At 49.9% G+C, this 57,209-nt stretch carries 58 protein-coding genes and 1 pseudogene; 30 read left to right on the top strand and 29 right to left on the bottom strand.

What is annotated here, in order from left to right; genetic code table 11:
* Positions 1-172 precede the first annotated feature (172 nt).
* Positions 173-934: pseudogene (locus FFM82_RS04065) on the top strand (formate/nitrite transporter family protein).
* Between the two features lie 814 nt (positions 935-1,748).
* Here FFM82_RS04065 and FFM82_RS04060 read toward each other — a convergent pair.
* The 10 genes from FFM82_RS04060 to FFM82_RS04015 all read right to left on the bottom strand — a co-directional run bounded on the left by FFM82_RS04060 (position 1,749) and on the right by FFM82_RS04015 (position 10,817).
* Positions 1,749-2,324: a helix-turn-helix domain-containing protein gene (locus FFM82_RS04060; protein WP_137644595.1), complete on the bottom strand. Its 576-nt coding sequence runs from the start codon at positions 2,322-2,324 to the stop codon at positions 1,749-1,751.
* 174 nt (positions 2,325-2,498) lie between these two features.
* Positions 2,499-3,650: an IMP dehydrogenase gene (gene guaB / locus FFM82_RS04055; RefSeq protein ID WP_137644594.1), complete on the bottom strand. Its 1,152-nt coding sequence runs from the start codon at positions 3,648-3,650 to the stop codon at positions 2,499-2,501.
* 259 nt (positions 3,651-3,909) lie between these two features.
* Positions 3,910-4,635: a DUF1129 domain-containing protein gene (locus FFM82_RS04050; protein ID WP_137644593.1), complete on the bottom strand. Its 726-nt coding sequence runs from the start codon at positions 4,633-4,635 to the stop codon at positions 3,910-3,912.
* Positions 4,636-4,656: 21 nt separating this feature from the next.
* Entirely contained in the window at positions 4,657-5,757 is a 1,101-nt protein-coding gene (ychF, locus tag FFM82_RS04045; protein ID WP_137644592.1) for a redox-regulated ATPase YchF, read from the bottom strand.
* Positions 5,758-5,786: 29 nt separating this feature from the next.
* Positions 5,787-5,978 (bottom strand): DUF951 domain-containing protein, encoded by a 192-nt coding sequence (locus FFM82_RS04040; RefSeq protein WP_125072820.1) that lies wholly within the window; start codon positions 5,976-5,978, stop codon positions 5,787-5,789.
* 24 nt (positions 5,979-6,002) lie between these two features.
* Positions 6,003-6,890, bottom strand: coding sequence for a ParB/RepB/Spo0J family partition protein (locus FFM82_RS04035; protein ID WP_137644591.1), 888 nt, complete (start codon positions 6,888-6,890; stop codon positions 6,003-6,005).
* Entirely contained in the window at positions 6,880-7,647 is a 768-nt protein-coding gene (locus tag FFM82_RS04030) for a ParA family protein (RefSeq protein ID WP_137644590.1), read from the bottom strand. The genes FFM82_RS04035 and FFM82_RS04030 overlap by 11 nt, the downstream gene beginning before the upstream one ends.
* 2 nt (positions 7,648-7,649) lie before the next feature.
* On the bottom strand, positions 7,650-8,498 hold the full coding sequence (noc, locus tag FFM82_RS04025) for a nucleoid occlusion protein (protein WP_137644589.1): 849 nt from the start codon (positions 8,496-8,498) through the stop codon (positions 7,650-7,652).
* Positions 8,499-8,515: 17 nt separating this feature from the next.
* Positions 8,516-9,250: a 16S rRNA (guanine(527)-N(7))-methyltransferase RsmG gene (gene rsmG / locus FFM82_RS04020; RefSeq protein WP_137644588.1), complete on the bottom strand. Its 735-nt coding sequence runs from the start codon at positions 9,248-9,250 to the stop codon at positions 8,516-8,518.
* Positions 9,251-9,536: 286 nt separating this feature from the next.
* Entirely contained in the window at positions 9,537-10,817 is a 1,281-nt protein-coding gene (locus FFM82_RS04015; RefSeq protein ID WP_137644587.1) for a NupC/NupG family nucleoside CNT transporter, read from the bottom strand.
* Positions 10,818-11,460: 643 nt separating this feature from the next.
* On the opposite strand from FFM82_RS04015, the gene FFM82_RS04010 reads away from it, so the two are divergent.
* Positions 11,461-12,309, top strand: a complete 849-nt coding sequence (locus tag FFM82_RS04010; protein ID WP_137644586.1) for an alpha/beta hydrolase — start codon at positions 11,461-11,463, stop codon at positions 12,307-12,309.
* 220 nt (positions 12,310-12,529) lie between these two features.
* Here the strand turns inward: FFM82_RS04010 and FFM82_RS04005 are convergent, their stop codons facing one another.
* Positions 12,530-13,426: a LysR family transcriptional regulator gene (locus FFM82_RS04005; protein ID WP_137644585.1), complete on the bottom strand. Its 897-nt coding sequence runs from the start codon at positions 13,424-13,426 to the stop codon at positions 12,530-12,532.
* 136 nt (positions 13,427-13,562) lie between these two features.
* Here FFM82_RS04005 and FFM82_RS04000 point away from each other — a divergent pair, with 136 nt between their 5' ends.
* From FFM82_RS04000 to FFM82_RS03970, 7 genes are all read left to right on the top strand, one after another.
* Positions 13,563-14,789, top strand: a complete 1,227-nt coding sequence (locus FFM82_RS04000) for an aminotransferase-like domain-containing protein (protein ID WP_137644584.1) — start codon at positions 13,563-13,565, stop codon at positions 14,787-14,789.
* Between the two features lie 263 nt (positions 14,790-15,052).
* On the top strand, positions 15,053-15,856 hold the full coding sequence (locus FFM82_RS03995; RefSeq protein WP_137644583.1) for a transporter substrate-binding domain-containing protein: 804 nt from the start codon (positions 15,053-15,055) through the stop codon (positions 15,854-15,856).
* A 61-nt stretch (positions 15,857-15,917) separates the two neighbouring features.
* Positions 15,918-16,625 carry an amino acid ABC transporter permease gene (locus FFM82_RS03990; RefSeq protein ID WP_137644582.1) on the top strand — a complete coding sequence of 236 codons (708 nt, stop codon included), beginning with the start codon at positions 15,918-15,920 and terminating at the stop codon, positions 16,623-16,625.
* Positions 16,626-16,637: 12 nt separating this feature from the next.
* Positions 16,638-17,396, top strand: coding sequence for an amino acid ABC transporter ATP-binding protein (locus tag FFM82_RS03985; RefSeq protein WP_137644581.1), 759 nt, complete (start codon positions 16,638-16,640; stop codon positions 17,394-17,396).
* A gap of 134 nt (positions 17,397-17,530) precedes the next feature.
* A complete protein-coding gene (locus tag FFM82_RS03980; RefSeq protein ID WP_137644580.1) occupies positions 17,531-17,851 on the top strand; it encodes a PadR family transcriptional regulator in 321 nt (106 codons plus the stop codon).
* On the top strand, positions 17,844-18,482 hold the full coding sequence (locus tag FFM82_RS03975; protein ID WP_137644579.1) for a DUF1700 domain-containing protein: 639 nt from the start codon (positions 17,844-17,846) through the stop codon (positions 18,480-18,482). Before FFM82_RS03980 ends, FFM82_RS03975 begins: the two co-directional genes overlap by 8 nt.
* Complete coding sequence (locus FFM82_RS03970; RefSeq protein WP_137644578.1) at positions 18,466-19,401, top strand: DUF4097 family beta strand repeat-containing protein; 936 nt, start codon at positions 18,466-18,468, stop codon at positions 19,399-19,401. Before FFM82_RS03975 ends, FFM82_RS03970 begins: the two co-directional genes overlap by 17 nt.
* 54 nt (positions 19,402-19,455) lie before the next feature.
* On the opposite strand, the gene FFM82_RS03965 is transcribed toward FFM82_RS03970, so the two are convergent.
* The 3 genes from FFM82_RS03965 to FFM82_RS03955 form a co-directional block, all read right to left on the bottom strand.
* Entirely contained in the window at positions 19,456-20,541 is a 1,086-nt protein-coding gene (locus FFM82_RS03965) for a YdcF family protein (protein ID WP_170178203.1), read from the bottom strand.
* 78 nt (positions 20,542-20,619) lie between these two features.
* Positions 20,620-21,375 carry an ABC transporter permease gene (locus tag FFM82_RS03960; protein ID WP_137644576.1) on the bottom strand — a complete coding sequence of 252 codons (756 nt, stop codon included), beginning with the start codon at positions 21,373-21,375 and terminating at the stop codon, positions 20,620-20,622.
* Complete coding sequence (locus FFM82_RS03955) at positions 21,372-22,022, bottom strand: ABC transporter ATP-binding protein (protein ID WP_137644575.1); 651 nt, start codon at positions 22,020-22,022, stop codon at positions 21,372-21,374. The genes FFM82_RS03960 and FFM82_RS03955 overlap by 4 nt, the downstream gene beginning before the upstream one ends.
* A gap of 168 nt (positions 22,023-22,190) precedes the next feature.
* Between FFM82_RS03955 and rlmD the strand changes: the two genes are divergently transcribed.
* On the top strand, positions 22,191-23,642 hold the full coding sequence (rlmD, locus tag FFM82_RS03950) for a 23S rRNA (uracil(1939)-C(5))-methyltransferase RlmD (protein WP_170178202.1): 1,452 nt from the start codon (positions 22,191-22,193) through the stop codon (positions 23,640-23,642).
* Positions 23,643-23,669: 27 nt separating this feature from the next.
* Complete coding sequence (locus tag FFM82_RS03945; protein WP_137644573.1) at positions 23,670-24,122, top strand: hypothetical protein; 453 nt, start codon at positions 23,670-23,672, stop codon at positions 24,120-24,122.
* A 48-nt stretch (positions 24,123-24,170) separates the two neighbouring features.
* Here FFM82_RS03945 and FFM82_RS03940 read toward each other — a convergent pair whose 3' ends face one another.
* The 3 genes from FFM82_RS03940 to FFM82_RS03930 all read right to left on the bottom strand — a co-directional run bounded on the left by FFM82_RS03940 (position 24,171) and on the right by FFM82_RS03930 (position 26,389).
* Positions 24,171-24,986: a Cof-type HAD-IIB family hydrolase gene (locus FFM82_RS03940; RefSeq protein WP_137644572.1), complete on the bottom strand. Its 816-nt coding sequence runs from the start codon at positions 24,984-24,986 to the stop codon at positions 24,171-24,173.
* A 20-nt stretch (positions 24,987-25,006) separates the two neighbouring features.
* Positions 25,007-25,450: a MerR family transcriptional regulator gene (locus FFM82_RS03935; protein WP_137644571.1), complete on the bottom strand. Its 444-nt coding sequence runs from the start codon at positions 25,448-25,450 to the stop codon at positions 25,007-25,009.
* Between the two features lie 69 nt (positions 25,451-25,519).
* Entirely contained in the window at positions 25,520-26,389 is an 870-nt protein-coding gene (locus tag FFM82_RS03930; protein ID WP_137644570.1) for an SDR family oxidoreductase, read from the bottom strand.
* A gap of 311 nt (positions 26,390-26,700) precedes the next feature.
* Between FFM82_RS03930 and FFM82_RS03925 the strand changes: the two genes are divergently transcribed.
* Positions 26,701-27,240 (top strand): hypothetical protein, encoded by a 540-nt coding sequence (locus FFM82_RS03925; RefSeq protein WP_137644569.1) that lies wholly within the window; start codon positions 26,701-26,703, stop codon positions 27,238-27,240.
* A 198-nt stretch (positions 27,241-27,438) separates the two neighbouring features.
* On the opposite strand, the gene FFM82_RS03920 is transcribed toward FFM82_RS03925, so the two are convergent.
* The 3 genes from FFM82_RS03920 to FFM82_RS03910 all read right to left on the bottom strand — a co-directional run bounded on the left by FFM82_RS03920 (position 27,439) and on the right by FFM82_RS03910 (position 30,605).
* Positions 27,439-29,424: a PTS sugar transporter subunit IIABC gene (locus tag FFM82_RS03920; protein WP_137644568.1), complete on the bottom strand. Its 1,986-nt coding sequence runs from the start codon at positions 29,422-29,424 to the stop codon at positions 27,439-27,441.
* 197 nt (positions 29,425-29,621) lie between these two features.
* Positions 29,622-30,275, bottom strand: a complete 654-nt coding sequence (locus FFM82_RS03915; protein WP_137644567.1) for an endonuclease III domain-containing protein — start codon at positions 30,273-30,275, stop codon at positions 29,622-29,624.
* 72 nt (positions 30,276-30,347) lie between these two features.
* Positions 30,348-30,605, bottom strand: a complete 258-nt coding sequence (locus FFM82_RS03910) for a hypothetical protein (RefSeq protein WP_137644566.1) — start codon at positions 30,603-30,605, stop codon at positions 30,348-30,350.
* A 242-nt stretch (positions 30,606-30,847) separates the two neighbouring features.
* Between FFM82_RS03910 and FFM82_RS03905 the strand changes: the two genes are divergently transcribed.
* From FFM82_RS03905 to FFM82_RS03890, 4 genes are all read left to right on the top strand, one after another.
* A complete protein-coding gene (locus tag FFM82_RS03905; protein ID WP_225425611.1) occupies positions 30,848-32,086 on the top strand; it encodes a WS/DGAT domain-containing protein in 1,239 nt (412 codons plus the stop codon).
* 256 nt (positions 32,087-32,342) lie between these two features.
* Complete coding sequence (locus tag FFM82_RS03900) at positions 32,343-33,344, top strand: S41 family peptidase (protein WP_137644564.1); 1,002 nt, start codon at positions 32,343-32,345, stop codon at positions 33,342-33,344.
* Between the two features lie 248 nt (positions 33,345-33,592).
* Positions 33,593-33,808: a type II toxin-antitoxin system PemI/MazE family antitoxin gene (gene mazE, locus FFM82_RS03895; RefSeq protein ID WP_170178201.1), complete on the top strand. Its 216-nt coding sequence runs from the start codon at positions 33,593-33,595 to the stop codon at positions 33,806-33,808.
* 25 nt (positions 33,809-33,833) lie between these two features.
* Positions 33,834-34,154: a type II toxin-antitoxin system PemK/MazF family toxin gene (locus FFM82_RS03890; RefSeq protein ID WP_137644662.1), complete on the top strand. Its 321-nt coding sequence runs from the start codon at positions 33,834-33,836 to the stop codon at positions 34,152-34,154.
* A gap of 280 nt (positions 34,155-34,434) precedes the next feature.
* On the opposite strand, the gene FFM82_RS03885 is transcribed toward FFM82_RS03890, so the two are convergent.
* Entirely contained in the window at positions 34,435-35,028 is a 594-nt protein-coding gene (locus FFM82_RS03885) for a hypothetical protein (RefSeq protein WP_137644563.1), read from the bottom strand.
* Between the two features lie 197 nt (positions 35,029-35,225).
* On the opposite strand from FFM82_RS03885, the gene FFM82_RS03880 reads away from it, so the two are divergent.
* Complete coding sequence (locus FFM82_RS03880) at positions 35,226-35,711, top strand: Fur family transcriptional regulator (protein ID WP_137644562.1); 486 nt, start codon at positions 35,226-35,228, stop codon at positions 35,709-35,711.
* A 39-nt stretch (positions 35,712-35,750) separates the two neighbouring features.
* Here the strand turns inward: FFM82_RS03880 and FFM82_RS03875 are convergent, their stop codons facing one another.
* Both FFM82_RS03875 and FFM82_RS03870 read right to left on the bottom strand, forming a co-directional pair.
* Positions 35,751-35,975, bottom strand: a complete 225-nt coding sequence (locus tag FFM82_RS03875) for a PLD nuclease N-terminal domain-containing protein (RefSeq protein ID WP_137644561.1) — start codon at positions 35,973-35,975, stop codon at positions 35,751-35,753.
* 57 nt (positions 35,976-36,032) lie between these two features.
* A complete protein-coding gene (locus tag FFM82_RS03870; RefSeq protein WP_137644560.1) occupies positions 36,033-36,878 on the bottom strand; it encodes a metallophosphoesterase family protein in 846 nt (281 codons plus the stop codon).
* 242 nt (positions 36,879-37,120) lie between these two features.
* Here FFM82_RS03870 and FFM82_RS03865 point away from each other — a divergent pair, with 242 nt between their 5' ends.
* A complete protein-coding gene (locus FFM82_RS03865) occupies positions 37,121-37,672 on the top strand; it encodes a GNAT family N-acetyltransferase (protein WP_137644559.1) in 552 nt (183 codons plus the stop codon).
* A gap of 370 nt (positions 37,673-38,042) precedes the next feature.
* Here FFM82_RS03865 and FFM82_RS03860 read toward each other — a convergent pair whose 3' ends face one another.
* The 3 genes from FFM82_RS03860 to FFM82_RS03850 all read right to left on the bottom strand — a co-directional run bounded on the left by FFM82_RS03860 (position 38,043) and on the right by FFM82_RS03850 (position 40,192).
* Positions 38,043-38,438 carry a CidA/LrgA family protein gene (locus FFM82_RS03860; protein WP_137644558.1) on the bottom strand — a complete coding sequence of 132 codons (396 nt, stop codon included), beginning with the start codon at positions 38,436-38,438 and terminating at the stop codon, positions 38,043-38,045.
* 9 nt (positions 38,439-38,447) lie between these two features.
* Positions 38,448-39,176, bottom strand: coding sequence for an LrgB family protein (locus tag FFM82_RS03855; RefSeq protein WP_137644557.1), 729 nt, complete (start codon positions 39,174-39,176; stop codon positions 38,448-38,450).
* 176 nt (positions 39,177-39,352) lie between these two features.
* Positions 39,353-40,192 (bottom strand): DegV family protein, encoded by an 840-nt coding sequence (locus FFM82_RS03850; protein ID WP_137644556.1) that lies wholly within the window; start codon positions 40,190-40,192, stop codon positions 39,353-39,355.
* A 544-nt stretch (positions 40,193-40,736) separates the two neighbouring features.
* Between FFM82_RS03850 and FFM82_RS03845 the strand changes: the two genes are divergently transcribed.
* From FFM82_RS03845 to FFM82_RS03830, 4 genes are all read left to right on the top strand, one after another.
* Positions 40,737-41,597, top strand: coding sequence for an SDR family NAD(P)-dependent oxidoreductase (locus FFM82_RS03845; RefSeq protein WP_137644555.1), 861 nt, complete (start codon positions 40,737-40,739; stop codon positions 41,595-41,597).
* A 30-nt stretch (positions 41,598-41,627) separates the two neighbouring features.
* Positions 41,628-42,473 (top strand): acetoacetate decarboxylase family protein, encoded by an 846-nt coding sequence (locus tag FFM82_RS03840; protein ID WP_137644554.1) that lies wholly within the window; start codon positions 41,628-41,630, stop codon positions 42,471-42,473.
* A 29-nt stretch (positions 42,474-42,502) separates the two neighbouring features.
* Entirely contained in the window at positions 42,503-43,153 is a 651-nt protein-coding gene (locus FFM82_RS03835; protein ID WP_137644553.1) for a nitroreductase family protein, read from the top strand.
* Positions 43,154-43,294: 141 nt separating this feature from the next.
* Positions 43,295-44,860 carry a PucR family transcriptional regulator gene (locus FFM82_RS03830; RefSeq protein ID WP_137644552.1) on the top strand — a complete coding sequence of 522 codons (1,566 nt, stop codon included), beginning with the start codon at positions 43,295-43,297 and terminating at the stop codon, positions 44,858-44,860.
* A gap of 99 nt (positions 44,861-44,959) precedes the next feature.
* On the opposite strand, the gene FFM82_RS13510 is transcribed toward FFM82_RS03830, so the two are convergent.
* Positions 44,960-45,127 (bottom strand): hypothetical protein, encoded by a 168-nt coding sequence (locus tag FFM82_RS13510; protein ID WP_170178200.1) that lies wholly within the window; start codon positions 45,125-45,127, stop codon positions 44,960-44,962.
* A 171-nt stretch (positions 45,128-45,298) separates the two neighbouring features.
* On the opposite strand from FFM82_RS13510, the gene FFM82_RS03825 reads away from it, so the two are divergent.
* From FFM82_RS03825 to FFM82_RS03815, 3 genes are all read left to right on the top strand, one after another.
* On the top strand, positions 45,299-45,997 hold the full coding sequence (locus FFM82_RS03825) for a zinc metallopeptidase (RefSeq protein ID WP_137644551.1): 699 nt from the start codon (positions 45,299-45,301) through the stop codon (positions 45,995-45,997).
* A 444-nt stretch (positions 45,998-46,441) separates the two neighbouring features.
* Positions 46,442-47,068, top strand: coding sequence for a DUF3862 domain-containing protein (locus tag FFM82_RS03820; RefSeq protein ID WP_170178199.1), 627 nt, complete (start codon positions 46,442-46,444; stop codon positions 47,066-47,068).
* Positions 47,069-47,378: 310 nt separating this feature from the next.
* A complete protein-coding gene (locus FFM82_RS03815) occupies positions 47,379-48,317 on the top strand; it encodes an alpha/beta hydrolase (RefSeq protein WP_137644549.1) in 939 nt (312 codons plus the stop codon).
* A 50-nt stretch (positions 48,318-48,367) separates the two neighbouring features.
* Here FFM82_RS03815 and FFM82_RS03810 read toward each other — a convergent pair whose 3' ends face one another.
* Entirely contained in the window at positions 48,368-49,486 is a 1,119-nt protein-coding gene (locus tag FFM82_RS03810; RefSeq protein WP_137644548.1) for a glycerate kinase family protein, read from the bottom strand.
* Between the two features lie 145 nt (positions 49,487-49,631).
* Here FFM82_RS03810 and FFM82_RS03805 point away from each other — a divergent pair, with 145 nt between their 5' ends.
* The 3 genes from FFM82_RS03805 to FFM82_RS03795 all read left to right on the top strand — a co-directional run bounded on the left by FFM82_RS03805 (position 49,632) and on the right by FFM82_RS03795 (position 53,107).
* Positions 49,632-50,090, top strand: a complete 459-nt coding sequence (locus tag FFM82_RS03805) for a nitroreductase family protein (protein ID WP_137644547.1) — start codon at positions 49,632-49,634, stop codon at positions 50,088-50,090.
* Positions 50,091-50,564: 474 nt separating this feature from the next.
* Positions 50,565-50,897, top strand: a complete 333-nt coding sequence (locus tag FFM82_RS03800) for a hypothetical protein (RefSeq protein WP_137644546.1) — start codon at positions 50,565-50,567, stop codon at positions 50,895-50,897.
* Between the two features lie 875 nt (positions 50,898-51,772).
* The gene (locus FFM82_RS03795) at positions 51,773-53,107 is read left to right on the top strand and encodes a dihydrolipoyl dehydrogenase family protein (protein WP_137644545.1); all 1,335 of its coding nucleotides are present in this window, start codon (positions 51,773-51,775) and stop codon (positions 53,105-53,107) included.
* A 67-nt stretch (positions 53,108-53,174) separates the two neighbouring features.
* On the opposite strand, the gene purB is transcribed toward FFM82_RS03795, so the two are convergent.
* Positions 53,175-54,473 (bottom strand): adenylosuccinate lyase, encoded by a 1,299-nt coding sequence (gene purB, locus FFM82_RS03790; RefSeq protein WP_137644544.1) that lies wholly within the window; start codon positions 54,471-54,473, stop codon positions 53,175-53,177.
* Positions 54,474-54,800: 327 nt separating this feature from the next.
* Here purB and FFM82_RS03785 point away from each other — a divergent pair, with 327 nt between their 5' ends.
* Entirely contained in the window at positions 54,801-56,090 is a 1,290-nt protein-coding gene (locus FFM82_RS03785) for an adenylosuccinate synthase (protein ID WP_137644543.1), read from the top strand.
* 23 nt (positions 56,091-56,113) lie between these two features.
* Entirely contained in the window at positions 56,114-57,085 is a 972-nt protein-coding gene (locus FFM82_RS03780) for a GMP reductase (RefSeq protein ID WP_170178211.1), read from the top strand.
* The last annotated feature ends 124 nt before the right edge of the window (positions 57,086-57,209 follow it).

The following is a 57,209-nucleotide window of genomic DNA, read 5'->3' as shown; positions in this document are numbered from 1 at the left end:
TTCGTCTGTCTCTATCATACCGCACTTTCCAAAATAATTCGGCACCCAACGCCGGGCCTGGTCAAGCATACTAAATATAACAAAAATTATTGTGAAATATTTCTCAAATAAACCTACTAAATTGACTAATCCTTAGTATAATAAGGGTATTAATCAATGAGGAAGTGATCGGATGTATAGTCCACAAGAAGTTTTACCCAATAGCATTGCTAAAGGGGTTGCTAAAGTCCAATTACCGCTACTTTCAAAATTAATTCTCGGTTTTTTCGGTGGTGCCTTGATCGCACTCGGTTTCTTAGCCGACGTCCGGGTTGCCGGCGCGCTCCCCGCTAGTTTCGGCGGCTTCGCGACGATTCTCGGCGCGGGGGTCTTCCCGCTCGGTCTGATTGTCATCTTACTCATGGGTGGCGAACTCGTCACCGGTAACATGATGGTCGTCAGCTTAGCCACCTACGACCGCAAAATTAAACTACGCTCATTCCTACTCAACTTATTAGAAATCAGCCTGATGAACTTCGTTGGCGCTGTCTGAGTCGCGTTCTTCCTCGGCCACTTTACCGGCTTAACCCACACCGGCGCCTTTCGCACCACCCTCATCACCATGGCCCAGGGTAAAATCGCCATGTCATTTTGGCCCAGCCTTGTTTCCGGCATCGGCTGTAACTGGCTCGTCGGCATCGCCGTTTGGTTAGCCGCCTCCGCCAAAGACGGCGCCGGCAAGATTCTCGGCATCTGGTTCCCCATCATGGCCTTCGTTGCCATCGGTTTCCAACATAGTGTCGCCAACTGCTTCTTGATTCCCGCCGCCATCTTCGAAGGTGGCGCCACCTGGGGCCAGTTCTTCATGAACATCATCCCCGTCTACCTCGGCAACGTCCTCGGCGGTGCCGGCCTAGTCGGTGGGCTCTACTACCTCAGCTACAAAAAACGTTAATGCCATTATTTTAGCGAACTTGCCACGACCGTGGTAAGTTCGTTTTTTCAATTGACGCTAATTAACAACCACTTATATTTTAAAAAATTCAAAAACTTCTAGAAATACGGTCAACACACCGGTCCGCTCCGCCTACACGAAAGCAAGGCTGTGGGCACGCATGGAAGCCAATTCACACCCCAAATTGTCTTCCAAGTCGGCCTTGTTGTAAGTCGCCAAACAACGGCGACCAACAACAATTTCACAGCCATGTTTCGAAGGGCTCCGGGACCTCGGTTACGTCTCGTTAACTAATAACTTGTTAGATTTAATAAACTAGTAGCGTGGTTGACGATGCCGTTCACTAATCCTTAGCATCCTAAAATCATATCAATTTGGATTCCACTAATAGATAACTTGAATTAGTAATTATGGATGAATAGATCTTAAAATTCTTGATTTTCGAAGTAGTGACCACCATTCAGTAATCAATCACCAGACTGATTCAATCCATTCATATAAATTAACGCGTTAACGCCCGCCAACGACTAGTTCAAGCCTGGAGGGAAAGCGGGAACAGTCCCAGCGGTGAAGTTTCACTTGGTCGCCGTCCTTTGGCGAGTTAGTGAACGCCCGGCGGTTAAGATCCGCACTTCGGGCTTAACCCCGTGACCACCGCGTTCCGGACTGATTTCCGCTGACCGGAGGACTGGCAAGGAAACGCTAGCTTGGAATCGAGCTAAGATGAACAAATTAAAGGACGCTTTTCTTCTGGTCAGTAAAATACCAAAAAACGGCACCCCAGAGACCGGGTGCCGTTTTTGAAGTTTTAGTTTTAGATGTAACGGACTGTGGCAAGTTTAATGATGTCGTTGACCCGTTTGGAATTCTCTTTGGATAGGACGATGCCGTTTTCGCGGAGACATTTTGAGGCTTCGATACCGAAACGCATGAAAACGTAGTCCGGGCGGCCGGACTCATTACGAATGAGTTCGTCGTAGTAACGTTTGATTAAGGCGCGAAACGGGGCGTCTTTGACTGGGTCTAAGTCTTTAACGACGTCGAGCATGAGGCCGGTAGCGACTATGACGCGGTCGTGGCCGGTACTGTACCACTTGGTAGATTTGGTATTATTGAACGTTGACACTTTTGAAGATCCCCCTCGGTGTAACCACCACGTTAACCGTGACCGTGACTTGACCGGCTGGGCCAGCCCTAATAGTTCATCGGCTGAAACGCCGAATAGTCCGGTTAACGTGACCAAACTTTCCAGGTCGGGGTAGCTTTTCCCCCGTTCCCACTTGGAAATCGTTTGACGGGTAACGTTTAGTTGATCAGCAAGTTCTTGTTGTGACCAAGGCCGTTGCTCCCGCAGTCGTTTTATTTGTGATCCAATTGGTACTTTCACCATACGTCGCCCCCGTTGAAAATAACAGCCTTTAGCCCGCAACGATTCGTTGCATCGCCGTTAAACCGGGACGCAACGGACCGTTGCGGTACTGACTTTAGTATCCGCGCGCATTTGGCACGCAACAAAAAACGCGTTTAGGCGCTTGGTCTAAACACGTTTTACATTTAACTTAAATTATCCGTTAACGGAGTAGTTTGGCGCGTTCTTAACGATTTGAATTTCGTGAGGATGCGATTCACGTAACCCGGCACCGGAAATTTCAACGAATTGAGCGTTCTCAATCAACGCATCGATGTCCTTGGCACCAACGTAACCCATCCCGGAACGTAAGCCACCGAGCATTTGGAAGATAATGTCGTTGACGCTGCCTTTGAATGGCACGCGCCCTTCAACTCCTTCTGGAACTAACTTGTTGGCTTCGTTAACGCCGCCCTGGAAGTAACGGTCAGATGAACCATGAGCTTGTGACATGGCCCCAACGGAACCCATACCACGGTAGAACTTGTATTGACGGCCATCGTCGAACACAACTTCGCCAGGTGCTTCGGACGTACCAGCTAACATGCTCCCTAACATAACGGCGTTCCCACCGGCAGCTAAGGCCTTAACGATGTCACCAGAGTACTTGATCCCACCATCGGCAATAATCGGCTTCCCGTATTCACGGGCAACACTGGCTGCATCGTAGATCGCCGTTAATTGGGGAACCCCAACGCCGGCAACCACGCGGGTCGTGCAGATTGAACCAGGGCCGATTCCAACTTTAACGACGTCGACGCCGGCGTCAAATAACGCGCGGGTCCCTTCGGCAGTCGCCACGTTCCCAGCAATCAACGTTTGCTTAGGGAAGTGTTCGCGAATTTCCTTAACTTTACGGAGCACACCAGCGGAATGACCGTGAGCCGTGTCGATGACCAACGCATCGGCACCAGCTTCGAACAACGCCTCGGCCCGTTCAAAAGTATCGCTCGTCACACCAACGGCCGCAACGGCTAGTAAGTGGTTATTGGCATCAACGGCAGCGTGAGGATGGTCGGCGTCCTTTTCAACGGCCTTGACCTTCTTAACTTCACCTGCTTGAGCTTCAATGCTGAGGTTCTTATGGATGACGGCTAAGCCACCTTGGTTGGCCATCGCGATTCCCATTTCGGCTTCCGAAACGGTATCCATCCCCGCACTAATAATTGGGATATTAAGTTGCAAATTATCCGCAAGCTTTACACCTAGATTGACTTCATTCGGTAAAACATGACTTTCAGCCGGAATTAATAGTACATCATCGAACGTATAACCTTTTTTTCCAAACTTTGTATCCCAATTAGACATTGAACGTTAGCTCCTTATGGTTTTATTTTTATCTGTAAAGGTACCAAATACTGCCGTTAAATGCAAGTGTCACGCTAAAATTTCAGCGTTTTCTTATTAACGTAGTCCCTTGGTTTACGTGGATTTACGCCGCTAACCTGACCAGGTTAAAAAAACAGCGCTCACCACTTTTGTATAACTAAAAAATCCCTAGCACTCACGGCGCAACCGTAACTACTAAGGACTTATAATGATTTAATTTATTTGCGTCGCCACAAGCTTAAAACATACTGGTCGTAATGTTGTAACGCCGCTTGAGCCACATCCGTAAGAAGAAGACGACGACCGCGATGATCAGGTAGGCGACACCGGAAAGGATCGGGTTCCAAGGTCCCTTAACTAAGGAAACGGTGGTAAAGACGAACATCCAGGCAACGACCGCCAATACGGACCAGCCAATCTTTTTCCACAGGGAAACTTTTGGTTGCCCCTTGGTTGGTGCCAAGTATTGGAATAACTTGGTCACACCAAGCCCACCAACGGCCGACGTTAAGATAATCGCAGTCAAGCCCATCGCGCCCTGTGAATTCTTGTCAGTATCGGCACCGATTAAGCCCATGATCCCGTACATTAAGCAGAAGATCATGAAGAGCATTAGTCCGTTATCTAACGAAGAAATCCAGTAATTGGCCTTTTGTTGCTCAACCGGCGTCTTTTTCGGGTGCAGAATTTCTTCAGTGCGTTCTTGGACCGTCCCGTAAAGTTGGCGGGCGGTCGTACCACGACCCTGTTCAGCTAATAAAGTGGTCGTCATTTCATCTAGGACGGCCTTCTTTTTTTCACCGCTTAAGTCGGTCGCGTTCAACGACTTGCGCATTTGGCGCATGTATTCCTCGTTACGCTTGGTCAATTCGGTCGCTTCGCGAATCGGCCGTTCAGCCGCCTTGATTTGCTTAGCACCAGCCGCAGCGTTACGCGGTTGTTTTGGGGTTTCACTTTCACTCACGAGTTAATTCTCCTTTCAGCCTTAAACGTTGAAGCGGAATTCGACGATGTCACCGTCTTGCATGACGTAGTCTTTACCTTCCAACCGTAGCTTCCCGTTTTCCTTAACTTTAGCTTCCGAACCAGCTTCGTCCAACGCATCGAACGACATCACTTCCGCACGAATGAACCCGCGTTCAAAATCGGAGTGAATAATCCCGGCAGCTTGAGGGGCCTTAGTCCCGCGTCTAAAGGTCCAGGCACGGGTTTCCTTGCCACCAGCCGTGAAGAAGGTTTCGAGCCCTAAGAGCTTGTAAGAAGCCCGAATCAGCTTATTCAATCCGGGTTCGTCAACCCCTTCAGCAGCCAAGAAGTCGGCTTTGTCCGCGTCATCTAACTCGGCAATTTCTTCTTCGGCTTCCGCAGCGACGCCAATCGCTTGGGCGCCTTCCTGCTTGGCATAGTTTTCGACCACTGGGAAGTATTTCGAACTTTCTGGGTCGGCCATGTCGTCTTCAGCAATGTTCGCCACGTAGAGTACCGGTTTCGAAGTCAGTAAAAATAACCCCTTCACGATTGGTTGTTCGTCATCGCTAAAGTCCAGTGAGCGTACTGGCTTACCGGCTTCGAGGGCTGGCTTGATCTTTTGTAAGACGGCCAGTTCAGCCTTAGCTTCCTTATCGCTCCCCTTGGCAGCGCGTTGTACCTTTGCCAACCGCTTGTCAACGGCTTCCAGGTCGGCGAGACTGAGTTCCAAGTTAATGGTTTCAATGTCGTCTTGCGGATCGACCTTACCAGTGACGTGGGTAATGTTATCGTCGTCAAAGGCCCGCACAACGTGGACGATGGCGTCAACTTGGCGAATGTTCTCCAAGAACTTATTCCCTAAACCTTCACCCTTGCTGGCACCCTTAACGATCCCGGCGATATCGGTAAATTCAAAGGTCGTTGGTACGACTTTTTTAGCCGGAATAATTTCTTGAATCCGATCCAAGCGGCTGTCCGGAACCTCAACCATCCCAACGTTCGGGTCGATCGTCGCGAATGGGTAGTTGGCCATTTCGGCGCCCGCCTTCGTAATTGCGTTAAACAATGTGGATTTACCAACGTTTGGTAACCCAACGATACCTGCTGTAAGTGCCATATCGGTTATTCACTCTTCCTTTAAAATAATTAAGCTTGGTCAGCTTTCTTTTCCAAAACTTTCTTTAACTTCTTATTGAACTCGCGGCGCGGCATCATGACCACGTGACCGCACCCGGTACATTTGATCTTAATGTCGGCCCCCATCCGGGTAATCTCCCAGCGGTTGACCCCGCATGGATGGGCTTTCTTCATTTCGACAATATCACCTAAATCATACATGCGCAACGCCCCTTCATAAAATAATTAATTTAAATTGATATCCAACAATTCTAAAATCCGGGTCAAATCATCGTTTGATAAGTACGGAATTTCAATTTTACCCTGGTCCTTCTTATTGGCCTTGGCTTGAATTGAAACCACCGTGCCGAATTTCTCTTGCAACTGTTCTTCACTAGCCCGAATATACGGCGACTTTTTCACCTTCACCGGTTTGGCGGGCTTGGTCGCGTCACCGTTATAGCGGGCAACGATTTGCTCAAGTTGCCGAACCGTCAAATGGTCCTTAACGGCGCGTTTAGCGAGCGGCGTGACCTTGGTCTTGTCTTTTAACGACAACAACGTCCGGGCCTGCCCCATCGCTAACTGGCCCTTTTGAATCAGTTGCTTAACTTCGGTCGGTAACCCTAATAACCGTAAGTAGTTGGCGATGTATGGGCGACTCTTGCCCAGCCGCTTAGATACTTCGGCCTGGGTCAACTTCAGCTTCTTCATTAACGATTCGTAAGCTTCGGCTTCTTCCAGCGGCGTTAAATCTTCACGCTGCAAGTTTTCCAAGACGGCAACTTCCATCATCTGTTCTTCCGACATGTCGCGTACGATGGCCGGAATCGTCGTCTGGTTAGCGAGCTTCGACGCCCGGAAGCGTCGTTCGCCGGCAATGATCTCGTAGGTCTTGACGGCCTGGTCCGGTTGGCGAACGATGATTGGTTGGAAGACGCCGGACTTCGCAATCGAACTCGCCAGTTCCTTTAGCGCGGTCTGATCGAACTTGCGCCGTGGCTGGTACGGGTTAGCACGAACGGCGGTCAGTTCCAAGTCAACAACGGTTTCTTCGCTGGTCGGTTCGTCAACGTCGGCAAACAGCGCCCCGATGCCGCGTCCCAGCGCCTTATTCTTATCCTTACTTGCCATGGGCAGCCAACACTTCCTTTGCTAAAGCTAAGTATACTTGCGCACCCTTCGAGCGGGCATCGTAATCAATAATTGACAGCCCGTGGCTCGGCGCTTCTGATAACCGCACGTTGCGCGGGATAATCGTATGATAAACGGCATCCTGAAAATACTTGCGAACTTCTTCGTTAACCTGCGCGCCCAAATTGGTACGGGCGTCGTACATCGTCAACAGCACGCCTTCAATTTTCAGCTGCTTATTAAAGTGCTTTTGAACGAGCTTAACGGTGTTCAGTAACTGACTGAGGCCTTCCAAAGCGTAGTATTCACTTTGAACCGGAATCAGAATCGAGTCACAAGCCGTAAACGCGTTGATCGTCAGTAGTCCTAACGACGGTGGGCAGTCGATCAGTACGAAGTCGTAGTCGGCCTTCACCTCGTCAATGGCGTCTCGTAGACGGGTCTCGCGGGCCATCATCGGCGTAAGTTCGATTTCCGCACCGGACAACTGAATGGTTGCCGGTACAATGTCTAACCCCGGATGACTCGTCGGTAAGATCGTCTCTTTAATGGGAACGTCGTTGATCAGCACGTCGTAAATTTCATGTTCGATCGTTGATTTTTGAATCCCCAGGCCGCTAGTTGCGTTCCCCTGAGCATCCGTGTCGATCAATAATACTTTTTGGCCAAGTTCCACGAGGCTCGCACCTAAGTTGATGCTCGTCGTGGTCTTGCCAACGCCACCTTTCTGGTTAGCGAGTGCAATTACGGTTCCCATGATTACTTACCACCCCTTGGTTGATTTTTTGGAATATCAATGGTGATGCGGTAACCGGTTTCTGTTTCTTCCTCGTGAGTTTTCACGGTTAAGCCGGCATCGTTGACCATCTGAATTGATTTTTTAATGGTGTTGACCGCGATCCGGGTATCGCCACTAAGGCCGCGTCGACGTTGCTTTTTCGGCTTTGCCGGTCTTGCAGTTTTAGTGATCAGCTGCTCGGTCTCCTTAACGGTCAACTGCTTTGCGACCACCGTCTCGAGGACGGCCGGCTGTTGGTCGACCGGTAAATTTAAGAGTGCCCGGCCGTGCCGTTCGCTGATTTCTCGTTTTAGTAACGCTTGTTGAACCGGCTTCGCCAATTTTAATAACCGTAACTTATTAGCCACAAACGACTGGCTCTTGCCTAACTCTTGCGCCAGCGCCGCTTGAGTCAACTGGTTAAGTTGCATTAATTCGTGGTAGGCGCTCGCCTCTTCAATGGCCGTTAAGTCTTGCCGCTGCAAGTTTTCAATCAGAGCCATCGAGGCGGTCTCATTATCATCCATTTCTTGAATGATAGCCGGGATATCCTTCCAGTGAAGCGTCGTAATGGCACGAAAACGGCGTTCGCCGGCGATGATTTCGTATTTTTTAGGTTCGTATTCCCGTAATACGATTGGCTGCAACAAGCCGTGGGCCGCAATCGTCTCCGCTAGTTCCGTAATGCCCGCAGGATCAAAAACTTGGCGGGGTTGGAAACGGTTCGGAATAATGGCGGTCACCGGCACGCGCACGATTTGTTGGTTGTGAGTTGGCGCGTCGGTCGTTTTGTGCTTATCACGGTTCGAACCAAACAACTTAAATGCCATTTCATACCCCTCCCAAATTATGCTTTAGCCGTTAACGGCTGTTTAGCCGGCGTTCCCGGCTTGCGGGGATACCGCTTTGGCGTCGGTTGTTGCTTAGCGATGACGATAATGTGCCGCGGGTCACCAGTTTCGGGCAGTTCAAAGGCTTCGTCCGCACTGATTTTGCCGCCCAACACTTTGACGGCGTACGTCCCCTCAGCCGTTTCGGCCCGGGCATTGGCGGCCTTTAGCGCCACCATCTGCCCACCGACCTTAACTAACGGTAAGCACAGTTCGCTCAAAACTGACAGGCGGGCAACCGCGCGGGCCGTCACCAGGTCATAGCTTTCACGGTGCGGTGACCGTTTACCGGCAAAGGTTTCGGCGCGGTCGTGGTACAGCGTCACGTCCGTCAGCCCCAGTTCATCGACTAACCGTTGCAAAAAGTTAATGCGCTTGTTGAGCGAGTCGACGATTGTCACTTTTAACTGGGGAAAAACGATTTTCAACGGGATCGACGGAAACCCGGCCCCCGCACCCACGTCACAAACCGTTAACGGGGCTTCACGAATGGCCGGAACGTAAAATGCCGGGGTGATTGAATCGAAGAAGTGCTTTAAATACACTTCCGGTTCGGCGGTAATCGTCGTTAAGTTAAACTGCCGGTTCGTCTCGACCAGCAACTTAAAGTAGGTTGCAAATTGGGCTAACTGTTCAGTCGTCAGCACGATGCCGTGCCCCGCCAACGCCCGTTTAAATTCTTCTGGATTCATCTTGAAAGCTCCTTAATTAAGGTCGCGTTTACCTTACACTTGTGAAACAAACCGAATGTTTCACGTCACCTCATAACTTTAACTTAAATACGGCTTAAAATCAATGCGTGCGCTTGTTGGCCAAGCCAGCGCGACCCCTTGAACGTACTGGGATTACGGTCGCCTATTCCGATTCAACTAAGCGTAATTTTTTTCGCCTCCAACGCAATAAAATACGGCAGTTCCCGCGCTGATTCTCGCGACAACTCCCGTATTTTTAATAGATCCTTTTAATTCGTAATTGGCATTACCAAACGAACAACCCAACGACTCCGGCGGATAACAGTGAAACCAGGATCCCGGAAATTAACATGTAGCCAACGTTCCGTGAAATTAAATCGTTCTTTTCGCGGTCAACGATTCCCTTGAACGCCCCGATGATCATCCCAATGGTTGAGAAGTTCGCAAAGGACGTTAAGAAGACCGTTAAGACGGCGCGGAAATGCGGTGTAAAGTCGTTGACCTTACTTGAAACTTCACCCATGACAACGAATTCGTTTGTCACCAGCTTAGTTCCCATGTACGAAGCCATTTGGAAGGCGTCGCTCGGGTTGAATCCGAGTAACCAAGCAAACGGGAACATGATGACCCCGAAAATATTTTCCAATGACAAGTTACTGTTGATTAAGCCTAACAGCTTATCGATCAACTTCGCTAAGGCCACGAAGGCAATAACGTTCGCGGCGATAATTAAGATCAGGCGTCCGGCGCCTAAAATTGAATCACCTAAGAAGGAGAAGAATGGTTCGCGGGCTGGTTTAGCCTGCTTAACTTGTTCGTTCGCTAAGTCTTCTGAACCACTTTCAGTCGTTGCCGTTGTTTCTTCAACGGCCGCACTACCAGAAATCTTGGCAATCGTATCTTCTTCCGGCTTAACGTCGACCGGATTTAAGATGGCTGCGATGATGGCCGCGTTCAACACGTTCATCGGTACCGCCGTTAAAATAAATTGCCCGGGCATCATCTTAATATATGCCCCTAATATTGACGCCGTCACACAACTCATCGACATCATGGCGATCGTTAAGTTCCGTTGCGCCTTCATTTGTTTCAATTGCAATTGGGAAACGGCTAAGGCTTCCGTGTTCCCCAAGAACATCATTTCAACAACGAAGAACGATTCGAACTTTGGTTGACCCGTAATGTAAGCCAAGCCCCGGCCGACCCATTTAATAATCCATGGTAAAACGCCGATATAAGTCAGAATATCAAACAATGGCACAATCAATAAGATTGGTAATAACGAGCTTGTGACGAAGTCCATTTGCTTAACGTTGACCCAACTAGCCAATGCAAATGAGATCCCATCATACGACACGTTAACGAGCCAAGTGAATCCGTCGGCAGCGGCTTTGACCGCGTTGACCCCGACTTGTGAACCCGTCAAGAACCATGCTAATAATACTTCTAATACCAACATGATACCGACTGAACGCCAATTAATGGCGTGCTTTTGCTTGGAGAATAAGTAGGCGATCGCAATGAAAACCACGATCCCGATAATATTAACCACCAAGTTAAAGACCATGTGAATAATCCCTCTTCCCTATAAGTGATAAATCAAAAATGATAAAAACTACCTTTACTAATTTACCATGTTTGAAGGTGGTTGTGGGGCATTTTTTAAGAAAATATTAAGTACACCGATTAGACCGTTCCAATTGTTGTAATGGCGCCATCCAAAGGGGGTTCACGATTTATGAAAATAGTGATAATTTTAGTACGGTATTTTCATAAATAAAAACTAATTGTTTAGATAACAAAAGACCCGACCAATGATTTGGCCGGGTCTCCTTAAAGGTATCAGTCTTGTGCTCCGAACAGGGCAGAGACTGATGCTTTAAGATTCGATGTGGTACTCAAAAAGCATCACCCCCTTTCGTTATTTGCCCGTACTTTAACCCCATTTTGAACCAACGTCAACTAATTGGTTCGGAAAAATCACAAACGTGGTATGATAGACTTCCTTGGCAGGGGCACCCGGCTCAGTTGCCGGTGTACTGCAACCCGATTGTGGGGTTGGGCGGTCGTCAGTGACGGCCGTTTTTTTATTGCCATTAGCCCACCCTTACCATTATTAGTAGGAGTTGATTTTTGCTAGAGCGGTTGCAAGTTCTGAGCGACTACGCTATTTTTAGAGTGAACGCTTGAAGAAAGATAGGCTAAAGATTATGAAATCCACGACAAAACAAATTTTGACCGGGATTGCCTGGTTCGCCATTTTGCTCGCCGTGATTGGTGGCACGATTCTCTGGCAACACCAGGTACTCAAACCGCGCCACAGCATGAGTAGCAGTATTACGGTGTCCTCAACGGAACGGGTGCCCTCGCTATTGATTCTCGATTCGCACCTCAGTCAGGATCAACAGCGTCAGTTGATTGCCACCATGCAGCGCAATATCGGTACCCAGTCAACGCTAATCATCGAGGCCCTCAGTTCCGGTACGATTCGTTTCAGTGGTCAACTCCGCGATGCGGATACTCGCCCATACTTAAAACTCCAGCTACCGGCGCAGGCAAGTACCGCTGAAAAGGTCCGCTTGATTAAGCAGACGCTGACCGTGGCCAAAAAGCAGCTGCATTTCACCCACTATAACCTGATTGGCTACGGTGAAGGTGGTCTACTCGCGACCCACTTTCTCGAAAGTGCCCCGACTAGCTTGGCACCACGGAACTTCGTTGCCATCGCGACCGCCTTTAATGGTACTAGTACGACCAACAACTCCCAGAAAAAGACTGCGGTCACCCGTCATCAACGCAACGCCGAACTCAGTGAACTGATCAAAAACCGGCGGGCCATCAACGCCAAGGTGCGGGTCCTGGTCATCGCTGGTAAGCACCGCGGTAGCACTAACGGTGACGGCGTCGTACCACTTCAAAGTGCGTTGGCCGCCCAAAGTATTTTCAAACCAACCGTCACGACTTACCAACAACACGTTATCCAGGGCTACAAAATTAACCACACCGGTATCCTTGAAAGCTGGAAACTCGGTAACTTTATCCACGGCTTTATTAATTAAGGCGTATCAAGCCTGCTGAACCAAAAAATACGGAAGATTACTCAAACAAGTTTTCGAGCAATCTTCCGTATTTTTTTGGTACGTGTTGTTGGTAATTGAGCCGAAACGTGCGCCAAAAGTCAGCTGGCTCCGCTTAACCCCGTAAGTCCAATAATCCAAGCCCAGGATTATTCGCCTCACGCCGTTAATGCTCACCAACTACCCGACTTTTGTCCCACTCTCAATTCCACAACATCCTATCAGGGTACGCCGTGGTCAAAAATTGCTTGATGGCGCGAATCATGACGGCGGTCGACGGCGCGGTCGCCTGGGTCTTATTTGCCACCAGCGCAATCTCACGGTTATACGGTTCCGCGAACGCGTAGGTGTTAACGTCACCCGTCAGTTTACGGAGCGCCAACTGCGGTAAAATTCCCATTCCGAGACCAGATTCTACCATTGAAATAATTGACTGGTCATCGATTGAGAAGTGTAAGTAGTTATTCGTGACGTGGTAATGGTCCAGCGCGAGCTTGGTATCCCGGTCGTAGTCACTTTGTTGCAAAATGAAGTTTTTGTCCGCTACGTCGTCGGTCGTAATGAAGTCGCCGTTTTCCGGCACAAAATCTGCCGGCGTGACGCAGTAGATCGGGTCGTTAATCAGCGGGTGGACTAACAAATTCTCACTGACCGGCATCGAGGTAAAACCGATATCGATCGTCCCGATTTTGGCCCAATTGGTTATTTCATTAAAGTTACCCTGAACGACCGATATTTTAATATCCGGATATTGATGATTAAATTGACGGATAATTTGTGGCAGCCAGTTGATGCAAACACTACTAAAACCGCCGATTCGGACCGACCCCGAATGGAGCCCCTGGATGTTATCAGCCACCTGTCTTAGGTTACTTTCCGTATTCAAAATTTCCTGAACGTACGGCAAAATTTGCCGGCCGTCACTGGTCAATTCGACCCCCGAACGATTGCGGATAAAGACCGGGAATCCCAGTTCCTTTTCCAACTGGTTAATGGAATGACTGACCGCACTGGGCGTGACGTTCAGCGTTGCCGCCGCCTGATAAAACGTGTGCTTGGCAACCACCGTCGCAAAGACCTCGTAAGAAAAATTAGCCACCTTAAATCCCTCCCGTTAGATGAATTATCATCACTTAATACTGAAAAAGTTGAGTTTTACTAATTTCAGTTCTCATTCTATCATAGTCATAATCAATGAACCAAAGAATTTAAACAAACCAGTGGGGGAAGCAAACATGAAGAATCTTTTTGCTGAACGCGTCTTAAGAAACGATACTTCCGACTTAAATGAAATTTTTAAAAACAGTCGTAATCCGGAAAACATTTCCTTTGCTGGCGGTTTTCCGGACAAGCAGCTATTTCCAACTCAAGCCCTGAAAGCGGCTTACGCTCGAGCAATCGACCAAGCCGGACCCGCAATCTTTCAATACGCTTCAACCCAGGGCCTACTCAGCTTGCGGCAAAAAATTGCGGACCGGATGGCGACGCACGCCGGTGTTCAGGCGACCGCAGCTAACGTCATGCTGACGCAGGGTGGCCAGCAAGCCATTGACCTGGTCGCCAAGCTCTTCTTGAACCGCAGCGACGCGATGGTCGTTGAAGGACCAACTTACATGGGCGCCCTAGCCGCTTTCGATACTTACGAACCGACTTACTACGAAGTCCCGGTCGATAAGCACGGAATGGACACCGACCGCTTACGGACAACCTTAGCGGCCCACCCCGAAATCAAACTGATCTATACCGTCCCTGATTTTCATAATCCAACCGGGACGACGATGAGTGCCAAGCGGCGGCAAACTTTAGTCGCCTTGGCCAACCAGTACAACGTCATGATTTTGGAAGACAGCCCTTACCGCGACTTACGTTATAGCGGGAAAGCCGTTCCGGCCATCAAGCACTACGATACCGAGGGCCGGGTCATCTTCATTTCAAGCTTTTCCAAAATCTTATCACCCGCACTGCGGACTGGCTGGATTGTGGCCGCAACGCCGGTAATGGACGCACTCGTCGGATTAAAGTCCGCGATTGACGTGCAGTCACCTAACGTCACCCTGGCCGCGATCGACCAGTACCTGGCTACTAACGACATCGACGCCCACATTGCGACCATCAATCAGCAGTACCGCGTCAAGCGCGACGCCATGTTACGGGCGCTCGACCGCTACTTTCCAAGTACCGTTAACTACACGCGGCCGGCCGGTGGCTTCTTCATCTGGGTCACCTTACCGGCGGGCATAGACGCGCAGGCCCTTTTACGCGACGTGGTCTTACCACAAGCCCACGTGGCGTACGTGCCGGCGTCTTGCCAGTTTGCGAGCCGACAAGTCAAGAACGGGTTCCGGTTGAATTACACCAGCTTATCCACCGCCGATATTACTTCGGGTGTCCAACGGCTCGGCCGGATTTTACAAACGCAACTAGCAGTTGCACCTCAGCCGAAACTTTCTTTCCAATTCTGACGTACTCAATGGCCAGCCAAACGGATTTTCTTCCGTTTGGCTGGTTTTTTGGTGATTAGAACTGAACCTCACCGTTAAAAAGGCGTTAACTTTGTATAAATCGACTAATATCGCGGAATCACCGCGTTTGACAGCCCGCCAGCCGTTCGCTAAACTTACGCTAGCCACAGTAACTTCTAATCAATAGTACTTATTTTTTGTTAACAATTCGAATTTCGGATAAACTAGGTAACGTTGCAAAAAAGTGTAGGAGGAATTCTTTCATGAAAACATGGGTGAAAAAGCTTGGACTCGCTGCCTTTGGTTTAATTTTAGCCGTGACGCTGACCGCGTGCGGGAGTAAATCGACTAGCAGTAATGGGAGTAACGAGTTAAGTTTGCAAAAACCGGGGACCCTTACGATCGGGCTCGAGGGGACTTTCCAACCGTACAGTTATCGTAAGGACGGTAAACTTACGGGCTTTGAAGTTGAATTAGGCAAAGCAATCGCTAAGAAGATGGACTTAAAAGCGAAATTCGTACCGACTAAGTTCGATTCACTAATTGCCGGCTTAAACGTTGACAAGTACGACGTGATTTTAAATAACATGGCGATCAACAGTCAACGGAAGAAGAAGTACCTGTTTTCCACGCCATACATCTATTCCAAGGCCCAGTTAGCCGTTAAAAAAGATTCCAGCATTAAGAAGATTACCGACATCAAGGGTAAAAAGGTGGCCCAAACGACCACCAGTAACAACGCCGCCGACGCCAAGCGCTTAGGCGCCACCATTACGCCAACCGATGGCTTCCAGCAATCGATCGACCTGGTGACCCAGGGCCGCGCCGTCGGAACGATCAACTCCCGGGAAGCCTTTTACGCCTACTTGAAGCAAAAGCCGAAAGCCAACGTTAAACTGATCGATGCGAGTGATCAAATCGACGCCCAAGAAATCGCGCCAATGATTTCTAAAAAACATACTAAGTTACAAAAGCAAGTTTCAAAGGCCGTACAAGAACTACGTAAGGACGGTACTTTAAAGAAACTTTCCAACAAGTATTTCGGTGGTAACGTCACTGATAAGTAACCACTTCCGTCGGGCGACCGGCGGCTACATAGCACCATAATCTTAACCTAGGAGGCCCTTCATGGAGTCAATTTGGCACATCATTGTTAGTTCCGCGCCACAAATCGCCGCGGCCGGTTTAAAGTACACGATTCCAATCGCCATTATTTCATTTATTATTGGATTAATTTTAGCCATTCTCACCGCGCTGGTAAAATTATCACCTAAGCGCGGCTGGTTCTCGATTTTAAAGGCCATCGCCTACTTCTACGTCTGGCTTTTCCGGAGTACGCCACTGCTAGTTCAACTGTTCATCGTCTACTTCGGCTTACCGTATTTAAAGATTCAGGGACTGTGGCCCAACGGTATCCAGCTTGATCCGTGGACGGCCGGAATCGCGACCTTTTCCCTGAATACCGGGGCCTACTGTGCCGAAACCATCCGGGCAGCCATTTTATCGATCCCGCAAGGCCAGTGGGAAGCCGCCTACTCGATTGGGATGACCAAGCCGCAAGTCTTAAAACGAATCATTTTACCGCAGGCGGCCCGTGTTTCCTTACCGCCGTTGTCCAACAGTTTCATTAGCCTCGTCAAGGATACCTCGTTAGCCGCTTCAATTACGATTATCGAAATGTTTGAAGTCAGCCAACAAATTGCCGCTGAAAATTACCAACCACTGGTCATGTACACGTTAGTCGCCGCCTTTTACGCGGTCATGTGTACCGTCCTTAGTTGGGGCCAAGGTTACTTGGAAAAACGGACGTCGCGTTACTTGCGGCCATTAAACTAAGGGGGGGCCCACATGATTAGCTTAGAACATCTCAACAAAACGTTTGGTAACCACCAAGCCCTAACCGACATCAATACGACCTTTAACGCCCACGAAACGACCGTCATTGTCGGTCCTTCCGGTTCGGGTAAGTCAACATTGTTGCGGTCACTCAACCTACTAGAACGACCGGAAAGCGGAATTTATCACTTCAATGACGATAACATCGACTTTGCCAAGCCGCTCAGTAGTAAGACGATTTTGAACGTTCGGCGTAAAACGGGAATGGTCTTTCAGGATTACAACTTGTTCCCACACCTCAGCGTCGTTAAAAACGTGATGGAAGGGCCGATCCAAGTGCTTAACCAAAAACCGGACGCCGCTAAGCAAACCGCACTCGACTTGCTGGATAAAGTCGGTCTGGCCGATAAAGCCGACGCCTACCCTGGGCAACTGTCCGGTGGTCAGCAACAACGGGTCGCCATCGCGCGTTCGCTGGCGATGAATCCCGAATACATCCTGTTGGACGAGCCAACCAGCGCGTTGGATCCCGAGCTCGAAGCCGGCGTCTTGCGCGTGTTACTGGCACTTGCCAAGGAAGACGATTCGATGATCATCGTCACCCACAACATGGAATTTGCCCGCGCCGTGGCCGACAAGATCCTTTTCGTTGAAGACGGTAAAATCTTGTTCGACGGTACACCGAGTGAATTTTTCAAACAACCGACTCAACGCATCGCCGACTTCTTAGCGGCGATGACCTTCACCACCATTTCAGATAAAGCTAAATAAGTAAGTTAGCCCCGTTTTCCCGCTGGAAACGGGGTTTTTTGACGCCTTCAATTAGCTTGACTCCCCCACCCACTTCTTTTATACTATTAGTTGAATAATACTATACGATATATAATATGACAGGAGGAATAGTGATGGCCATTCAAATCAGCTCAGAACTACTCGACGGCTGCGTCTTGGCGCTACTTGAGACCGAAGACTTTTACGGTTACGCGCTAACGCAGCGGCTCCAAGCCTCGGTATCCGTTTCCGAGTCGACCCTGTACCCGGTCCTTCGCCGGTTGAAGAAAAACGGCTGGGTCACCACTTACGACCAGGCCTACCAAGGGCGTAACCGTCGTTACTACCAAATCACGGCAACCGGTCAAACCCAATTGTGCACCATTCAAACTGAATGGGCCAGCTACTACCAAGCAATCAACCAATTACTTTTAGGAGGTGCCTCGAATGGATAACTACTTAGACAAGTTCACCGCGCTACTCGCTCAGCTGACCGATGACGAACGCGATGAGGTTGTCGGCTTCTACCGTGAATACTTATTGGACGCGGGGATTGCTAGCTACGATGACTGTGTCGCCGAGTTGGGAACGCCGCGACAGTTAGCCCGCAAGGTTTTAGCCGACTATTCAATTCGGCTGAACGAGAACTTAACCGCTGAAACGTCCAAAAAACAGCGGTCCCAAACTAGCGTCCGCACAATCTGGTTGATCGTGCTAGCGCTGCTGTCCACACCAATCACGATTCCGGCGCTCCTCGTCGTCCTGGCCACGCTCTTTGCAATTGCCGTGGTCGTCATCAGTATTTTCTTTACCGTCATTGCCCTTATTATCGGTTGTACCCTCCTCGCACTGGCACTGATTACCGCCAGCATCGGCGTTTTCAGTCAGTCGATCTGGGTCGCCTGCTTCTACCTCGGCTGCGGCCTGATATTACTGGGGGGCGAGTTCTTAATTGCCCCACTCATCATCTGGTTACTGAACCTGATTATTCAAGGAACCACCGTGCTGACCCAACGGCTATACCACCGTTTCGTCAAACAAAACCGTGCTGAGAGAGGGGGCCGCCACAATGCGCAAAAGCATTAAAATTGGAATTATTTTACTCATATTAGGGCTCGGCTTGACGATGTTCGGGATTGCTAATAACGGTCTTAAGGCCGTTTACTGGGAAAACGGCTTTAAAATCAGCCGCCAGACCCACAAAACAACGCACTTAAAGTCAATCAAGTCCTTAACACTTGCAACCAGTGCCAACGTGACGGTTAAAGAAGGTACCCAGGCTTCCGTTGAAGTAACCAGCCACCGCAATGCCCCGGTCGTGAAAGCCGATGACGGGCACGTTACGGTCCGTGGCCAATCAAATTACGCCCACGAAGCCGGCTTTTTCGTCAATGATTACGGTACCGACCAAGTGGTGGTGACCGTGCCAAAACAGCAGCTCAAAAAAATTGTCGCGACTTCCGATCAAGTCGGTGATTTATCCTTTGAGGACCTCAGCGTGAAGCAGTTGGACCTCAGTACTAGCGCGCTCGCCGATATCGATGTCAGCTTCAACAACGTTATCGCGAGTGAGGCGCTCAACCTTCAAACCGGGGACTTAACGCTCAAAAACGTGAAGGCACCTAGCATTACGGCCAAGACCGGTGACCTGATTATCAGCGCAAGCGAATTTAAAGCGGCCAGTTCAAAATTCACGGTCAACGACGGCGACGTTAGCGTCCAACAATCCACCTTCAAAAACCTGCAGTTACAAACGACCGACGGCGACATTGACCTGGGCGAAAACCACCTGAAGGGTCAGCTGATTGCCACCACCCACGACGGTGACATTAGCTTAACCGCCCCGAAACACGTCGGCGTGACCGCTGATAACCAGGACGGCGATTTGTCGATCTTCGGTTGGCATAGTGACGACCAACACCACTACCAAGCCAATAAGAAAGCGAAACAACAGTACCATCTGACAACCACCGATGGTGATATTTCGGTGATTGCAAGTAACTAAAAAAGCGCTCTTATCTCACTTGAGATAGGAACGTTTTAACTATTTCAGCACAATTTAAAACTGCCCGTTATAGACGTCCAACCAGACCATCAGCAGCGACAAAATAAACATCAGGCCAATCGCCACCGCGTGCCACCATTTATGGTGCGCAAAAATGGCGATATATTCGCGTAAAATGGCATCCGGTAAGAAAAAACGGGCGGTACGGGCACCGATGCCATCCGCCTTTAAACCGGCCTGCTTAGCAAACATTGCAGCCCGAAACGTATGGTAATTATTAGTCACAAAAATGACCCGCGGCCGTTTCAGTCCGCCTTGATCGACCAATACCTTACTGTACTGCATATTTTGAAAGGTCGTTTTGGAGCGGGTCTCGGCTAGGCCGTCCGCAGCCGGCAAGCCGTGTTGCACGGCGTAAGCCAGCATCGCTCGCCCTTCCGGCACCGTTTCGTCGGCGCCCTGACCACCCGAAAAGATCATTTTGGCGGGGTGGCCAGTCTTCCTTTGTTGCCGCTGATAAAATTTCAACCCCCGCATGATTCGTTGGGCCAGCAGCGGTGAGACCTGGTCGCCGTTTAGCAGGCCCGCCCCTAACACGATAATGTAGTCCTGACGTAGGCGCGGCCAGTTGAACTGGTAAATGACCAACATCGTCAGGTAATTGTAAAACCAAAAGGCGACGTAGATAATCACCATGTTAGGAAAGAGGTTCATCCAATAGCTAAGCGGCCTAGGCACCCGCGTCGTAATCGCATTACTGAGGACCGGTAAGATCAAAATTGCGAGCCCCAAAATCAGTGTCAGCATGTTGGCCAACGTATGTGATTCGCGCCGCCAGACGATCCACGCGTTCCATAATAGGAGAAAGGCCTGCATAATAAACAGCGCACCCAGTAGCATTAAAAACAAAACAAAGATACCAATACAAACAATAATTAGCGGGTGATTGTTGGTTCCCAAAATCGTCATGGCCAGCACGGCTAAAAAAGAATAGAAAAATAGCGAAAACCAAATACCATTGCTGAGCCGAGCCTTGTCACGGCGATAGCGCCAACCAAAAATCACTCCGAATAGCGCCGGTACCGCCCACGCCCAGTACGCCACGGCCGGAATCGGCACCCAAACACTCGCACTATCCACGTCCATCACATCCCATCATTAGATTCCGCTTTCATGATAGCATAAGTCAACTAACGAACGGGATTGGTAACGCTCGCACTACTTAAGCTGTTTCTGGGCGTTGTAGAAGCTCCGGTACGCTAAGTAACAGGCAATGATCGACCCCAAGCTGGTGGCTGACAAGAGCATGAAGGTGACCATGATCTGATACTTAATGGCGTGGACGGGGTCGACCCCGGCAAAAATCAACCCGGACATCATTCCTGGCAAGCTCACTAAACCAACCGTTTTAGCGGAATCGATCGTCGGGGCCATCCCGGTTCGAATCGCTTCCCGCACGATTGCAATCGAAGCGTCCAACAAGTCCGACCCCAATGCTAGCCGCTCCAACACCCCCTGCCGTTGGTCATGAAACTGGCTGTTCAAGCTACGAAAGGCCAGCCCGATTGCCACCATCGAGTTAGAGGCGATCATCCCCGAAATTGGAATGATCTGCGATGGAATCAGCCGAATCGCGCCCGACAAAATCAGAACTCCCAGCGTGACCCCGGTACTAATAAAGATGGCTAGGAGTGCAATCGGAAAGGCGTTGGCAATGCCGGCACCACGTTTTTTCGCGTTCCAGGCCGCGTTAAAAATAATGAAGCCCATCATTGCCAGTGTTAGCCAAACGTTATCGACCCGGAAAATGTACTTTAACAGGTAACCGACAGTAAAGAGCTGGACGATGGCGCGCACCACGCCCACAATAATGTCCTTGTCCAAACCCAACTTTTGCCACAAACTAATTCCCAGCGCAACCAGCACCAACATTGCGGCAAAGAATAACGACGTATTATTAACAGCTAAATTCATGCTTGCACCTCCAAACGACCCGCAACCACCTTGGCCAACGTTGACGCCGCAGCAATTTCCTGCGCATCGTGGGTAATCATAATGGTCGTGACCCCACGATCGACGTTTAAGTGGCGTAACCAGCGGTGAATGATCTCGCGATTCTGTTCATCCAGACCGGCCGTGACTTCGTCCAATAATAGGATTCGCGGTAAGAATAAAATATTGCGAATCAACGCGACCCGTTGGCGTTCACCACCGGATAGGTCCACGATTGGCTGGGTCAACGTTTGTTCACCCAAGCCAACGTATTCGAGTGCCGCTAAAATGTGGTCGTGATCGACCGGTTGCTTACGGATCCGGTACGGAAAAGTCACGTTATCGGCAACCGTTTCACCGAACAGGGTTGGCTGCTGGAAACAGTACGAGACTTGCCGGCGGTACAAGACCGGGTCATAGCTTTCAATCGGCTGACCATCGAAGACCAACTCACCGCTAGTTTTACTAATCATCGCGGCCATGATTCTTAACAAGGTACTCTTCCCACTGCCGGACGGGCCGGTCAGGGTCACCTGGGCACCAACTGGAATGGCCCAATTAATATCATGCAAAATATGCTTGTTTTCGGCTTGATAATTGACTTGCTTCAAGGTCATAATGGCTTGCATCAAACATTCCCCCACTGATATAGTAATTAGCTTAGCGTTATTGTACCCGATTGGGCTAATCACCTTCAACGTTTTTGATTAGCGGTTGCGCCGCGCTTTAGTCCCGCCCGCCGAACATGCTATAATGACTGAGAAGTTACTACAGAAAACGAGGTCAAAATAATTAGTATGAAATCAAACTATTCCCATTCCAACGGCCAGCGCCCCCATCATAATCAACGCCGGCGGCCCAGCCAACCGGCGGAACGTGTTCAAGCGTCGGTCAGTATCGGCCAACGCTTCCCGTTGACCATTAAGCACCTCGGCATTAACGGCGAAGGTATCGGCTACTATAAGCACGTCATTACCTTCGTCAAGGGCGCCTTGCCCGGTGAGGTTGTCGTGGCGGAAGTCACCGCGGTCCACCCACGCTACTTGGAAGCCAGCTTGCGAACGCTCCGCAGACCCAGTCCTGACCGGGTCGACCCGCGTGACGACTACGCTGGTGAGGTCGGCGGCTTTGAATTGGAACACTTGGATTACCCGGCCCAACTGAAGTTCAAGCAGGACGTGGTTCGTCAAGCACTCGAAAAGTACCGACCCGCCGGCTACCGTCATTACGATCTGCGCCCAACCATCGGCATGGCCGACCCGTACGAGTACCGGAATAAGGCCCAGTTCCAAGTCCGCATGCTGGATGGCCACGTCGCCGCCGGACTTTATAAAGAAAACAGCCACGACCTGGTTGACTTACCCACCTGTTCGGTCCAGATGCCGGTCACCATGGAGGTCATGCGCCAAGTGGTTGCCTGGCTAGAAGCGTTACAAGTACCAATTTATGACGAGGCCCATAATTCGGGCATCGTTAAAACGGTGGTGGTCCGGGCAGCCGCCGCAACCGGCGAAGTTCAACTGGTACTGATTACCAACACACCGAAGTTACCGAAAAAACACCAGTTACTCATGAAAATCGCCGAAAAGTTACCGATGGTCGTTTCGGTCATGCAAAACGTTAACGTTGGTAAAACGTCGTTGATCTGGGGCGACCAGACGACGTTGTTAGCGGGGAAGACGACAATTACGGAAGAACTCGACGGCTTAGCGTTCAACTTGTCCGCCCGCGCCTTTTTCCAACTCAACCCGCAACAAACCAAGAAACTCTACCGTTTAGCGCGCGAAGCCCTCGACCTGGCCCCCAACGAAACGTTAGTCGACGCTTATTCCGGGGTCGGTACGATTGGACTTTCGCTTGCCGACGTGGCCAAGGAAGTGCGCGGAATGGATACGATTCCGGCCGCGGTCGCCGATGCTAACGATAACGCCAAGCTGAATAACATCACCAACGCCCATTACGAAGTCGGCGAAGCCGAAGTCTTACTACCACAATGGTTGGCTAGCGGCTTTGCCCCGGACGCCATGGTCGTTGACCCACCGCGAACCGGGTTGGATCAAGTCCTGATTGACGCCATTTTACAAAGTGCGCCCGAAAAGTTGGTTTACATTTCTTGCAACCCGTCAACCTTGGCCCAGGACTTACGCGAGCTGACCCGTGGTTACCAAGTCGATTACATTCAATCAATCGACATGTTCCCACAAACGGCCCGCTGTGAAGCGGTCGTCCGTTTCACCAAGCGCCACTAATTACTAATATCGAAGGGAAGTCTTCCAATGGCACAATTCGATAGTCACATTTCACTAACGATGACCTTTACGCTGCGGCCACCGTTTAAAACGAACTTTTTACTGCTTAAGGATTACAACGCCGACGTGCGATTGCCGGCCAGGGACGGGGTGTTGACCACGCTCGTCGCGAAAAACATTCCGGTTACGCCGGCACTTTCACAACTGAAAACGATTTTTGACGACGTCCGTAACCCGATTTACTGGAAATTGCATGATCAGGCGGTCCACGAATACTTCGTGGCGCACCCCACCATGCGGCCGGTCCTACCACTGGACCTACTGCGAGTTATGCTGAACTCCTTGTCCGCACAGGGCTTAACCGATGACCAGCTGACCCACATCATGCAGGACGTCTTCGAACGACTACAACGCAACGACTTCGACGGTCGAACCGCCCAACGGATTTTGACGGCGTTGGCTGCCGACCCTAAAGCCTAAAAAATACGGAATTACTGATTTATGAAATCAGTAATCCCGTATTTTTTATTAAAAGTATTCCGCTAAAATTTGTTGGATACCAGGATGGTTATTGTCGGTCGTGACGCGGTCGGCCGCCGCTTGAACGTCGGCGGGAGCGTTACCCATTGCGACACCGATGCCGGCCGTTTTGAGCATTGCCACGTCGTTGTAATTATCGCCAAACGCTAACGCGGCCGCGGGTGACAGCTGGTCATCCGCCAACAAAGTCGTTAACGCACTGGCTTTCGACACCCCGGCAGCGACAATTTCCAAGTAAGTATCCTTGGAACGGTAAACCGTCAGACCGTTAAAATCAGTTGCCGTTAAGGCTTGCTCCACCGCCGTGATGATGGCCGCGTCCGCCATGATCATCATCTTATGCACCGGGGCCGTCGCGGTCGTCAACCACTGGCCCAAATCGGTCACCCGTGGTTCAAAGCCGATGCCATCAGCTTCCTGGCGTTCCCAGGCGGTCATCCGGGCAACCACCCAGTCATTATTACTATAAATATTGACTGAAGCGGTCGACCAGTTAGTTGCGACCAATTGGTTGACCCGCCGTGCCAATGCCAGCGGAACCGGTTGTTGTTCAACGACCGTCAACCGATCATTAGCGTCGGTCTTGGCCGTCAAAGCACCGTTGTAGGCAATCATCGTGGTGTCGATACCCAGTTGTTGCGCGATGGTCCGCATGCCTTTAGGTGGCCGGGCGGAAGCCAACACCATCGTGGCCCCGTGTTCAACCGCCCGTTGCACCCCGCTCACGGTGGCCGGTAGTAGTTGACCCGTGCTGTCTACCAGCGTCCCGTCGATATCACTTACGATTAATTGAATGGCCGTCATGTCGCGTCCCCACCTTCATCCTATTTATGCTTGATCTCAAACTTGACCTCACCGTTGACCATTTTGGCAAATAATTGCTGGCTGGGATCCGGATCAAACGTTCCTAAATTCACTAACAGTTCACCGTCATCGGTGACCTCAAACCCTTCGTAGCGGTCAAAAATGACGTGGTACATCGTCTGAGCCGGGCGCATCCGTTCATCGACCTGCGCCGCGGCCGCCTTTAACGTGTAGCCCGTCTGTAACAGGTTACTCATCGCGGCCGCCTTAATAACCATCCGCATGGTATAAATGCGTGGCTTACCCGGTTCATCCTCATTTTTAGGAATAATGTACCCCTTCTTCTGCCAATACCGGAGTTGGCGTGGTGAGACACCAGTCATTCGGCTCAGCTCGCTAATGCCGATCGTCAACTGGTCCTTATGGAATAAGCCGACGAGGTCAGCGCGCGTTCCGTTCGCCATTCTAGTGCCCCCTTTCGCTTAAGTTTACCCCCGTATTATAGCATGGAATCCGCTCGGACCGAACCGCTTTTAGCGAGTGGCTGGACGATAGTGTTCAGCTAAGAAGTCCGGTAACGTTTGGGCCGGGCGTCCCATGATCAACTGATAATCATCGCTGACCGTATCTAGCAGGCCACGCGCACCGCCAGCGTACATCGACGCCAACATGTGACCTTCGTTGCCCTGATTATAAAGGGCGCTGAATTCGGCCAAACTAACTGGTTGGTAACCAATCGGCGCACCACTGACGGCACTTAACACCTTAGCCAGCGCGGGCATCGTGTACGCCCGGTTCTGGGTCAGCGTGTAAATCCGGCCGGTTTTAAGTAACGCCGGTGTCGTCGCCACCTTCGCAAACGCCGCGGCACTGTCCGACTGACTAATAAAGCTCAGCGCCTGGTCCGCCATCGGGTAGATCACGTTTTGGCGCTCAATCAATTCTAGTAAGTACGGCACCAACGGGTCGGCGTATAACGCGTTGCGAATAATCGTGTAATGTAGCGAACTCGCCGCTAACCGGCATGGCATGTAACCGTAAAACGCGGCTAACGCGAACGGATTATTAACCTGGTCCGCAATGAAACCCATGACTAAAATATGACCCACCTGGGCAGCTTCGGCAGCGCCGACGACGTTCTCAAATTCACTGACACGGCTAAAGCTGTCGTGACTTTTACTCGGTACGTAAATGAAGACGTCACTGCCAGCTAGCGCCGCGGTCAAACTCGCCGCGTCGTGATAATCAACGGCCTTGATCGTCATGTCACGCGCTTGAAACGCCGCGGCCTTACTTGGTGTGTGGACGCCCAAATTTAACGTGCTGGCCGGGACTAACTTGGCCAGCGCGTTAACAATTCGTTGGCCTAAGTGGCCGGTGGCACCGGTAATCGTATATTGCATTTTGAATTCCCGCTTTTCTGTAACTTTATTAGTTACATTAAAACTGATTTGGACACCGTTGTCAATTAATACGTTAGTTATTTCATTTTAATCTACGTAACGTAGCGTTTCTCAAAGTGTGCCTCCTACACCTACACTCGTAAACGTATCACTATCCAATCCACTTACCCCGTTAACCACATAATACAAGTTCGTCTAACACCCCGAAAGTCAGGCTCAAATAGTCACTTCTTTCCACGGGGTTAACATCACCGTGTTATATTTAGTACTAACTAATCCAAACCATTCTTCCCGGAAAGAAGGCACCCGCCTTGAAAAAGTCCCGTTATTGGATGGCCGGCCTGCTCACCTTAGTTTTAATCATCGGCATTGCGGATATTGGTCTTTTTCGGTCCACGCCCACCAACCCCAAGTCCAGCACATCGGCCCGGCAACCTTCTGCTAAAACGGTGGCCCCGATCACCAAGTCCGCTTGGGCTAAACAACCCAAGCTAAAGTATGCCAGCATTATTTATTACGCGGTACACCACTTGAAAATTCAGCGCTGGCAAGAAGTTTCCGACTTTGAGCTAGGGTGGCAAGTTGAAATCTACCCGAATGACGGGCACCCTAAGTACCTTGTCTGGCCGGACGCACACATTCAGGCGGACGCCAAACAGCTACAACCAAATTGGTTCACGATTACCGCTAGCGGCCAAGTCACCTACGACAGTTTCACCGTCCACAGCTTCCGTCAGGACCAAACCGCAACCGTCAGCACTGATCAAATCTTGGCACAGTTACGCCAAGACCACGCCGCTAAAAAGGTCCGCGCAATGGTCGCCCGCTTAAGCGTTGTTCACCACCATTAATTTTTAATCTAAAGGGACCGTGACTTTTGTCACGGTCCCTTGTGTTTCTCCGAATATTGATAGTCGAAACGTGCGCCAAAAGTCAGCCGGCTCCGCTTAACCCCGTAAGTCCAACAATCCAAGCCCAGGATTATTCGCCTTACGCCGTTATGCTCACCAGCTAACCGACTTTTGTCACACTCTGTTTGAGATTTAGAGTTAAGCGACTTCTTCACCTAAACGTTTCTTCTTCGGCGCCACTTTCACGTGTTGGACGTCCGCGTCCGAGAAGCCGAATAGGTAAGTCAACGTGAAGGACACGACGATGGTCGCGGCCGAAGCCAACAGGAACCCGTACAAACTAAAGTCCAAGCCCTGCGGATTGATGAACGAGGTCACACCAATCAGTGAACCGGCAAAGCCCCACATATTCACGTCCAGCAATCCAGTCAGGAACCCACCGACCGCACCACCAATGCTAGCCGTAACGAACGCACGTCCATATTTCAAGTTGATTCCGTACATCGCGGGCTCGGTGACCCCACAAAACGCGGAAATCGTGGCCGGCCATGCTAATTCTTTCACACTGGCGACCTTGGACTTCAGCGCAATTGCCAGTACCGCGCCCCCCTGCGCAACCATGGTGGCAGAAACGATCGCGTTAAGGTAGCTGTGACCGGTCGTCGTAATATCGTTGACCACGATTGGAATAATCGCCCAGTGCAGGCCAAAAATAACCAGCACCTGGTAAAAGCCCCCGATAACCAACCCGGAAATCGCCGGACTAAGCGCGTAAATGGCCATAATACCAGTAGCTAACGCCCCGGAGAAGGCGGTAATAATCGGTCCGACCACCAACACAATTGCGCCGGAAATCAGGACCACTTCGATCAACGGGACAAAAATCATCCGCAACACCGTCGGAATCACCCGCTTTAGCCACGGCTCCAACTTACTGGCTAGCCAGGCACCGGCAATCATTGGAAAAATCGAGTAAGTGTACGACGCCACGTGCACCGGCAAGCCGAAGAAATCGGCGTTGATTGCCATACCCAGTAACTGGCCCGTGGCCTTACCACCCGCCAGCGCTACGATGCTCGGATAAGTTAGCACCCCACCGACGATTCCCATGATGACCGGGTCGGCTCCCAGCTTCTTGGCGGCGGTAAAGCCCACGAAGATCGGTAGGAAATAAAAGACCGAATCACCCATCGCATTAATGATGACGTAGGTGGTCGCCTTGTCCGATACAACGTTAAAGGTCGTCAGTAGGGCTAACACTCCCTTTAAAATCCCGGAAGCTGCCAATAACCCGATTACCGGAATCATCGAGCCGGTAATCACACCAATCAGACTACTGAGTGCGTGCTTAACCTTTTGCCAGGCGGACATTTTCTGCCAAGCGGCCTGGCGCGCTTCCTTTTCCATCGCGGCGGTCGACGCTTCGGCATCACCAAAGCCCGGACCAAGTTGACTCACAATCGCGTCGTACACGTCGTTGACGGCGGGCCCAATCACCACCTGGTACTGCCCACCGGCCTTTGCCACGTCGATCACGCCGTTCAAATTACGAATTGCGGTATCATCCGCCTGGGCCTCATCTTTTAGGTAGAACCGCACCCGGGTGATACAGTGGATGACACTCTTAACGTTGGCCGCGCCACCCACGTTAGTAATAATTTCACTGGCTAACGTGGCGTACTTACCAGTTTGCGGCTTACCCGCGACCGGTTGGACGTCGCACTTTAAGTCAACCACCGCCCCGACCATACCGGCATTGACGGTCCCCAATTGTGGTGTGAGTTGCGCCACCTTATCCATCGTATTTGTGACCGCTACAATCACGGTCGGTTGCTTGCCAGCCGCAACGATGGCTTCCCGGTCCATCGTCCCGATTGGGTCACCCGCTTCCACTTGGTCATCCGGCTGAACGGTAATCTTAAACGGTGGCTGATCACCGAGTTCAACCGTATCGATGCCAAGGTGAACTAACACTTCCAGACCGTTATCGGCGGTAAACTCGATAGCGTGCAGCGTATCCGCCACCATCGTGACCCGACCACCGACCGGCGCCAGTAGCGTGGCGGTCGAGGGTTCAATTCCAAACCCCTTCCCCATCATGCCCTGTGAAAAGACCGGGTCCTGAATCGCACTTAACGGAATTAACTGACCCGCGACCGGTGTAAATAATTGCACTTGCTTCATAACGTTGCTCCCCCTTTGCGTTATTTTCTTGACAGGCATCCGCTATACGGTCATAGCGGTAATATAGCGTTATTCAAAAAAACGCTTTCATTAGCTACCATCAGCATACCGGCTGGGTCACTATTCGGTCAAAAAAAATAAAACTAATAACCCTGATTATCAACCAATGCGTTAATCAGTTTTATTAGTTCGCTAACCTATTGAATTAAGTGGACTTGCTGCCCAGCCAGAAAGGACCCATCAAAGTCCGCGGGGGTCTTCACCTGTTTGCCAAAATCAACCACTAACGCGTGCCATTCCCAAGCCTTGGCCAAGTCATACGTCCAGTTAGCCTGCAATAGCCGCTGGGCCGCCAAGTAGGTTTTCGGCAACGGTTGGCCTAACCAAGTCAGTAAGCGTCGCAGGTAAGTATCTACGATCAGCGTTGGCTGATTAAAAACGTACATACTAAAGTAATCGGCGGTCTCGTCGCCGATGCCGTGGATAGCCAGTAGCTCGCGCCTGAGTTGTGCAGCTGGGAGTTGACGCATCGTCGTTAAGTCGAACTGGTAGCGGCGACACCACGTTGCTAGGGCTTGCAAGGTCGGCACCTTCCGCCGGTAAAAGCCCGCCGGTCGAACTAAGGTAGTCAATTCGGCCGTGGTTAAAGCCAACAGTCGCTGCGGTTCAAAACCAGTGGCCGCTTTTAAATTCGCCAACGCGTAATCCACGTTGCGCCAGTTCGTATTTTGAACCAAGATGCCGCCCCACAACACTTCCCAGGGGGTCTCGGCGGGCGGCACGCCCGTTTCTAACCAGTGACGGGGGCCCATCTCCGCCATCAGTCGTTGGTACAGCTGTTCAATCGTCATCGCCATCATCATCCTTACATCAAAAAACGGTGCCGCGCGTTAGTCCCCGCAACACCGTTCCTAGTTTCTAAATTAGTCGTCGGCGACGGTTGTCCGCTTAACGGATAACACGATGTCGGCCGGGTGATTTTCCGGCTTGACCTTTTCTTCAAAGTTTAAGCCGGCATCCTTAAATAAATTTTGAATTTCAGTATTCACTAACGGCAACTCACGACGATCACCGGTTTGTTGTCGAATATAGACGACGTATTCTTGTGGTAACTCTTCTAGGTCATACTCAACGTCTTCATCATTTAAAATGACGTAAATCAACTTACGTTCCTTGTTCATCCGAAAAAACCCCTTACTGTAAAAAATTACCGCCAAATTAGTCGCGACCAGCTAACGGGCTACTTTTAGTATACCCCTTTTTGGCGCAACCGCTGTCACCAACTTCTTACTTTAGGACTTGACCAAACCAACGGCTAGCCCGGCCGGTTTATTAACTTTTTTCAAAAAACGGTCACTCGACCCACCCCGCAGAATGGAGTCTGTTATACTAATTTGTAGATTAATTGAATGGGGGTTACGACTTGTATTATCGTGGTGAAGCACTCGATTTTTTAAACATGTTATTAACTGACGACGTTGCGCCGTTAATGCGCTCGCGGGTGGTCTTCGCTAGTAAGCTCGACGTTGAACGCTTAAAAGCCGCTGTCCTTGCTTCGGCCCAAATCGTCCCCGAAATTTTCGCGCACTACCAAGCAGATCGGAACCGGTTCGTGGTTGAGTCCCAGCCGGTCAACGACATCGTGCACGAGGTCCAAAGCCCGTACACGCCCGAAAATCAAGCTTTCGACTTCATCGACGGGCCCCAGTTACAACTCTTCATTTTGCACCACGACCAGTACGACGTGCTCCAAGCTTACATGAGTCGGCTTCTCACCGACAGTTTTGGTTTCAAGGAATACCTCTACTTATTATCCCAAGCTTATAACCACAATGATTTGAGCCAATTGCAAAACGAACGGCGCTTACGACCGGTCATTGCCGCCTTACAGCGTCAATTCTCGCGGCCGGCCCACCCCGATTTCACGATGACTAGTATCAAACTGCCCCACTATCAGGGCATCAACCTCAACCACGGCGGGCACGTCATGTTGAGCAGCAAGCAATTCATGCGGGTGCGGCGGGTCGCCAAGGCCCAGGACGTCGGCATCAGCGAAGCCATCTTAGCCGCTTACGCCAAGGCGTTGCAAGTTCTAACCCGCCACACGACGATCACTTTACCGTACCCGGTTGACTTTCGCAAAATGGCCCCCGCCGCGGAAAATACGACCCGGGTCGCGAATTTGACCGGTAACGTCTTCCTAACCATTAAAGTCGACGCGGACGCGCCGTTCAGTGAATTGGTTCAACAAGTCCACGACTCGTTGACCAAGGAACGCAAACGGGCGGCCTTCCTTTACCGGGTCACCAGCTTACAAAAGATGAACCACACGATGCCAATCAGCCTAATGCGTAAAATGACGCGGCGCTGGTTGGGAAAGCGGCCACTGACCTACACGAACTTTGGCGTTATTGATCAGCAACAGCTTAAATTCCACGGGACAACGGTCGTCAACTGCGTCTTCTCCGGCGCTTTCCGAACGTCGCCAGAAATGGAAATTGCGGCCAGCACCTTTGCCGGCACGTGCACGCTCAGCTTTAACAGTAGCGGCTCCGAACGCGATTACCAGCTCGCCATGAAAATTTTGGAAAACATTCAGGCCCAGTTATTGGTTTGGTCACAAACGCCGTTACCGGCGGAGACGAAGACGGTCGCCCCGTAAACTTCAAAAGTTGCGCTTTATACCTTTTCTAAGGGAATTCTGTTTGCCAAGAAGAGTTCAAACGACTAACTTCATCCGGTCTTTGATCACTGGGCAGAACCAAGAACAAAAGAATCAGCCTAATCAAGAGCACCTTAAAACCGAGTTTACTCGACTTTAAGGTGCTCTAAAAATTTTGCAATCGCTTTCGTGATATCATACCAGTAACTAACAAGATACGCTTGTTTTATCCTCAAAATCATAATTAGGTGGATTCATGAAATTTAGAAATCGTCAATTGAAAATTACTATTTTACTACTATTCCTAACGCTTATCGTTTTATTGCCTAGCGAAAACAGACAATATACGGGTCATCAAAGCAACTATGGTTACCAGAAAGTCATTGCATACATGTCCAATCAAGGAATCATTGAAAACAAACAGAAATGGCACCAACTGGTTCATCAAACTGGTAATTGTAGGTCAATCCAGAGCGTCAAAGAACTAAACAACATTTTGCACCAAGGAAATAAACACTCATCCGCGGCAAAGTCAGCCAAATCATACGACGTCGTTAACTATCCCACTACATCGAAATACGGTAATCTGCGAATCATTAATGTTCCGACTTTTTCTTCCGAAAATAAGGTAGCGGTTAAAAAGTATCGGACGTTATTGCACCGTCAAATTAAACTGCTTAAGAATAAGGACCACATCATCCTCAACTTTGCGAATAATCGTGGTGGTGATCCACAAGCTATGATTGCTGGACTGGCTACCCTAATTCCTGATGGAACACTCTTTACCAAAATTGCTCAGAATGGGCATAAATATAATTTTATTAAAAACAAACATCGGATCTATGATAGTAAATCTCATGAAACAACTGAATTACCTGTCAACAAACAACTTTCTTCTCCCAAAATTTATGTCATTACAAACGAAAAAACTGCCAGTGCAGCAGAATTCGCGATTATCGCATTGAAAAACAACAAAAATACTAAAATTATCGGCTATCCAACTGCTGGATACACGAGTGTTAATACGCTGTTGAAAATTAACCACAAGGCCGAAGTTGCTAACATCACGACCGGTACAGTGGTCAGTAAAACAATGATTGGCGGTAAAAGACATTTCAATAATGAACCCATCACGCCCGACAAAACAACGCTCTATGAACCTGCTTCTACTACAACTCACAATTCAACTGAAAAACCAGTTTCACTTGATCCTGATTTCATAAAGGAACTAAATAATCTAATTAACACGGAACACTGAAGTACTGTTTGAACGCTTTATTGAACGCGTGAATTTCAAAAATAAATAGACTTGGTTTAAACGCCCTTACCCTAGTCCGCTAAAAGTTAACGAATCAAAAAATAGCTGACAGACCGATTTAAGTAAATTGCAGGGTATTCATGAACTCATCACCAAGTTATTGCGGTTGTATTAGGTGTATTAATTGGCATTGTGCGTTACATTTAAATCACAAAAATATGCTTACTAACCGAGGAGGGCTTAGCATAATGGAAGTAAAAACCGTTAGCCGTGGTAATTCGTTAGCGTTGAGTCTACCTAAAAACGGACGATTCAAGAAGGGACAGCGGTGGTTGCTTATTCCCGCAAGCGATGGCGAATCATACACACTCGTACCACGTATGAAGAATCCCTATGCCGGTCCCAAACCAAAACAGCCCATGACCGAAGCATGGAACGACGTTGATTGGAATGAGGTTGAATAATGGCTTATTCTCCTAGCAAAAAGACATCATCTGGATCAATTTTGATTTCCAACGTGGTCGCGAAAATAAAAAGCGCCGACCAGCGCTAATTCTTAGTAGCAATCTCTATATCCAGAACACCGGGTTTGTCATTGTTTCGCCAATTACATCTACGGTGCGGGATTTACCCGGCTACTTTAGTCTCCATGGTTACGATACTCATGGACAAATTGTTGCGGCGCAAGTTTATTCGTTTGACGCAACGCAAAACGCCGGTCGGAATATCACATACATTGAAACCATGCGCGATGAAGATTTTTATCGCGTTGCACAAACTGTATACTATAATTTTGACTTTCCATTCTAATCTGCACGCCAGTTAGGAACTGCCAACAGGTGATTGAATAAAACCAACCCGGTACCAGCTATAATCCATCAACAACCATGACCATAATAAACCGGCTATCAGTAGGTGTTTGCCTTACTAATGGCCGGTTTATTTACGTTGCACCGAAGTGTTCACTTGTTTTTAAGCCTGCACAAACAATGAATAGTCTAAAATCACTTTTAAATAATTCTCAAATCAATTCAAGCACACCCTTGTAAAAATTAGCAACGTATCCGCGAACGGCCTCCCACTACCGTTGTCACGATTTCTTAACAACGGCACCAATCTTGGTTTGCCGCTGCCAACGACCACCGGGAGATACAGTTAGACGCGGTCCTTGAACATTCGGCACCATCGTCACACGCGTCTGCCGTGCATCATACAAGTTGAACTTGGGGCGCATAACTTCGCGCGCCCCCGCCTGGCCATCACCATACCAAGTTAACCCGACCCGAATTTGAGTCAGCGGTTCAAAAGCCGTTCCAATCAGACTAGTTAACAGCCCGTCATACAGGCGCCACAACGCCCCGTCACTAGCTCGCCAAGCCGGTACGTCCGCATATTGGCTGAGCTCAAAGGTCAATTCGACCCAGTTCGGCGCAACCCGCACCGCAGTCGGTTGGACGGGTAGGCTGTGAACAACGGTTTCAACGGTCGTTATCCGGGCATCCGCGTGGACCGCACTGCAACGAACCACGAACTGAGGAAACCAACTAACCGTTTCACTACCGGTTGCCCGCTGTTCCGCACGTAACCGGGCACTGACCGCGGTCATGGCCGCTAATCCTAACCGGTACCACCGTTCATACTGCGCCCGTTCAGTCGGTAAGGCCGGTACAATTTGTCGTTTCATCAGAATCCCCTCCCGTCACAATTAAGCAACAACCTGTTTTCAAACCTAGTTTAGCGAGCTAAACCAAAACCGTAAACCACCGGTCAACATTTCGTTATAATCTTTTGTCACCAATTGCATTTAGTAACGTTCCTAAATTGGAATCCTTCTAAAAAGTGTGGTTTAATAAGGGTGAATCTAAAAGGAGGAACCGCGTCATGGCACAAGATATGTTAACGCAGGCCGTTCAACAACTAAAGGACCATAAGATTCGGGTCACACCCCAGCGGCAGATTATTCTAACTTACCTCGTCACCCATCATAATCACCCGTCGGTGGAAACGATTTACCGGGAGCTCGATAGCCAATTACCCAACCTGAGCTTGGCGACGGTTTATAATACCCTAAAGCTGTTCGTGGACTTGGGAATCGTGATTGAGCTGCAAAACGGCGATGCCGGCACCCACTACGATTTCTTTGGTCGGCCGCACTACCACGTAGTTTGTGAAAACTGTGGGAAGATCACCGACGTTTTTGAACCCGATCTATCCACCGTTGAACAAAGAGCCGCCGAACTTTCCGGCTACCTGGTCACTGGCCACAACATGGAAGTTTACGGGTTATGTCCAGACTGCCAAAAACTGTTGCAGGTCACTAAAACGACCGATTTAAAGCGCTTAAAATTATCTCACGATCAGGCCTAAAGCTTAAAAGCGTGCACCCATAATGAGTGCACGCTTTTTTTATCGTTCCTGACCAAACGCAAAGTACAACCACGGCCCAATCGGTTGCACGAAGGCTAGTAATAACCAACCTAGTTTATGTCCGCGGCGAACGGACTTTGCCCGTAAAATGTCCCCAACGACGATCGTTGTCGCCGTGATTTCCATGGCAGCAATTGGTAACAGTCGTTGGCGAACGTGGCGTGACTGTGGTTGGTGGTGCTGGTTTCGACATTTTTTTAACATAGCGTCAGCCCCCTTTTTAACCAGTATAAGCCAGCGAAAGTGTAAGCGCTATCGAATTCAGTAACCGGCCGGTTTTTTGCTTAAAAAGCGGGTGCTACCAACTTGGATTGCGTCAATCACGGCGGGCCGTTGTAGCAGTGTCCGGGTCACGACGCCGACCTGACCGTGGTCAATCGTGATGATTTGGTAACAGCTACTTTCGCGGACCAAGTGTTCGTGCGGATCACGGCAATTAATGTCGTAAGCTGCCGAGCCCGCGACCACGTTCAACACGTGATCACCAATCACGTAACTGGTCGGGTAATGAACGTGACCGGTAAAGACACCGCCCACGTTATGCCCCCGGAGTGCCGACAATAACGCCGGCGTATTTTGTAAAATGGCATAGTGCATCGTCTGCATCGTGGGGCCATCCAGCGGGTGGTGTAAGAACAAGAACGCCCGCTTGGTTGGCGCCTGCCGTAAGTGCTTGCCCAACCACTGTAACTGTCCGGGCGCCAGCCAGCCGGCCTCGTAATTCGCAACCTTGGAGTCAAGGAAATAAAAATCATTATTGCCGATTCGCATTCGGTTCGCATAGTACGGTCCCGGATCAGCTGGCAGGTAGCCGGTGTAAAACGCTTCGCGGTTATCGTGGTTGCCCAAAATCACGCGGACGTGACAATCAAACGTCCGCTTCATCGTGTGAACCACCTCGTGGAACCGCTGATAATCTTCCGCCGCCCCGTCATGCACCAGGTCGCCGGTAAACACGATTAAGTCGGGACGGTACGGCAACTGCCGAATATCGTTAATAATCGTTGTTAACTTGACCCACGGATCAATCTGCTGATGATGCGCCGGGGCGTGTCCCCGCGCGGTCAAATGTGGATCAGAAATTTGAATGACGTGCAATCGCTGCATCCTAATCACTTCTCTACCTAAGAATTCACCAAGTGGCTACCCTTAATATACTTGCTGAACGTAAAGATTCACCAACGTATCGTATAAAGTAAATGTAAATTTCTCATCAATAACTCACCAAACTAATTCCGCTGCTGACCGTTCGAACCCGCCCGCACCGTTAAGTCAGCGTAAAGATATCGTGACGATAAGCCAATTGTGGCTTATGATAGGACTAACGACTTATAAACGAGGGATGTAGATTGAAAAATATTTTTGTGGGGCCCAACGTCAACTTAGCCGTGCCCCAACCCGAAGACTTCGATGAAATCAGCGACTGGTACGTCGACGCCGACTTTGTCCGTAAATTAGATACCGCACCAGCGCGCCCACTTTCCGGTGAAGACCTCGAACGCACCTACCGCAACCTTGACCGCAGTACGGAATACTACTTCCACGTGCACGCCAACGAAGACGACCGCTTACTTGGATTCGTCACGTTATATAACGTGGAGTGGACCAATCAGGTGGCCCAATTAGCACTCGCCATCGGTGACCCCGAAGAACGGGGCCGCGGGTTTGGGACCGAAGCGTTGGCCTTAATTTTAAACTACGCTTTTAACGAGTTAAACCTGTTCAAAGTCTGTTTGGACGTCATCGCAACAAACCAGAGTGCCATCGCCGTTTACCAAAATAGCGGCTTCGAATTTGAGGGTACCAATAAGCTTGCCGTCAAGCGTGACGGGCAACGGTACGACCTCTACCACATGGGATTATTTGCCGCCGACTTCCAACCACGGGTCACTTTAAGATAATTAATCAGCTCAATTAGTTGCAGCCCGTTGTGTTTAAAATTATAATAGACCCAGATTGATAGTAAGCGATGAACTCGCTGTCAGTCCTTAATATTCTTTAGTTTTTAACGATTGTTGGTGGCGTTGCTGCCATAACGTCATTTAACAATTATTTCATTCATAGGCTCCCCCAAGTCTTATGAATGGGGATCATCAAAGCCCCCACTTTGGTGTTTCCTACTCCTTGACCACTACATCCGCTGATGTGGTGGCTTTTTTTATTTCCCGTCCAAAAACGCACCGGCCCGCCACTTAGCAGACCGGTGCACCATCCGAGTTAAAGCAGACTGGCATGCCCGCTACCCACTAGTAGCTAGAACGCCAGCACGTTTTAACGCGTCGCTTTTCGACCGACCCATTCCTTCACTTGAATCAGTACCCACGCAAAGCCCGCCGTCACGAGCAACAACATCAGCGTTGAGATCATAACGACCAGAATGATTTGCAGCCCCTCGGATTTCAATACGTCTAACTTGGTCACCAACGCCACGCCAGACGGGATGAAGACCAAACTCATAATCTGAACGAAGAAGTTACTGACCCCTTCAACCTGCTCCAACTTGACCACCTTAAACGTCAGTAGTAGGTATAGCATAACCATCCCAATCAGCGCTGTCGGCATTGGAAACGCCGGGAAAAGCTGGGCCGACAAGTGGGCAATCAAGCTACTGGCAAATAGAATCAACCCGTAAATCATAATTTGTTTCACAAACGTCGCTTTTTTCATTAGTTCCTCCTAACCTAATCCAATCAAACTTGCAAAGCCCGGTACCATAAAGTTAACTAGGATCCCGGCCACAACGAAGGCGATGGCGCCAGTCGCACCGGCGGCTTCGCCGACTTCAATCGCTTTAGTAGCCCCAACGGCGTTACCGGCAATCCCGAAGCCCAGTCCAGCACCCAACGGATTCTTATGCAACTTGAACCAGCGAATAAAGTGGTCCCCCAGGGCGTAAATCAGCACCGAGTTCAGGATGACGGCGAAGGCTGCAATCGCCTGGTCGCCACCGACCGATTCCGCTACTGGTAAGGCGATGGCCGTCGTGGCGGCCTGCACCAGCATGGCACCTAAAGCGGCGTCGGTTAACCCGAGTAATTGTGACACGGCGTAAATACCGAACAATGAAACCAGCAACCCCAAAAATAATGCCACTAAGATAACGTCCCAGTGCTTTTTAAAAATATCATTGCGTTTATATAACGGAACGGCAAACGACACGGTGGCCGGCGCGACAAACCAGAATAACCAGTCGCCACCCACTTGGTACGCCTCGTAAACTTTTTGAATCGGCGCCTTTAACACCGCAGCAATCACCACGATTAGTCCCATCCCCAGTAGCATACCGAAAAACAACGGCTGAAACAGGACGAAACGCTTCGTTTTGTGGTAGAGGTATTCGCCGATACCGTACACGAAGACGGACAGGCCGATCCCGAAAAACGGGTTATTTACTAAATAAGTCAAACGGTTTCCTACTTTCTTTTAATCATTCAGGGTAACAAAAAAGACGCCCCATCCGGGTCTAGTCATCATTTACATGGTGGTTAGGCTCAGAACAGTGCGCCAACACGACTCTAATATATTACTTATTAATTATAACATGTCTAAGCTATTTTTAATAGTACTAATTTACTGTTAACTTAATCAACGGTATAAAACATCAGTGCGTACGCGCCAATGCCGGCATGGGTCGCGATGACCGCGCTGGTCCGCTCGACGAGTACGTCGGCTTGCGGCGTCACTTTGCGTAATAGGGCTTCCGGTTCGGCGGCAACGCTCGGGTCACCCACGTACGAAATCCCCGCCGCTTCGACCCGGGTGGCATCACTCAGTTCCGCTAAAATCTTGGCTTGGGCTTTGATCAAGGCCTTCTTACCACGCCCGCGGGTGTAAAACTTCAACTTACCGTCAACCAACTCAAACACAAACTTCAATTTGATCAAGTTCGTGACGACGCCGGCAATCTTCGGGACCCGACCGCCCTTCACGAGGTTATCCAGCGTATCCACGAATAAATACGTTTTGGTATGGTCGCGAATCACCGCGAGCTTAGCTAAAATTGCGTCCATGGCCGCACCGGAACGCGCCATTCGCGCAGCGGTCAAAACTTGAAACGCCATCCCGCGGTCGGCCACCTGGGTATCGATGACGGTAACGTCGCCCTGGGTCAACTTAGCCGCTTGGCGAGCCGCATTAACCGTCCCACTCAGGGTCTCCGTTAAGTGCAGCGACAAGACCTGGCTGCCATCCTTAGTGAGCGTATCGTACATCGCAACAAAGTCACCGATTGGGGGCTGGCTAGTCGTTGGTAGCGTGGCACTTGCCGTCATTTGCCGCGCGAAATCCGCCCGGTCAACTTGGGTATCGGCCGTCAATCCACCGGCAAAGCCAACCATCAGCGGTACCACGTGAATGTCATACCGTTCAATTTCCGTCGCGGTCAGTTGAACCGCCGAATCCGTCACAATTTTAATTGCCATAAAAAATCCCGCTTTCACTTATTTTGGCAATAATTATAGCATCGTCTCAAATTAAAACGGGCTGACGCCCGCCAAACCAACGTTTTCAACTTAACAACCAGTTAACCCAGTGAACAATTCATTATAAACTTTATAACCGCCAGTGGTTTCTTCACGGCAACCACGCACTTTTAAGACATTCTCGGCACACTTTCTTCACGCCCGGCCGTTATACTAGGGTCATCAACATTAAGGAACCCCCAAGCCTTAATGTTTGCACCCGTTCACTCCCCCAAACGTTGAGCGTTGTGCAACTCCTAATATCTACTTTCCTTTTCCTTCGTATTCCCCGATACGGAGGTTTTTTTGATACCGGAAAGACTATTCTAGCGCAGCGCTTACACCACGACCATGTGGAAAACCTCCAAATCAACGGGTCCAAAATTGGAGCTTTTGCCAGTTCCCAATCCACGCCGCAACCTTTACCATAAGCGGTGTTGATAGCGGTTACATCTTTTAGAAAACTCAATCTATCATCATTATTTTTATGGGAGGTTGTTGGATCATGAAAGATTTTAAAGATAAGGTCATGTTTATTACCGGGGCCGCACACGGCTTCGGTCAAGTTATCGCTGAGGGCGCGGCTAAGCGCGGCATGAAAGTTGCGATGGTCGACATCGACGGACCAGCGTTGGAAAAGACGTACCAGGTAGTAACCGATGCCGGGGTTGAAGCCCTGCAAATTACGGCCGACGTCACGGTCGAGCAAAACGTCGACGACGCCATCGACCAAACCATTGCAAAGTTCGGGCGCATCGATTTACTGATCAATAACGCCGGAATTGCACTGCCCGGCCGGATTTGGGAATTACCAACCCGGGACTGGGAATGGATCATGCACATTAACTTGATGAGCCAAGTTTACGCCATCAAACGGGTCATTCCAATTATGATGAAGCAAAAGACCCACGGCGACATCTTGAACGTCGCTTCAATTGCCGGCCTGGTCGACACCCCCGGGATGCCGTCATACCACGCCAGCAAGTTTGCCTCGGTCGGCATGACCGAAGCGACCGCCTACGACTTACAACGGGCCGGCGCTGACATCGACATGCACGTCATGTGCCCAGGCTTCGTTCAAACCGACTTATACCATACTGAAAACCACCGGCCAAAGCAGTACACCGATACTAGCGACCCGTACTATCAAAGTGAAGCTTACTTGAAGGGTCAACAATTCGCGAAGTACGTAATCACCAACGGGATGCCGATCGACACAATTGCCGACACCGTCTTTAAGGCGTTGGAAGACAACCGTTTCTACATCCTGACCCACCCAGAATTCAACAACTTGATTCAGGACCGGGTTCACCGGATTGTCACCGACGGCAAGCCGGATGTTCACATCATGGACGGGATCATGTAGTCACTTAACATAAAAAAGGAGTGTTCAATCATGGCTAGTTTTGTAGTAAGTAACGACGACGTTAAAAACTTTTTAACTTCTCCAAGTATGAACGACCAAGAAGGGATCGGCTTCGCCTACGCCACCGACCAGGAAGCCTTAGCACGCTTGATTCCGGCACCATTAAAGTTAATGGCACCAGTGGTTTGTGGCTACGTCGTCCACATGGGCAAACCAACTTTTGGCGGTCCCTACCTCGAACAAAGCATCTTCGCATTGGTTAGCTATAAGGATAAAATGATGGGTGCTTACCCAATCACCCTGTTGTTACACGGCCCTGGCGCTGAAAGTGGTGTGATTGCCGGCCGTGAAGGTGCTGGGATTCCAAAGAAACTTGCTGACAGCATCGACCTCCGCCGGACCGATGACACCGCCACCGCCACGGTGGTTCGTCACGGTGCAACCCTGATGAACGTTTCCTGGGAAAAGGGCGAACTAAACGACCCGTCGATTATGAAACAGTTCGCTGGGCAACTTGCACTCGGTAAAGAAGCCGAAATGAACAGTTTCTTCTACAAATACGATATTGATCAACACGACGACGGCACCAACCACTTCAACAACGTTCAACTGGTTGCGACCCAGTTGCGTTCGTTAGCCGACCAAGTTGAACCCGGGAAGTTGACTATCGAAATGAATTCGACGCCGGACGATCCGTTCGGCGAATTAAAAGTCTTGAAGCCGTTGGGCGCAGCTTGGTTCCACTTCGATACGTCGGTCATGTTCAATACCTTAAAGCTCGAAACCGTTGACACGGCGGCCACGATGCCAAAATTACTGACCGGCCGCTACGACCGCAGTTTCTTCAACCCGAAGGACACGGCTTACAAAATCTAACCACTCACTTTTGAAAGGAAGGCTGCACTATGTCAGAAACCACTAAAAAATTAGTTAACAATGATTTTTCCGATATCGTCTTTAACCGCCACTCGGTCCGTAAGTTCGACCCATCCGTTAAAATTTCGCGCGACGAGTTACAAACGATGATTGCCGAGGCCACCACCGCCCCGTCAGCTTGCAACTTGCAATCCTGGCACTTCGTGGTGATTGATACGCCCGAGGCCAAGGAAAAGTTTAAGAAGGCCGTTATGAAGTTCAACTATCCGCAAGTAGACAGTGCTTCGGCCATCGTCTTCATCGCCGGCGATACCCAGTCACACCTGGTTTACCGCGACGTTTGGAACAAGGTTTATAAAGCCGGTAACATTACCAAGGAACGCTTAGACCAAATTTTAGGAACCTTCTTACCGCTTTACGAAAACGCAACGCCGGACTTCCTACGCCTAGACGCCACCATCGACTGCTCAATCGTTGGCATGCAACTATTACTGATGGCGCGGGCTCACGGTTACGACGCCAACGCCTTCTCCGGTATCGACTTCGAACACATGATTCCAACCCTGGGCTTAGACCCAAAGCGCTACGTGCCAATCATGGGCGTCGCCATCGGGAAAGCTGATGAAGAACCACTTCACACCACCCGTTACGATGCGAAAACCCAAACTGAATTTCTCTAGGTAGTCGTCACGACTAACCCTTAATCCCCGGAACCGATCAGTCACGATTCCGGGGATTTTTTCGGCTAAAGCCACTTTACAAAAGCGCTTACATTTTCTATTATCGAGGTGGACCAGAATTAAGTATTGGGGGATGCTTATATGAAATTATCACAATTACTTACGAACCTAACCGCGAGTTTTGCCGTGACTAAGACACCAGCCGCACTGACCAGCGACCCAACCATCACCCGCGCGGTGTTTGCCTGTCCAAGCTTCGACCCGCAACCGCACCAACTGTACCTAACTACGACCGACCACCACGTGCGCCTGAGTTATTGGGAACACCAGTACCAAGCGGTGGCGACGGTCAACTTAGGCGACCACCTCGCCACAACGATTGCCGTTCAAAACCAACTGCTCAAACTATTAACCACCCTGGGAACGCTCCTAAATCCGGCCGGTCAACTCCAGGCCGTTAACACGTTGGCCATTAACGCGATTACCGCCGATTTCGATACAACTTTAGCCGCCGCGGTCAGCTTACTCCAAAACCCGATGGCGATTATCGACTTAAACGGCCAGATTCTTTCGCGGTCACACACCACCGATATTAACGGGGCCAGCATTCACGCCGCGGTCGAAACCAATAAGATTGCCCGCTGGCTGCTCGACCACGGCTTTGCACCCGATAACCCCAACTTCTTGACCCAGGTTTACATCGCCAAGGACAACCTGTCCGCCGAACCAATGCTGATTACACCGCTAGCTAACGGCCAAGAACCAATCGGCTACCTCGTCATGGCCGCACTCAAAACACCGCTTAACGACGTACACGCCCGCCTGATCAATCCGATTGGTCAAGTCATTGCCGGCTCGGTCGTCAAAAATCAAATCATGCCGACCACCGAGTCCCAACGTGACGAACTACTTAACATGCTACTGACCGAGCGCCAAAGTTCAACTTTTGCCGCCCAGTTCGCCGAACAACACGCCGTTTTACCGACCGCCATGGTGCTAGTCCGGTGCAATTCACTGACCGACCAGGCGCCAATGATTTTGCAACAACGGCTACAATACTTGCTAACACCCCATTTTAAGCAGGTGTTAGTCTCGGTTTTTCGTCAGCAATGCTTCGCCCTGATTTCGCTCAGCCTGGCCGATTACAACGGCGATAAGTTCAGGAGGATCCTCAGCAAAGTCACCCGAAAAGCCGACTGCCGCCTGATTATTTCTCAGCACTACGTCAATCCCGAGGACACCTTTGCCGCCTCACTAGTTTGCAACCGCACGGCCCGCTTACAAACGCTCCGCGGCCGGGTCATCTTTTGTGAGGATCAATTCTTTAACCTGTCGCTCGAACGGGTCAACCACGTCGAAATCTTGCCGTTTTTCCTCAACCCGGCGCTTCGTGAACTAGCAGCCTACGACGCCCAAAATAATACGGCGCTAGTCAAAACCTTGGACGGCTACTTACGGGCGACTTGCAACCTGACCCAATCGGCGAAGGACCTATACGTCCACCCTAATACGCTGAGAAACCGGTTGAAACACATTACTAAGTTAACCGGATGTGATTTGCACGACGCCGAAACCTGCTTTAAACTTGCTTCCAGCTTCAAGTTGCAACGATTCCTAATCAGCCATAAGTACAGCACCCAAGCCCCAATTCCGGCTCACGACCCACTACCAGCCAAGACGCAGGGCGTCGCTGATGAATTTAATTAGAACTAACCATGAAAAGAGCTGGCACCCGTCTCGCCGATTATCGTCCGGGAACCCAAAAGAAGTTGTGACGCCCATTTAGCGCCGCAACTTCTTCTTTAGCTACTTCAACTGTTCCAAATTTTTGCGGTCAATGAAGAATGTCACTTCCCCAGTTTCTTGATTGACCCGTGCCAAAATTTCAATCCCCTTCGGAAATACCATGCCGTTACCGGTATCTAACTTTAACGGGATATTACCGTAAGTCATTGTATGATAAGCTTCTTCCATTATTACTTACCCCTAACTTTTAAACCACTGCGACGTTGGAACACCATCATTATAAACAGCTAGTTGGTTAGTTAACAGAAAAAACACTTACCACCGGTCCAAGCTTGGTAAGTTGCGCTTAAATCTGCTAAAATACTGATTAACATCATTTTCCGTAGGAGGCGCATCGCTTTGTTCTACCCATTTTTTGATTCAACTTATTTCTTGGTCATCATCGGCATCGTCATTTCAATGGCGGCTTCCGGTTACGTCAACCACACGTTCCGAAAATACGATGCTTACCGAAGTCAATCGAACTATTCGGGCAGTGACGCGGCCCGTTTCATTCTCGCACAGTCGGGCATTAACAACGTTGGGGTACAAAAAATCAGCGGTGATCTGACCGATAACTACAATGGCCAGACCAAGGTGCTCAGCTTATCCGAAGCGACCGCCGATTCACCATCGGTTGCGGCCATCGGCGTTGCCGCCCACGAATGCGGACACGCCGTTCAGGACCACGTCAACTACTGGCCAATGCGCTTACGAACGGCGCTCGTTCCGGCAGCTAACCTTGGCTCGACCTTGTCATTGCCAATCATCATCGTTGGCGTGCTACTCAGTTATAACCAAACGCTGATTCACATCGGGATTCTATTATTCTCATTAGCGTTACTCTTCCAACTCGTGACGCTGCCGGTCGAATTCAACGCTTCCAGACGCGCACTTCAGATTTTAGCCAACGGTCAGGTCCTGACCCGCGACGAAGTACCGATGGTTCGCAAGGTGTTGACCGCCGCCGCGTTGACCTACGTTGCCGCTGCCTTAGCGACCTTCTTACAATTACTCCGATTGATCATCTTATTCGGTGGCAACCGCGACGATAATTAAATCGATACCCAGGGGCCGTGGCAAAAGTCACGGCCCCTTTCGTTTCCAAACAATCATAGCCAAAACGTGCAGCCAAGGTCAGCCAACCTTGGGCACGCACTCATCAATGGCTTTTAGAATTCCTTAGCCTTTTTTTCAAACCAATCGAGCAGTTCATTCACACATTCTTCACAGCCACTCGGTATGATAACATCATAGCAATTGAGGTTAACTCAATCCGCTATAACACAACCTAAAATTTTTCATTTACTCCTCCAAAGTAATGAAATTCATAGTGGCACGTGACTCCCCATCACGTGTCTACCCTACTCCTTTTTCCACCGTATTCCCCGATACGGTGGTTTTTTGTTGTCCCCCTTAACTAACCGGCACCCTATGTACATTTTCCTTAATCAATGGTATTCTCTAAAAATAACAGTCTTACATACGTTAGGGGATTTAATCATGTTTCGAACGCTGACCATCGGAGTCGGGCTCACGTTGACGTTACTACTAGCAGCGTGTACCCAATCCACGGCGCAGCCGGCCATTCAACGCGAACCAAGCACCACAACTAAACAAGTGAAAACATCCAATGAACCGGCCGTGCAGGTCAGTCGGGCTAACTTTGAGCGAATTCAGCTCGCCGTTACCGAGAACGACTACGCTAGCACGCTGACCCAGGTCAAAGCACTCTTTGGCAAAGCAACCCGCACGACCGAAACCAAGTTTCCGTCTTACGAGCAGCCACTGAAAACCTACATTTGGGAAAATACAACGAAGAGTTTGGCCGGTGCTACTGTCACCATTAGCTTCCATGACGGGTTAGCCGTCGCCAAGTCTTACCAGATGGCCAAGCTGGCGACCAACCCGCGCGTGACGACCGACCTGGTCACGAAGTTGAAGCCGGGAACGACGTACAGCCAAGTGGTCACGAAGCTGGGGCCACCCAACGCGGTCAATAACGTGGCGACCAAGCACCGCAACATTCAGGTTTTAACCTATAATCAGATCAAAGACCAGCCGCAAACAGCGATCACGCTAGTCTTCCATCAAAACGAATTGGCAGAAAAGACCCGCAGCGCCCTTTAATTTTGACCGGGGGACACTACTGTTATAGGACAACCGATTTTGATCAATATGGGTCATATTTACTCCAACTTTAACGATTAAAGTGCTACACTAACATTAAGGTAACTAGGCAACGTACCCGGCTACCAAAACCTTTTTCATTTACTCCTCCAAAGTTAATGAAAATCAGTTTTGCTAGGCTCTCCACCTGGCGAAATGAACTACTCCGACCATCGCATATGCGATGGCTTTTTTTATCCAATTACCGGCGCTTGCATTCGCCGTTGCGCAAAGCGTATCATGAACCAGTAAGATTTGAGGAGTGATTGATTTGAAGAAACGACGCTTACTCGCCGCTGCCGGCGCCCCACTCGCCCTGTTTTCAGCGACGCTACTTGCAAGCGAAAAATTGTATAACTTTGCTTTTAAACGGGTCGATTACGTCCCCGAGACATCCGCCGACAAACAAAAATACGCCGACGCGTACTGGTCCTACGTTGATTGGCTTCACCGCCAACCGTTACAAACCTGGCACTTAAACGTGAACGATGATGAAAACCGCTTGGTGGCAACCTACGTCCCCGCCAAAACGAGTAGTGACCGGACCGTCATCATTTCCCACGGTTACAAGGGTGACGGCGAAACGATGGCCAACTACGCCTACATGTTCAACCAGATGGGCTATAACGTATTGTTGCCCGACGACCGCGGTCACGGTCAAAGTGCCGGTCAGTACATTTCCTTTGGCTGGCAGGACCGCCGCGACTACCTAGGCTGGATCAAAAGTGTGATTAAGCAGAACGGTTCCCGCACGACCATCGTCCTCTTCGGCGTCAGCATGGGCGGCGCCACCGTGGAAATGATGAGCGGTGAAGAATTACCCGACCAAGTTAAGGCGATTATCGCCGACTGCGGCTACACGAGCATTGAAGAAGAACTGGCCTACTTGTTAAAGCGCCAGTTCCACTTGCCGAAATACCCGTTCGTACCGATCGTTAGTTTTATTAACCGCCACCGGATGGGCTACTTCTTAAGCGATGTCAGCTCCGTTGAGCAGTTGCGGCATAACCGCCTACCAATCTTTTTCATCCACGGTGAAAAGGACGTCTACGTCCCCAGTTGGATGCTAAAGAAAAATTACCAAGCAGCTGGCGGGCCCAAAGCGATGTGGCAAGTTCCTAACGCCACTCACGCCGAAAGCTTCTGGATTGGCCCGGCTGACTATCAAAAACACGTAGCGGCCTTTTTAGACCAATATTTATCAAAGTAAAATTAAAACGGAACGGCGACTAAATTAACTAGTCGCCGTTCCGTTTTTGATTACTGAACCGGTTGCGTAATCACTTGGGCCAACCGTTCCGCCGCCCGGCTTAAGTTTTCCGGCCCACGTTGCAGCGCGGTGGTTAAGTCCATCACCTGGTCTACAATTGGCAACACCGCGGTCACCCCCTGAGCGGCAAAGGCGGCACTACGACCTTGTTGTCGGCCCACGAACAGGTAACAATTCTTCCCCGCGCGGTGTGCCCGCTGACTGATTTGAATTGGCACTTTCCCCATGAAGCTCTGATCATCCACTTGACCCTCACCGGAAACAACCAAGTCAGCTTTCTGAATTCGGGCATCCAGTCCACTTAATTCGGCAATCAGCTCAAACCCCGAGCGGACCGTTGCGCCTAAAAATTCGCGCAACGCAAAACCGATTCCGCCGGCGGCACCGTCCGCTGCCACGGCACGGACTTGACCACTCGCAACCCGCATGTAAGTCGCCATAGCAGCATCGTAAGTCGCCACTTTCGCCGGTTCGAGCCCCTTTTGCGGTCCGAACACCGCCGCGGCCCCTTGTGGCCCGGTTAACGGATTCGTCACGTCCGCGGCGCTAATCAGTTGAACGCGCTGTAACGCTGGCATTAACCGGCTTCGGTCGACCCGGACCACCCGATTCAAATCACCACCAACCATTTCTAATTGCTGATCAGCTTGATCATAAAAACGAACTCCGAGTGCCCGCAAAATTCCGGCACCGCCATCCACGGTACCACTACCACCAAGTCCGACAATGATTTTTTGCGCCCCGCGTTCAACCGCCGCCTTAATTAACAAGCCAGTACCGTAAGTATTGGTTTGCGCGGGCGTTAAGCCGGCTGATAAAAACTGAATGCCGGAAGCCGCCGCCACTTCGACTACTGCCAACCGCTGCTGTTCAAAGTAACCGTACGTCGCTTGAATTGGCCGGTTAGCCGGGTCCACCGTTGCCACGCTGATTCGTTGGCCACCCGGTTGGTTGGCTAAAAACGCGGCGACCGTCCCTTCACCCCCATCAGCAATCGCTACCCGTTCCGCCGTAATGCCGTACCGCGCAAAGGCGTCCGCCACCGTCTGATTAGCCCGCATACTGGTCATCGAATTTTTAAATGAATCAATTGCTATTAAGGCGTGCATCCCAATCCCTCTTTCAACTTTCACTTACGTTCAGTATAATCGTCCCTTTACCTAACAACAATCGCCATTAGCGCCATTTCGATGATGCAAACGGATTCAAAATCCGTTATCATAGAAGTAATCTTAATTTGTGGGGGTATTTTACATGGAAACTTTAAAAATGATTCAATCCCGAAAAGCAATTCGTGAATACACTGGTCAGCTTTCTGACGACCAACTTCAAACCATTTTCGACGCTGGTAACGCCGGCGCCGTTGGCATGGGCCAATTCGAAAACTACCGGATCGTTGCCATCCAAAAGGAAAGCGTCCTCGCCCAACTTAACGGCATTTACGGTGCGCCAACCGTCATCGTCGTCGCCGCAAACGCCGCCACCACAATGGAAGCTGTTTCTGCCGGCATCATCGTCCACAACATGGCGCTGGCTGCCGAAGATCTCGGCTTAGGTGCCAACTATAACATGGCCAGCCTCGGCTCAATTCCAGGTGACGTCTTGCCCGCCGGTTTCAAACCATTAATCGCCCTCACCGTCGGCCAAACCAACGAAACCTTCACACCACGCAGCTTACCGGCCGATCGTATTCAAAAAGAAACCCTTAAATAAATCCTGCTATTATTTTTACCCAAGTCACTCCGAACCGAGTGGCTTTTTGTTTACAACCAGCTTCATCTAAAATATCACTAATAGAGCGGTCCACTCCGCCTGAACGAAAGCAAGGCTGTGGGCACGCTCGGAAGCCAATTCACACCCCGAATTGTCTCCCAAGTCGGCCTTGTTGTAAGTCGTCAAAGTACGACGACCAACAACAATTTCACAGCCATGTTTCGAAGGGCTTCGGGACCTCAATTACAGCACCATAGCTAATAACGCGTCAGATTCAATGAACTGGCCACGTGGTTGTTGACGCGGTTCGGTGATTTTAAGTACACGAACCCCATATTCAATTGAAGTTAACAGATAACAGTTCCACCACTGTTATCTTTCATAAAAAGGACTAGATAAATTGTTTTCGGAAGAACTATCAGAAACAGCTAAATAACAATGTGCTCTGAGCGTTAGCGAAAGGAATGCTTAAATATGAAAAGAGTTTGTATTTTGGTCTACCAAGGGTTACCATTTATAATTGATTCCGTAGTTATTTTTAACAAAAAAGAAAAACAGTTTGTAGAAAAATTGAACAATAAACTTGATGAAGTCTCCATGGATTGGCATGTACAGCTAGACACCTCGTCGGGAAATATCGATGATATTGTGCAGCAGAATCCGCAAGCATTAATTCTAAAAAACGGCCTACAACATCGCTTTTATAAGGGGAATTTTCTCCAAGAAAGGATTTATCAATTAGATGCATTGGAATTAAATGAAGAATCAATAAACGGAGTCATTTCTTTCTTAAAAGGATTAAATTAAGCGTCCATTCTTTAATAACTTGTCTCTAATCGTTTTGAGCTATTTTTTAAAAATTCGGATGTTGATCGTATTTTGGTCCTGGATAAATCGAAGATTGAAATTCAAGCTAAATACAGCTGCTATGAGTGATTACTTTGTTCTCTATCGGTTACCTTTAACACAAAACGAGAGTTCCAACGCTTCTCAAAAGTAGAGAAATGTTGGAACTCTCGTTTTGTCAATGAAGACTCGTTAACCCGATTTACCGTTACACAGTGCTTAAACTATAACGAGCGGAACGGCAGACGTAGTCATCATGGCTTCGTTAGTTGCCAAGATATACTGGATTCAATGTTTGAATAGCCTGGGTAAAACAAAAATCATACTAAGGCACGTTTACACAAACTATTTAACACGCTCCTAGATTTTTTTAAAGGCAAAAGAGGGCTAAAACGTACTTTATTTTTTATCCCCTACCGCCCGCCAACGACCAGTTCAAGCCTGCAGGGAAAGTGGGAACGGTCCTAGCGGTGAAATTTCACTTGGTCGCCGTCTTTTGGCGAGTTAGTGAAAGCCCGGTGGTTAAGACCTGAACTTCGGGCTTAACCCCGTGGACACCGCGTTCCGGACTGATTCCCGCTGACCGGAGGGCTGGCAAGGTATTGCTAACTTGGAATTGAGCAGGACTTATTTAATAAAGTATTATCTTTATTCGGTTTAGTAACGCTAAGTCTAAAACACGACTTAATGTTGTTGGCAACGAGTTTTCACACCAATTCACATCGAAGAAATTTAAATCGTGCCCCGCCTAGTTAATTCACAAATCAAATCGATTGTAAGCTTAAATAAAAATCGTTATGCTTTAGATACCAAGTCATTTACAGGAGGAACCACAGATGGCAACTAATTATGATTTTGACGTTTTATACATCGGTACGGGACACGGGACGTTTGACGGCGCGGCGCCGTTAGCGGCAACCGGGGTGTCGGTCGGTGTGATTGAGAGCGGCTTGATTGGTGGGACTTGTCCGAACCGTGGCTGTAATGCCAAAATCACGTTGGACGAAGCGGTCAAGATGAGCCGTGAGGGTGCCCGCTTAGGTGAGGTGTTGCACCACCACCCAACGATTAATTGGTCGGCTAACGTGGCGCATAAGCAGGAGATTATCGACCCGTTGCCAACTGGTTTGACGGCGAAGTTGGAAAACGCGGGGGCCACGATTATCAAGGGCCACGCCCAGTTTAAAAACTCCCATACCGTGACGGTGGATGGCAAGCGCGACGTGACGGCTGAAAATATCGTGATTGCGACCGGTCTAAAGCCCCACCGGTTAGCGATTCCCGGTACGGAATTAGCCCATGATAGTGAGGACTTTTTGAACTTAGCCCAGTTACCAAAGCACCTGACGATTATTGGTGGCGGCTACATCGGCATGGAGTTTGCAACGATGGCGAACGAGGCCGGTGCCAAAGTCACGGTGATCGTGCGCGGCGATCAGGTATTACGGAAATTCCACCAGCCGTTCGTTAAGCAGGTGGTCGCCGACCTCGAAAAACGCGGCGTCACTTTTATTTACAACGCGACGGTCCAGGCGTTTGAAGACGACGGTGCGAACTTACTCGTGCACTACAACGATGACGAACAGTTACCAACCGACTGGATTTTAGACGCGACTGGCCGGATTCCTAACTTAGACGGCCTCGGCTTGGAACAAGTCGGCGTGGCGTACGACGAAGCCGGTGTGCACGTCAACGACTACTTACAAACTAACGTGCCCAATATTTACGCATCCGGCGACGTAATCAAAAGTGACCAGCCCAAAGTGACCCCAGCGGCCTACTTTGAATCAAAATATTTAATGCAGCGTTTCTCCGGTCAAAGTGACGCCCCGATTGATTTTCCGGTCATTCCAACGGTGGTCTTTACGTCCCCGCGGATCGCCCAGGCCGGTGTGAGTGTAGAAGCAGCCGAACAACGGGGGCTGCCGGTCGCTGAAACCGACTTAGCGGATTACTGGTATTATCAAATCGATAAGGAACCGCTCGCTTACAGTAAACAGGTACACGACCAGGACGGCCACTTAGTTGGGGTTACTGAAATGAGCGACCAGGCCGAAGATGCCGTTAACGCCCTCTTGCCCGCCATTGAATTTAAGATGAGCCGTGAACAGGTCGGTCGCTTAATCGGCCTCTTCCCATCAATCGGTTACGCTGCTTGGCACCGTGCTTAAATCATAAAACAGCACAAAAAATCTGACGATCAGTCAAAACTGGTCGTCAGATTTTTATTTACTTTATTTAGTCGTCTAAGCCAAGGCGCTTGAAGATGTCGTCAACGTGGCGTAGGTGGTAATGGTAATCGAACGCGTCGTCGATGGCCGCTTGGTCTAAATGCTCACGAATTTCGGCGTTGCCTTCAACTAACGGTTTGAAGTGCAACTGTTCGTCCCAAGCCTTTGCCGTCAACGGTTGGACGAGGTCGTAAGCCGCTTCGCGGGACATGCCGGTATCGATAAGTTTCAAGAGGACCCGTTGGCTGTAAATCAAGCCGTACGTGGCGTCCATGTTGTGCTTCATCCGTTCGGGGAAGACCGTTAACGTTGCAACGATCTTGTTGATCCGCGTCAGGATGTAATCGATCAGAATGGTCGAATCTGGTAAGATGATCCGTTCGGCGGAAGAATGCGAGATGTCCCGTTCATGCCATAGTGGCACGTCTTCATAAGCCGTCATCATGTGACCGCGCAAGACGCGGGCTAACCCGGTGACGTTTTCTGAACCGATTGGGTTACGCTTATGCGGCATCGCCGAGGAACCCTTTTGCCCCTTATTGAATAATTCTTCAACTTCGTGGGTTTCGGATTTTTGTAAGCCGCGAATTTCAGTTGCAATGACTTCCACGCTGGTGGCAATTAAAGCAATTGTCGCAATGTATTCAGCGTGTAAATCCCGTGGTAGGACCTGCGTTGAAATTTCCTGGGCGCGAATCCCAAGCTTATCACAGACGAATTTTTCAACAAACGGTGGAATGTTGGCGAACGTGCCGACTGCCCCACTGATCTTCCCCGCTTCAACGCCGGCTGCGGCGTGGTCGAAGCGTTCGATGTTGCGGTTAATTTCCGAATACCAACGGGCGAGCTTTAACCCAAAGGTCGTCGGTTCGGCGTGAACCCCGTGGGTCCGGCCCATTTCAACCGTGTATTTATATTTTTTAGCCTGTTGTGCTAGCGTCGTGCGTAGAGTTTGCAAGTCTTCGCGAATGATCGCGTTCGCCTGCTTCAAGCGGTACCCCTGAGCCGTGTCGACCACGTCAGTACTAGTTAACCCGTAGTGCACCCATTTCCGTTCGTCCCCGAGCGATTCGGAAACGTCCCGGGTAAAGGCGACCACGTCATGATGGGTCACGGCTTCGATTTCGGCGATGCGGTCAACGTTAAATTTAGCGTTGTCCCGAATCTTAGCGACGTCGGCGGCCGGAATCTTACCGAGTTCGGCCCAGGCTTCATCCGCCGCAATTTCAACTTCCAACCAAGCTTGATATTGATTTTCTAGCGACCATACTTTCCCCATTTCAGGGCGCGTATAACGATCAATCATTGCTAATCCTCATTTCTTTTCACTTATTCACTAACAAAACACGAACATTATTATAACATACCGGCCTAACAATTGGTAGCCACGAACAATGAAAAATCAGACCGCCTTTTCATTGTTTTTCAGATTAAAAATAATTTAATCGCTTTATTTTCAGCCTTCTTACACTAACCATGAACAATTAAAAGATAGCAAAACAAGAACATTCGGATTTTAAGTTGCGTTTTAATATAAAAATTGCTATACTCTTTCGTGGTGGCGTGGTGAACATTCTCCTACGCCCAGCTGTTAAACATTCATAATTTAAACTTTTTAATGAGGTGGAAAAATATGGCATCAGTCGTAGTAGTAGGTAGCCAATGGGGCGATGAAGGTAAAGGAAAGATCACGGACTTTTTAAGTCAGGAAGCAGATGTGGTATCACGTTACCAAGGCGGCGATAACGCCGGCCACACCATCGTATTTAATGGTAAGACTTTTAAATTACGGCTGATTCCATCGGGGATTTTCTTCCACGATAAGTTAGCGGTCATCGGTAACGGTGTGGTATTAAACCCGAGATCCTTAGTTGAAGAATTACAATACTTGCGTGATAACGGCGTTAACCCGGATAACCTGCGGATTTCTAACCGGGCCCACGTGATCCTGCCTTACCACATCGTCCTCGACGGTGCGCAAGAAAAGGCTAAGGCTAGCGGTAAAATCGGGACAACCAACAAAGGGATTGGTCCGGCCTACATGGACAAAGCCGAACGGATTGGTGTTCGGGTCGCGGACTTATTAGATAAGGATACTTTTGCCGCGGTCCTAAAACGCAACTTAGCGGAAAAGAACCAAATTATTACGAAACTTTACGATTTAGAGCCACTTAAATTCGACGATATTTTTGACGAATACTACAACTACGGCCAACAACTCAAGCCGTTCGTAACCGACACGTCGGTGGTCATCAACGACGCGTTGGACGCTGGTAAACGGGTCCTCTTTGAAGGTGCTCAGGGTGTCATGCTCGATATCGACCAGGGGACTTACCCTTACGTGACCTCCTCTAACCCGGTTGCGGGTGGTGTAACGATTGGTAGTGGTGTCGGCCCTTCCAAGATTGATAACTGTGTTGGCGTCCTTAAAGCTTACACGTCCCGTGTTGGTGACGGTCCGTTCCCAACCGAACTCTTTGATGAAGTCGGTGATTTCATCCGTGAAACGGCCCACGAATACGGTACCGTGACGAAGCGGCCACGCCGAATCGGTTGGTTTGATAGCGTTGTGTTACGCCATGCCAAGCGGGTTTCCGGCCTAACCCACTTAAGTTTGAACTGCCTAGACGTTTTGACTGGTATTAAAACGATCAAGATTTGTACCGCTTACGACTTAAACGGCGAAACGATTTACCACTACCCAGCTAGCTTGAAAGAATTGGAAGCTTGCAAGCCAATTTATGACGAACTCCCTGGTTGGGACGAAGACATTACCGGCATTAAGAACTTGGCCGACTTACCAGTCAACGCGCAAAACTACTTGAAGCGCATCGAAGAACTCGTTGGCGTCAAAATCGCCACCTTCTCCGTCGGTCCCGACCGCGACCAAACCAACGTCATTGACCACGACATCTGGAACTAACTAAAAGGGGTTTTACCATGGCTATGGAGATTTTTGATTACGAAGATATTCAACTGATTCCAAACAAATGTGTCATTAATAGTCGTGCCGAAGCCGACACCACCGTGGTACTAGGTGAGCGGCGCTTCAAGATTCCGGTCGTCCCCGCGAACATGGCGACCGTCATCAACGAACCACTCGCTAAGTGGCTCGCCAGCAACGACTACTTCTACATCATGCACCGCTTTGAACCGCAAACGCGGCGGCAATTCATCGAAGCGATGCACGCCGATGACCTATTCGCTTCGATTTCCGTTGGCGTAAAGCCGTCCGAGTACGATTTCATCGACGAACTCGCAATGAATAACGTCGTACCGGAATACGTGACGATCGACATCGCCCACGGCCACGCCGATAGCGTCATTGCCATGATCAAGCACATTAAAGACGTCTTGCCAGCAACATTCGTGATTGCCGGTAACGTGGCGACCCCGGCCGCCGTACGCGACTTGGAAAACGCCGGTGCCGATGCTACCAAGGTCGGCGTTGGTCCTGGGAAAGCCTGCATTACGAAGATCAAGACCGGTTTTGGGACCGGCGGCTGGCAATTAGCGGCCGTGCGCTGGTGTGCCAAGGCCGCCCGCAAGCCGATCATCGCGGACGGTGGCGTCCGGACTAACGGCGACATCGCCAAGTCGATTCGCTTCGGCGCCACAATGGTCATGATTGGTTCCATGTTAGCCGGTCATCAGGAATCACCTGGTAACCTGTTAAAAATTGACGGTAAAACTTACAAGCAGTACTACGGTTCGGCCAGCGAAACCCAAAAGGGCGAACATAAAAACGTCGAGGGCAAACAAATGTTGGTTCCCTACCGTGGTCACCTCGCTGACACGCTCAACGAAATGCAAGAAGACCTGCAGTCTTCAATCTCTTACGCGGGTGGGCGCGACCTCGCCGCCATCACGAAATGTGACTACGTGGTCGTTAAAAACTCAATTTATAACGGTGATTAATATAAAGGGCGCCGAGCTGGAAAACTGTACTAGTCCCTGTCAAGTTGACAGGTGAAATAATATAATTCTCGGACGTAACTTAAGCGGCTTTATCGCGATATTCTTTCGCGGTGGAGCCGTTTCT

The organism is Lactiplantibacillus plajomi (assembly GCF_005405405.1).
GTDB lineage: Bacteria > Bacillota > Bacilli > Lactobacillales > Lactobacillaceae > Lactiplantibacillus > Lactiplantibacillus plajomi.
This window is presented reverse-complemented; position numbering and strand designations above follow the sequence as displayed.

Coding starts and splice junctions, on each gene's coding strand:
- FFM82_RS04060 (WP_137644595.1), bottom strand. CDS start 2,324: ATGGTGAAAGTACCAATTGGATCACAAATAAAACGACTGCGGGAGCAA.
- guaB (WP_137644594.1), bottom strand. CDS start 3,650: ATGTCTAATTGGGATACAAAGTTTGGAAAAAAAGGTTATACGTTCGAT.
- ychF (WP_137644592.1), bottom strand. CDS start 5,757: ATGGCACTTACAGCAGGTATCGTTGGGTTACCAAACGTTGGTAAATCC.
- FFM82_RS04040 (WP_125072820.1), bottom strand. CDS start 5,978: ATGTATGATTTAGGTGATATTGTCGAAATGAAGAAAGCCCATCCATGC.
- FFM82_RS04035 (WP_137644591.1), bottom strand. CDS start 6,890: ATGGCAAGTAAGGATAAGAATAAGGCGCTGGGACGCGGCATCGGGGCG.
- FFM82_RS04030 (WP_137644590.1), bottom strand. CDS start 7,647: ATGGGAACCGTAATTGCACTCGCTAACCAGAAAGGTGGCGTTGGCAAG.
- noc (WP_137644589.1), bottom strand. CDS start 8,498: ATGGCATTTAAGTTGTTTGGTTCGAACCGTGATAAGCACAAAACGACC.
- rsmG (WP_137644588.1), bottom strand. CDS start 9,250: ATGAATCCAGAAGAATTTAAACGGGCGTTGGCGGGGCACGGCATCGTG.
- FFM82_RS04015 (WP_137644587.1), bottom strand. CDS start 10,817: ATGGTCTTTAACTTGGTGGTTAATATTATCGGGATCGTGGTTTTCATT.
- FFM82_RS04010 (WP_137644586.1), top strand. CDS start 11,461: ATGAAATCCACGACAAAACAAATTTTGACCGGGATTGCCTGGTTCGCC.
- FFM82_RS04000 (WP_137644584.1), top strand. CDS start 13,563: ATGAAGAATCTTTTTGCTGAACGCGTCTTAAGAAACGATACTTCCGAC.
- FFM82_RS03995 (WP_137644583.1), top strand. CDS start 15,053: ATGAAAACATGGGTGAAAAAGCTTGGACTCGCTGCCTTTGGTTTAATT.
- FFM82_RS03990 (WP_137644582.1), top strand. CDS start 15,918: ATGGAGTCAATTTGGCACATCATTGTTAGTTCCGCGCCACAAATCGCC.
- FFM82_RS03985 (WP_137644581.1), top strand. CDS start 16,638: ATGATTAGCTTAGAACATCTCAACAAAACGTTTGGTAACCACCAAGCC.
- FFM82_RS03980 (WP_137644580.1), top strand. CDS start 17,531: ATGGCCATTCAAATCAGCTCAGAACTACTCGACGGCTGCGTCTTGGCG.
- FFM82_RS03975 (WP_137644579.1), top strand. CDS start 17,844: ATGGATAACTACTTAGACAAGTTCACCGCGCTACTCGCTCAGCTGACC.
- FFM82_RS03970 (WP_137644578.1), top strand. CDS start 18,466: ATGCGCAAAAGCATTAAAATTGGAATTATTTTACTCATATTAGGGCTC.
- FFM82_RS03960 (WP_137644576.1), bottom strand. CDS start 21,375: ATGAATTTAGCTGTTAATAATACGTCGTTATTCTTTGCCGCAATGTTG.
- FFM82_RS03955 (WP_137644575.1), bottom strand. CDS start 22,022: ATGCAAGCCATTATGACCTTGAAGCAAGTCAATTATCAAGCCGAAAAC.
- rlmD (WP_170178202.1), top strand. CDS start 22,191: ATGAAATCAAACTATTCCCATTCCAACGGCCAGCGCCCCCATCATAAT.
- FFM82_RS03945 (WP_137644573.1), top strand. CDS start 23,670: ATGGCACAATTCGATAGTCACATTTCACTAACGATGACCTTTACGCTG.
- FFM82_RS03940 (WP_137644572.1), bottom strand. CDS start 24,986: ATGACGGCCATTCAATTAATCGTAAGTGATATCGACGGGACGCTGGTA.
- FFM82_RS03935 (WP_137644571.1), bottom strand. CDS start 25,450: ATGGCGAACGGAACGCGCGCTGACCTCGTCGGCTTATTCCATAAGGAC.
- FFM82_RS03930 (WP_137644570.1), bottom strand. CDS start 26,389: ATGCAATATACGATTACCGGTGCCACCGGCCACTTAGGCCAACGAATT.
- FFM82_RS03920 (WP_137644568.1), bottom strand. CDS start 29,424: ATGAAGCAAGTGCAATTATTTACACCGGTCGCGGGTCAGTTAATTCCG.
- FFM82_RS03915 (WP_137644567.1), bottom strand. CDS start 30,275: ATGACGATTGAACAGCTGTACCAACGACTGATGGCGGAGATGGGCCCC.
- FFM82_RS03910 (WP_137644566.1), bottom strand. CDS start 30,605: ATGAACAAGGAACGTAAGTTGATTTACGTCATTTTAAATGATGAAGAC.
- FFM82_RS03900 (WP_137644564.1), top strand. CDS start 32,343: ATGAAATTTAGAAATCGTCAATTGAAAATTACTATTTTACTACTATTC.
- mazE (WP_170178201.1), top strand. CDS start 33,593: ATGGAAGTAAAAACCGTTAGCCGTGGTAATTCGTTAGCGTTGAGTCTA.
- FFM82_RS03885 (WP_137644563.1), bottom strand. CDS start 35,028: ATGAAACGACAAATTGTACCGGCCTTACCGACTGAACGGGCGCAGTAT.
- FFM82_RS03880 (WP_137644562.1), top strand. CDS start 35,226: ATGGCACAAGATATGTTAACGCAGGCCGTTCAACAACTAAAGGACCAT.
- FFM82_RS03875 (WP_137644561.1), bottom strand. CDS start 35,975: ATGTTAAAAAAATGTCGAAACCAGCACCACCAACCACAGTCACGCCAC.
- FFM82_RS03870 (WP_137644560.1), bottom strand. CDS start 36,878: ATGCAGCGATTGCACGTCATTCAAATTTCTGATCCACATTTGACCGCG.
- FFM82_RS03860 (WP_137644558.1), bottom strand. CDS start 38,438: ATGAAAAAAGCGACGTTTGTGAAACAAATTATGATTTACGGGTTGATT.
- FFM82_RS03850 (WP_137644556.1), bottom strand. CDS start 40,192: ATGGCAATTAAAATTGTGACGGATTCGGCGGTTCAACTGACCGCGACG.
- FFM82_RS03845 (WP_137644555.1), top strand. CDS start 40,737: ATGAAAGATTTTAAAGATAAGGTCATGTTTATTACCGGGGCCGCACAC.
- FFM82_RS03840 (WP_137644554.1), top strand. CDS start 41,628: ATGGCTAGTTTTGTAGTAAGTAACGACGACGTTAAAAACTTTTTAACT.
- FFM82_RS03835 (WP_137644553.1), top strand. CDS start 42,503: ATGTCAGAAACCACTAAAAAATTAGTTAACAATGATTTTTCCGATATC.
- FFM82_RS03830 (WP_137644552.1), top strand. CDS start 43,295: ATGAAATTATCACAATTACTTACGAACCTAACCGCGAGTTTTGCCGTG.
- FFM82_RS13510 (WP_170178200.1), bottom strand. CDS start 45,127: ATGGAAGAAGCTTATCATACAATGACTTACGGTAATATCCCGTTAAAG.
- FFM82_RS03820 (WP_170178199.1), top strand. CDS start 46,442: ATGTTTCGAACGCTGACCATCGGAGTCGGGCTCACGTTGACGTTACTA.
- FFM82_RS03810 (WP_137644548.1), bottom strand. CDS start 49,486: ATGCACGCCTTAATAGCAATTGATTCATTTAAAAATTCGATGACCAGT.
- FFM82_RS03805 (WP_137644547.1), top strand. CDS start 49,632: ATGGAAACTTTAAAAATGATTCAATCCCGAAAAGCAATTCGTGAATAC.
- FFM82_RS03800 (WP_137644546.1), top strand. CDS start 50,565: ATGAAAAGAGTTTGTATTTTGGTCTACCAAGGGTTACCATTTATAATT.
- FFM82_RS03795 (WP_137644545.1), top strand. CDS start 51,773: ATGGCAACTAATTATGATTTTGACGTTTTATACATCGGTACGGGACAC.
- purB (WP_137644544.1), bottom strand. CDS start 54,473: ATGATTGATCGTTATACGCGCCCTGAAATGGGGAAAGTATGGTCGCTA.
- FFM82_RS03785 (WP_137644543.1), top strand. CDS start 54,801: ATGGCATCAGTCGTAGTAGTAGGTAGCCAATGGGGCGATGAAGGTAAA.
- FFM82_RS03780 (WP_170178211.1), top strand. CDS start 56,114: ATGGAGATTTTTGATTACGAAGATATTCAACTGATTCCAAACAAATGT.